This window comes from Parasphingomonas caseinilytica, from assembly GCF_036663755.1.
Lineage (GTDB): Bacteria > Pseudomonadota > Alphaproteobacteria > Sphingomonadales > Sphingomonadaceae > Sphingomonas.
This window is the reverse complement of sequence record NZ_JAXOJL010000004.1, coordinates 57,672-114,202: the sequence shown is the minus strand read 5'-3', so window position 1 is coordinate 114,202 and position 56,531 is coordinate 57,672. Positions and strand designations below refer to the sequence as shown.

Sequence of the window (56,531 nt, the reverse complement as noted above, 5' to 3'; positions counted from 1 at the left end):
CGGATCAGTTTCGTGCCAAGACCGGTGCCGCGCGGCTTCGCGCTCAGGTCCATGCCGATGCCGTCATCCTCTACGGCCAGAACAAACCGCCCCTCGCCCTCGCTGGTGAGGGCCACGCGCACCTCGCCGCCACGCGCGGGATAGGCGTATTTGCACGCATTGCTGACCAGTTCGGTGACGATCACGCCCAGCGAAACCGCGCGGTCGGTGGTCAGGCGGATCGGTTCGGCGGCGAGCGACAGGGTGCGCGGTGCATCGGGCGTCGACCAGGTCTCGCTCAATTCGCCGACCAGGGCGGCGAGATATTCCCGCATGTCCACACTCTCGACATCGTTCGAGGTGTAGAGCCGGCGATGGACCTGCGCGATCGCCGCGATGCGGCGTTGCGTGTCGGCCAGCGCATCGCGCGCCTCGCCGTCGCTGAGCACGCCCGCCTGCATGCCGACCATCGCCGACACCATCTGCAGCGAATTGGCGACGCGGTGGTTGACCTCGCTCAACAGCGCCTCGAGCCGCGCATTGGTGGCGCGCAATTCCTCCTCCGCCGCCTTCTTGGCCTGTTCGAGCAGCGACCGCGCCAGCACCTGCTTGAACGCGCTGGCAAGCAGATCGAAGAAATCGTCGCCGACCGTCTTGATGACGTAATCCGACGCGCCGGCTTTCAGCGCAGCGATGGCGATGCTGCCCTCTTCCGATCCGGTGACGTAGACGACCGGCGGCGTCACCGGCAGCGTGCGGAGCTGCTGCAACGTCTCCAGCCCGTTCATCTCGGGCATGTAATGGTCGACCGCGATCACATCGAACGCCGTCCCGCGGGCGAGCGCCACTCCCTCCGCACCGCCGCCCGCCATCGTCACCTGATACCCGCGCCGCGCGAGCGCCTTTGCCGCCAGCCGGCGCAGGCCCTCGTCGTCATCGATGTACAGGACGGTGGGATTCGTCACTGACCCTCGATATCCGGCACCTGAATCACCGACAGGAACAGGCCCAATTGGCGGATCGCCTGGGCGAAGCTCTCGTAATTCACCGGTTTGGTGATGTAGACGTTGCAGCCCAGATCGTAGCAGCGCTGGATCTCGACCTTGTCGTCGGTCGTGGTCAGCACCACGACGGGGGTGCGCTTCAGCGCCGGCTCGCTCTTGATCTTGGCGAGAATGTCCGTGCCGCTCATGTCGGGCAGGTTGAGATCGAGCAGCACCAGTGCCGGGCCGTTCAGCGCCGGGCCGTTCTTGTCGTTGAAGAGATAGTTGAGCGCGCTGGTGCCATCGGTGAAATGCGTGATCTCGTTCATGATCCCGGCACGGCGGATGTTCTTTTCGATCAGGCGCGCATGGCCCTCATCGTCCTCGATCATCACGATGCTGACGGAGCGATGGTCGTTCATGTCGTGTCCCCAGATCTTTTGAATTCCGCCTCGGTCAAGGCCGCCGGCAGCGTCAGCCGGAATGTGGCACCCTGGCCCAGTTCCGAGCGTACGTCGATCACGCCGCCGAGGCGATAGGCCAGCGCGCGGACATGCGCGAGGCCGATCCCTTCGCCGGGCTGATCCTGATGGCCGGAGCGGCGGAACAGGTCGAACACGCGCTGATGATCGGTCGCGGCGATCCCGCGGCCATTGTCCTCGATCTCATAGGCGATGCGCGATCCGGTCTGTTGTCCGCGCACCAGAATACGGCCGGGCCGCCCCGGCTGCAGATACTTCACCGCATTCTCGATCAGGTTGGAAAATATCTGCTCGATCGCCAGACGATCGGTAACGATGCCGGGTAGGTCGCCGTCGATCGCGATCGTCGCGCCGCGATCTTCGGTCAGGTGCTTCAGCGAGCCATCGATCGTGCCGACCAACGCGGCCATGTCGATCGGTTCGGGCGCAATCACGCGGCGGCCCTCGCGCGACAGTTTCAGGATCGCGTTGATCAACCGGTCCATCTTCTGCGTCGAGGTGCGGATGAAACGGATCGCCTCTGGCAGATCCTCCCGCGCCGCCAGCCGTGCATCTTCGCTGACGATCTCCGGCGCGGTCTGCTCGGCGCGATCGATCAGGTCGGTGATCGCGACGGTGGCGGTATCGAGTTCGGCGGTGAAGCCCATCACGTTGACCAGGGGACTGCGCAGATCGTGGCTGACGATATAGGCGAAGCGCTGGATTTCCTCGTTCGCCCGACTGAGATCGGCCGTACGTTCGGCGACCAGTTCTTCCAGCGAATCCGCGAAATCGCGCAGCGTGTCGCGCGAATCGCCCAGTTCGCGGGTGTAGCGCACCACGGTCGCCAGCGAGGCGAAGGCGACGAACAGCAGCAGCAGCCCCGCAATGCCGAGGATGATGTAGAACACCTTGACGCTGTTCTGCAGGTCGCGGTCGCGGATCGTGAGCAGGCGACGTTCTTCCGCGCCCATCTCGGCCAGCGTTTCGCGGATACCCTTCATGCGGGCCGCGCTCGTCTCTCCAACGAACGATTCGATTGCCGCGGGTCGCCGCCCGGACTGAACGAGGGCAATCGTCTCGTCGCGGTGCGCAACGATGGCGCGGACCATGTCGCGCAGTTGCGCGGAATTGGCGCGCTGGCGGGGATTGTCGATCGTCAGTTTCTCAACAGCGTACAGGGCCGGATCCAGCTTCGCCGCGACATCGCGATAGCTGTCGAGATAGATTTGCTGCCCGGACAGCAGATAGCCGCGCCGCACCGTTTCCGATTGTTCGATCACGTTGGCGACGCGAGTCACTGCCAGCTCGACCTCATAGGTATGCGCGACCCAGCGGCCATGATCGGTGGTGCGCGCCGTGGACCAGGCGGCGGCGGCGACCGCGACGATCAAAGCGGCAAAGCCGATCGCCATGCAGCCGATCAGGAAGCGCCGCGCCAGCCCCTCCCGTACACCTAATCTTTGGAGAAACGGACGCGCCATCGCGCTTCCCTTACGCAGCCGTCACGAACAACGCCAGTATCGGCGGCTTGAGCGAGATCAATCGTCCCACAATAGCGAGCCTTGCAAAGTCGGCCGCCCGACCAGCCCGCCGCCGCGTCGCCGCGCCATTTCCGTTTCGGCGGTGAAGCGCACGTCGATATCGCGATCGCCGAGGAATTTGGCGAGGCTGTCGTCGTCGATCTCTTGCCATGTCTTGCCGCGATCCAACCCGAAGCGCACGCGCGGCAACAGGCCCGGCGCGTTCGACCAGGCGATTAGCTGCGCCACGCTCGCCTCATTCAACATGTCGCGCAGGTGGAACGCGGTGACATAGGCGTCCGGAAAGGCGCGGTGCGCGGGCAGACCGCGTTCATGCTCGATCCCGTGCGGTTTGCGCCAGTACCGCAGCACCTGATTGGAGAAGCTCGGCGAATCCGGCCACAGCCTCAGCGCGCATTTCCAGGTGCAGATCCAGTCCGCGCCGCGCGTCAAAGCGGGCGTGCAATATTGCTCCTCGAACGAGGCGCGGTGCGCGGCGAGCGCGATGCGGCGCGGATAGGGATCGAGCACCGGGCGCGCGACATCCTGCCAGAACGGTGCATCGGCGACCTGTTCGTCGAGGATATGATGCACGGCCTGCGTGATCGGCGGGATCGGCCGGCCGGGATTGACGAACCGCTGCCCGCCTTCGCCGTGCAATTCCCAACGCCCGTCGGCACCGAGCGCGACATCCTGCCAGCCGATCTCGCACACGCCGTGCGCCGGCGGCGCCTGTCCGGTGGTTTCGAGGTCGATGACGCGGATGATCGAAGGCTGTGGGGGAGGCATTGCTACTTAAGTGGCGGTTCGCGCGCGCGAATGCCAGCTTTTCCGATCGATCCGGCGCGCGGGAGGCGTTGTCGCTCCACCGCTCCGTCGGAGAAGCGTCGCTTTAGAGTGGACTTGTGCCGCATCGATCACTGTATATGGCGAGATACGGCGACTCGCGACCAAGCGGGTGCCGGTCAAATCAGGGAAATACAATGCGGTTGAAGGTAATTCTTCTCCTATCGGCGGGGCTGTTCGGTGCGGTTCCGGCCTTCGCGCAGGCCCGGACAGATGCGCCGACGACGATCCAACCCGACGATCTCGACGGCGACGTGATCGTCACAGCACGCCGCCGCAACGAGAATGCGCAGACCGTGCCCGCCTCGCTCTCGGTGGTCGGCGGCGCGCTGATCGACCGGTCCTACACCGTCAACACGCAGCAGCTGGCGCAGTTGGTGCCGGCGCTGAACTACAGTTCGGCCAATCCGCGCAACACGGCCTTTACCATTCGAGGCCTCGGCAGCAGCGTCGTCGCGGTCAGCCAGGCCAATGACGGGCTGGAACCGGGCGTCGGCTTCTACGTCGATCAGGTCTATCACGCCCGCCCCGCCACCGCCGCGTTCGACTTCACCGATATCGAGCGGGTCGAGGTGCTGCGCGGGCCGCAGGGCACGCTGTTCGGCAAGAACAGCACGGCCGGTGCGATCAACATCACCACGCGCGCGCCCACCTTCACGCCCGAGGCGAGCGAGGAGATTTCGGTCGGTAGCTACGATTTCGTGCAGGCCAGGGCGTCCGGCTCGGGCCCGATCACCGATACGCTCGCCTTCCGCCTCTCCGGCGTCACCACGCGGCGCGATGGGGTGATCCGCAACGTGCGCACCGGTGCGAAGCAGAACGCGATCGGCAACCAGGCGGTGCGCGGGCAATTGCTGTTCCGCCCGTCCGAGGATTTCCAGTTCCGCCTGAGCGCGGACTTCACCAATTTCCAGAGCGAATGCTGCACCCAAGTCTATGTCCGCGCGGTCGAACGGCCGGCGACGCTGCGCACGCTGACCCGGCAATATGCCTATCTCGCCGCCAACGCGCCGGGCGGGGCCTATACGCCGCCGAGCGTCAACCCCTATGACCGCGTGACCGATATCGACGCGAAGCTCGGCGTAGACACCAATGAAGGCGGCGTCTCCGGCATCGCCGACTGGAAGCTGGGCGCGGCGACGCTCACCTCGATCACCGCGTGGCGTTTCTGGAACTGGGATGCCGCCAACGATCGCGACTATACCGGCCTGCCGATCCAGCTCGAACAGCACATCCCCTCCCGCCAGGACCAGTACAGTCAGGAACTGCGCCTCGCCTCGAACACGGACGGCGCGTTCAACTATGTCGGCGGGCTGTATGTCTTCCGCCAGCGGATCATCGGCCGGCCGATCTCGATCTACGGCCCGGCCGCGACCTACTGGCTGCTCGGCGGGCCGTCCGCCGCTTTGCCCGCCAATCTGCTCGACGGCTATGGCACCGATGGTCGCACCGATTTCCAGTCGAACAGCTATGCCGCGTTCGGCGAGGTGAATTGGAAACCGGTGGGCGGCCTGACGCTGACCGGCGGCCTGCGCTACACGCACGAAGACAAGAAGGGCGCGTACGACACCTTCACCTTCGGCGGCCCCGCCACGGTCACCGCGGCACAGCGCACCAGCCAGTTGTCGATCCTGCGCGGGCAAAGCTATCGCGCGAGCGTCAAGGACGACGACGTCACCGGTCGCGCGAACATCTCCTACCAGTTCGCGCCGAATGTGCTCGGCTATGCCAGCTTCGCGCGCGGCGCCAAATCGGGTGGGATCAACATGTCCGGCCTGCCGCTCGATACCGCCAACCAGCCGGTGCTGAGCACCGCCGTCGTCCGCCCGGAACGCAACACCGCCTATGAAATCGGCCTGAAGACGCAGGCGTTCGACCGCCGCCTGACCTTCAACATCGACGGCTATTACACGCGCGTCACCGATTTCCAGGCCAACGTCACCGATACGGCGGCGACGGTGGCGCTACGCACATACCTCGCCAACATCCCCAAAGTGACGGTGAAGGGGTTCGAGGCGGATGCGACCGCCAACATCACCCGCGATTTCCAGTTGCGCGGATCGGTCGCCTATGCCGATGGCAAATATGTCAGCTATCCGCAGGGGCCGTGCCCGATCGAACTAATCGGCAATAGCACGACGGTGTGCAATCTGAGCGGCAAGGCGCTGCCGAGCTTGCCGAAATGGTCGCTGACGATGGGCGGCGATTACACGCATCCGATCACCGATAGAACGGCTGTGTTCCTGCACGCCGATGCCAACAGGCGCACGAAGCAGTTCGGCGATCCGACCGGTTCGGCCTTCACGGTGATCGGCGGCTATACGATCGTCAACGGCAGTGTTGGGGTCCGCTTCGGCAAGGGCCTCGAACTCGCGGTGTTCGCACGCAACCTGTTCGACAAAGACTACCTCCAGAACGTGACGATCCAGGCGGGCAATTCCGGCCTGATCGTCGGCACCCCCAGTGACCCGCGCACGATCGGCGTGACGCTCAGGGTGCGGCAGTGAGGGGGTCTCCGTTTTGAATTGTTCCCCGGCGAAGGCCGGGGCCCAGTCGGGAAACAGAAGCTGGCTGGTGCTGCGTGACGTAACCTCGACCTTCGCGACTGGGCCCCAGCCTCCGCCGGGGAAGCGGAAGGGGAGGACTCTGCGCGCAATGCTTGCCCTCCAACGACACGGCTGATACCCGCCCGCGACCCTAATGTCCGCCGGAGCTTCTCCCATGTCCGATCAGATCAATCGCGTCGTCCTCGCCTATTCGGGCGGTCTCGATACCAGCGTGATCCTGAAATGGCTGCAACAGACCTACAAGTGCGAGGTCGTGACGTTCACCGCCGATCTCGGCCAGGGCGAGGAACTGGAGCCGGCGCGCAAAAAGGCGGAGATGGCCGGGGTGAAGCCCGAACACATCTTCATCGACGATCTGCGCGAGGAATTCGTGAAGGATTACGTCTTCCCGATGATGCGCTCGAACGCATTGTATGAGGGGCTGTATCTGCTCGGCACGTCGATCGCCCGGCCGCTGATCGCCAAGCGCCAGATCGAGATCGCCAAGATGCTGAACGCCGACGCGGTCAGCCACGGCGCGACCGGCAAAGGCAACGATCAGGTGCGCTTCGAACTCGGCTATTACGCGCTGGCACCCGACATCAAGGTGATCGCACCGTGGCGCGAATGGGATCTCACCAGCCGCACCAGGCTGATCGAATTCGCCGAACAGCACCAGATCCCGGTCAGCAAGGACAAGCGCGGCGAGGCCCCGTTCTCGACCGACGCGAACATGCTGCACACCTCGTCGGAAGGGAAAGTGCTGGAGGATCCGTGGGATGAAGTCCCGGATTACGTTTACTCGCGCACCGTGAACCCGGAGGACGCGCCGAACGAGCCGGAAGTCATCACGATCGATTTCGAACGCGGCGACGGCGTGGCCGTCAACGGCGTCGGCATGTCGCCCGCGACCTTGCTCGAAACGCTGAACGAGATGGGCCGTCGCCACGGCATTGGCCGGCTCGATCTGGTCGAGAACCGCTTCGTCGGCATGAAGTCGCGCGGCATGTACGAAACGCCGGGCGGCACGATCTATCACCTCGCGCATCGCGGGATCGAACAGCTCACGCTGGATCGTGGCGCGGCGCATCTGAAGGACGAACTCGCGCCGCGTTATGCCGAACTGATCTATAACGGCTTCTGGTTCTCGCCCGAGCGCGAAATGCTGCAGGCGGCGATCGACCACAGCCAGGAGAAGGTGACCGGCACGGTGCGGCTGAAGCTGTACAAGGGATCGGTGATCGTCACCGGGCGCAAATCGCCTTTCTCGCTCTATTCGGAAAAGGTCGTGACGTTCGAGGACGATCAGGGTGCTTACGACCAGCGCGACGCGGCGGGCTTCATCAAGTTGCAGGCGCTGCGTCTGCGGCTGCTCGGGCGGCGTGATCGGTAGTAGCTTCTCCTTCCAAACGCCAAATACACCACCGTCACCCCGGACTGGATCCGGGGTCCATCACGCGGCTTTCGATGAGGTCTATCGGGAAGTATTCGCCTGCGGCACGTTGGACCCCGGATCAAGTCCAACGTGGCGGAGAATATATGAGCCCGTATCTGCTTGAAATAAGTCGGTGCGTAGGAAGATGGACACCTCTTCGGTCGCCACCGGGCAAATTTATTCCTTACAATTACGGCACTCCACTTGCCCGAAGAACGGTGGATTAACCGTTCCGCGCTAAACCCCTCGCATGGATTTGACGGCAGCAAAGCGCGATTGGCGGGGGGATGCAGTGGCGGCATTCGTGCTCGCGCTGTTGCTCGCCGTCGCGTGGAGCTGGCGCGACTGGCATGATCTGTCCGCGCTGCGCCTGCCCGATACCGACGATGTGATGCGCCTGCAGCAGATCCGCGACTGGCTCGCCGGGCAGCGGTTCAGCGATCTGTCGCAGCACCGGCTCGGCGCGGATCCCGGTCTCGCGATGCACTGGTCGCGCCTGCCCGATCTGGTGCCGGGCGCGATCATCGCCGCGCTCGTGCCGATGATCGGTCGGCACGGTGCGGAAATCGCCGCCGTGATCGCCTGGCCGGCCATGCTGCTCGCCACCGCTCTGTTCCTGATCGCCCGGATCGCGCGCACGCTCGGCGGGCCGGAGATCGCGCGCACCGCTTTGATCGTCGCGGCCATCGCCTATCCCTCCTCGACGATCTTCCTGCCCGGACGGATCGACCATCACGGTTTTCAGGTCGTGCTGCTGCTCGTCATGGTTCATGCGTTGACCGTGCGGCATGGCATGGCGCGCGGGCTGTTCGCCGGGTTCGCCGCCGCCGCCAGCATCGCGATTGGCCTGGAAACCTTGCCGTTGATTGCGGTCGCCGGCGGCGTGGTCGTGATCGGGTGGATCGGGGCCGATACGGACGACACGCTAATGGGCTTCGGCATCGCGCTCGCCGCCGGTCTGCTCGCCGCCAACACCGCGCTCCGGACCGATCAGTTCCTGTATCCCGCATGCGACGGCTTCACCGCGATCACCTGGCGCGTGGCGCAATTCGCTGCCTTCGCCCCGATCGTGCTGGCGATCGCCGGCTATGCCAGTCAGCGACGCGACGTGCGGATCGCGCTGGCCGGACTTGCGGGCGCGGTGACCGCTTATGGCGTCTGGCATGCCGCGCCGATCTGCCTGTCGCCCTACGGCCATGTCGATCCGATGCTGGCGCGCTTGTGGCTGGCGCATGTCGGCGAGGCGCAGTCGCTGTTCGCTGCGCCCACCGCGACGGCGGTCGGCTATGCCGGCCTGATGGTCGCCGGGATCGTCGCCAGCCTGTGGCGGCTCTATCGTACGCATAACGGCCTGTGGGCGACGTTGCTCGCCTTTCAGGTCGGCGCGTTGTTGCTGACCTGTCTGCAATTGCGCGGCGCCTATGCCGGCGCGATCCTGGCTGCGCCCGCGCTGGCCGCTGTGATCGCGGTGGCACGGCGACGCGGTACGCCCGCGCTGGCGGCGGCATGGATCGGATCGGCGGGAATGCTCTATCCGATCGCCGCCAACGCGTTCGTCCCGGTCCCGCAAGGCGATGACCGGCGCGCCACCGGTGGCGGATCGTGCACCTCGACCGAGGCTCTGGCGCGGCTTGCCCGCTTGCCGCAGGGCCGGTTGCTCGCTCCGCTCGATCTCGGTGCCTATGCGATCGGCGCGACTAAATTGAGTGTCGTCGGCGCGCCTTACCACCGAAACAATGCCGGCAACGGCGCGGTCTATCGCTTCTTCCTCGGCACGCCCGCCGCCGCACAGGAGATCGCGAAGGGCTGGCACATCCGCTATGTCGCCTTGTGCCCGGACAGCTTCGGCGAACTCGGCGCGGCCGATCCGCGCAGCCTGATGGCACGGGTCCGCGCCGGCCATGCACCGGCCTGGATGCGACCAATCGAGGGTCCGGATGACGGTTTGACGCTGTTTGAGGTGCAACCGCGCTTGTTCGGGCGGCCCCCGACGCTGTAAGGCCGTTCGATGCAGGGCAAGTTCGAGCAGGGCGGGGAAGACAAGCTCCACTGGTGGCAGACGCGGTGGTTCGTGGCGTTGATGGTGTTCGTCGCCATCATTCCGTTGCTGAAACCCGATATTCCGCCATTGGTCGACCTGCCCGGCCATATGGGCCGCTACCGCGTGCAGCTCGACATGAACACGGTGCCGTGGCTGGCCGACTGGTATGATTTCCAATGGTCGATGATCGGCAATCTCGGCATCGATCTGTTGATCGTGCCGCTGGCACCGGTGTTCGGGCTGGAACTGGCGGTCAAGCTGATCGTGATCTGCATTCCGGCGCTGACCGTGCTCGGCTTGCTGTGGATCGCGCGCGAAGTGCATGGCCGCATTCCGCCGACCGCCTTGTTCGCCCTGCCGCTGGCCTACAGTTTCCCGTTCCAGTTCGGCTTCGTCAATTTCGCGCTGGCGATGGGCATCGCGCTGAACGCATTTGCGTTGTGGCTCAGGCTCGCGCGGCTCGGGCATCTGAAATTGCGTGCGGCGATCTTCCTGCCGCTCTCCGTCGCTTTGTGGATCTGCCACACGTTCGGCTGGGGCGTGCTCGGCGTGCTCGCCTTCTCGGCGGAAATGGTGCGTCAGCACGATGCGATGACCGGGCGGCGCGTGCCCGGCACCCTTTGGCAACGTGTGAAGCGCGGCCATTGGATCGAGGCGTGGTTCAAGGCCGGCCTAAACTGCCTGCCGCTCGCCATCCCGATGGTGATGATGATCCTGTGGCGCTCGGGCGATCACGTGACGGGGCAGACCGGCGACTGGTTCAACTGGCAGGCCAAGATCAGCTGGCTCACCAAGGTGCTGGCCGACCGCTGGCAGACCTTCGACATCGCCTCGACCGCGTGCCTGTACCTGATCCTGTTCAAGGGCTTCCGCGACCCGAACATCGAATATTCGCGCAATCTCGGCCTCTCGGCTCTGTTCCTGCTCGCCGTGTTCATCCTTCTGCCGCGCATCGTGTTCGGATCGGCCTATGCCGATATGCGCCTCGCGCCGTTCATGATCGCGATCGCGGTGATCGCGCTTCGCCCACGTGCCGGACTGTCGATGCGCGGCGCATCGACGCTGGCGATGCTGGGCTGCGCGTTCTTCCTGGTGCGGATGGGCGCGGCGACGGTCAGCTACTGGATGTTCGACCGAACGTACGATCGCGAATTGAAGGCGCTGGAACATGTGCCGGTCGGCGCGCGGCTGGTGACGTTCGTCGGGCAGGAATGCGGCAACCGCTGGTTCATGACCCGGCTCGAGCATTTTCCCGCGCTCGCGCTGGAGCGCAAGCTGGCCTATTCGAACGACCAATGGTCGATGGCCGGCGCGCAGTTGCTAACCACGAAATATACGCTGGCGGGCAAATTCTCGCACGATCCGTCGCAGATCGTCACCAGCATCCAATGCCCGCGCGAATGGTGGCGCCCGATCAACCGCGCGCTCGCGCGCTTCCCGCGCAAGGCCTATGATTATGTTTGGTTGATCGAGCCGCCGGCGTACGACGCGAAATACAATCAGGGGCTGGTCGAGGTGTGGCGCGACGGCACCAGCGTGCTGTTCAAGGTCGATCACTCGCGCCCCGGTGTGTTCGTCAGCGATGCCGAGATTCACCCCAAGATCATCTGGCGCTCGCCTTTCTGAACGGCGTTAGTTCGCCGAGATACTCCTGATCCGCTTCGACCGATTCCCGTTCGCGTGCGATAAAATCGGCAATCGCGCGACGGAAGTTCGGATCCGGAATGTAGTGCGCCGACCAGGTCGTGACCGGCGCATAGCCGCGCGCGAGCTTGTGTTCGCCCTGCGCTCCGGCTTCCACCGTCGTCAGCCCGCGCGCGATCGCGGCGTCGATCGCCTGATAATAACACAACTCGAAATGCAGGAACGGCACGTCTTCGCGACAGCCCCAATAGCGGCCGTACAGCGTATCCGCGCCGATCAGGTTGAGCGCGCCGGCGATCGGCACGCCGTCGCGCTCCGCGAAAATCAGCAGCACCCGGTCGGCCATTTCCTGTCCCAGCAGCGTGAAGAATTCGCGGGTGAGATAAGGCCGGCCCCATTTGCGGCTGCCGGTGTCCTGATAGAAGATCCAGAAGGCGTCCCAATCCGCTTCGGTGATCGCCTCGCCGGTGAGGTGGCGGATCGTCAGCCCCTCGACCGCCGCCGCGCGCTCCTTGCGGATCGCCTTGCGCTTGCGGCTGGCGAGCGCGCCGAGGAAATCGTCGAAATTCGCATATCCGTCGTTGCGCCAGTGGAATTGGGTGCCGGTGCGGATGAGCCAGTTGGCCGCTTCGAACATCGGGACCTGTTCCGGCGCGATGAAGGTGGCGTGGGCGGAGGATAGAGCGTGCTGATCGGTGACGGCTTCGATCGCGGCGATCAGCGGCGCGGCATAAGCCTCGTCCTTCAACAGCAGGCGCGAGCCGGGCACGGGTGTGAACGGCGCGCAGACCTGAAGCTTCGGATAATAGCGCCCGCCGGCCCGCTCCCACGCCTCGGCCCAGCCGTGATCGAAGACATATTCGCCCTGGCTGTGGCTCTTGGCATAAGCCGGAGCGATGGCGGCGGGATGGCCGTCGGGTCCGTCGATGACGATCGGAATCGGCTGCCACCCGGTACGCGCGGTGGCGCTGCCGGATTGTTCGAGGATCGACAGGAAAGCGTGGCTGAGAAACGGATTGTCCGCGCCCGCACAGGCATCCCAGTCGGCAGCGGGGATCGCGGCGACGCCGTCGGCGATTCTGGCGGTGACGGCGGTGTCTGGCATTACGATCCAGGTAGGGCGTTGAACGGGTTAGTCCAAGGCTTGCGCATCACCGGATGGGCCGGTTCATTCCTTCCAGCCCCAATAAAGCTGCGCTGGCGGCACGTTCCACCATTCCATCTCATGATCGATCTTGGGCAGATAGGGTTCGATGAAGTCGCGGCATTTGGGCGAATATTGATAGACCAGGAATGCGCCGCCTGTCCGTAGCACCTCCCCCGTCGCCAGGCCGATCGCATCGCCGACACCGGCCGGCAGGGTCGAGAAAGGCAGCCCGGACAGCACGTAATCGGCCTTCTCATGGCCGTGATCCGCGACGATCCGGATGACGTCCGCGGCCGAACCCAATACGACCGAAAAGCGCGGATCGACGATTTCATGGCGCAGGTAGCGGACGAAATCCTCATTGGTGTCGATCGCGATATAGGTCGCGTCGGCGGGCAGATTGTCGAGAATCGTACGGCAGAAGGTGCCGACGCCGGGGCCGTATTCGACGAAGACCTTGGTATTGGCCCAGTCGCAGCGCTTGAGCATCCGGTTGACCAGGGTCTGCGAAGACGGAACCAGCGCGCCGACCATCACCGGGTGTTTGAAGAAGCCCTTCAGGAACATGCTCCAGGGCGAGGAGACGCCGGCTGCCTGTCGAAGCTGTCGGCGTTGGCGCCGTGCGGCAGCGGTAGAAACGGGCACAGGCGATCCTTGTTCTGGTAACGATTCCGGCGGTCTTGACGACATGCTGCGGGCATCCGTCGCAAACTTGTAACGAACATTCAAGCACTCGGGTTGCACGTGTGTCTCACCCTCATGGTTTCCACGGTGTTGCGAACAGGGCCGAAACGTCTAAGCGAAGGTTATGCAGGACGATCGGACGGGGCAGATCGCGGTCATCTTCCTGTCGTGCCGTACGATCGCGGACGACACGGGATATGGCGAGGCGGCGGAGGCGATGGGGCAGCTGGCGGCAACCCAGCCGGGCTATCGCGGCATCGTCTCGACGCGGGGGGCTGACGGTTTGGGCATCACGATCAGCTACTGGGCGGACGACGCCGCGGCGATCGCGTGGCGTGACAATGCCCAACACACCGCGATCCGCGAACAGGGCCGCGCGCGCTGGTACGACAGCTACGAGGTGATCGTGACTCGGGTCGAGCGCAATTACGGCTGGATCCGCGCATGAAGGTGCCCACGAAAACCGGCGCGAAGATCGAGCGCGATTTCATCCTGCTGTTCGTCGTGATGCTGACGATCGCGGCGGGCAATACCGCATTGCAATCGGTGCTGCCGGCATTGGGGCGCTCGCTGAAAGTGCCGGACAGCGCGGTGGCGGCGGCGTTTTCGGTCTCGGCCCTGCTATGGGTCCTGTCGGCACCGTTCTGGGCGAACCGATCGGACCGGCACGGGCGTCGCGCGATGATCCTGCTCGGCCTTGGCGGGTTCACCAGCTCGCTCCTGCTGTGCGGACTGGCGCTGGCCGCCGGGATCAACGGCTGGATCGGCGGCGTGACGGCCTTCGTCGCCTTCATCGCCGGGCGTCTGCTATATGGCTCGTTCGGGTCGGCCGCGCCGCCGGCGGTGCAGGCCTTGGTTGCCGGGCGAACGACGCGCGAGGAACGCACGCGGGCGCTGACCCTGCTCGGTTCGGCCTTCGGACTGGGCACGATCCTGGGGCCGGCGATCGCGCCGTACCTGACCTTGGGCCATATCGGCGGTGTCGAGATCGGGCTGGCCGGGCCGGCCTTCTTCGCCGCCGCGTTCGGCGCGTGCATCTTCTTTGCCGTACACCGGATGTTGCCGAACGATCTCGTCCCGCAACCCGGCACGCACGGTGCGGCGATCGCCTATCCCTCTGTCGGCGGCCAATCGTCGGGCGCGAGCGTGACGGCGGCGACGCACGAGGTGAGCGAACCGGTCGGCTATACCGATCCGCGCGTTCGCAGCTGGATGATCATGGGGCTGATCATGGGCCATGCGCAGGCGATGACCGGGCAGGCGATCGGCTTTCTGGTGATCGACCGGCTGCATGTCGCGCCGGTCGAGGCGCTACAGCCGACCGGGCTGGTGCTGATGATGGGCGCAGGCTCCGCCTTGCTGGTGCAATGGGGGCTGATCCCGATCCTGAAGCTCGACCCGAAGCGGCTGGTGCTGGTCGGGCTGGTGCTGGCGGCGGCGGGCTGTGCGCTCACCGGCATCGCGACGTCGTTGTACAGCATCGCCATCGCCTATGCGCTGGCCTCGGCCGGGTTCGGCTTCACCCGGCCGGGCTTCACTGCCGGATCGTCGCTGGCGGTCGGGCCGGAGGCGCAAGGGTCGGTGGCGGGCAAGGTGACGTCGGTCAACGGCGCCAGCTTCGTCCTCGGTCCCTCGATCGGCGTCGGGCTGTACGAGGCGCAGCATTCGCTGCCGTATCTGACGGCGGCGGCGGCTTTGGTGGTGGTCTTCTTCTACGGCTGGAAATCGCTCAGGACGGTTTAGGCCCGATTCCCAGTATCACCGTTCGTGCTGAGCCTGTCGAAGCACATGCCCCGAACTCTCGTTCGCTTATGGAACACGCCCTTCGACAAGCTCAGGACGAACGGTTGTAAGTCAATCTGGAGACACGACGGCCTCACGCCGCGCCGCCAGCGTCGCGCCGGTCAGATAGATCGCCAGCGACAGCCAGATCAGCCCGAACGCCGCCCATTGCGCCGTGCTCAGCACCTCCCCGAACACCGCGACGGCGAGGATGAGCTGCAGCGTGGGTGCCAGATATTGCAGCAGGCCGAGATCGCTGTAGCGCACGCGCTTGGCCGCGGCGGCGAACAGCATCAGCGGAATCGCGGTGAGGATTCCGGCGGCAGGCAGCAGTGCAAAACTCGGCCCATGCGCGAGCGAGGTTCCGGCCAGCGCCAGCCACAATAGCGACGGCGGGGTGAGGATCGCGGTTTCGATCAGCAGCCCGTCGAGCGCATCGACCGGCGTCAGCTTGCGGATCAGGCCATAGATACCGAACGAGAAAGCGAGCGTCAGCGGGATGATCGGCACGCCGCCCTGTTCCCAGGCGAGGAACGCGACGCCGCACGCGGCCAGCGCCACGGCCAGCCCCTCGATCCGGCCCAGCCGTTCGCGCAGCACCAGCGTGCCGAGCAGCACGTTGACCAGCGGGTTGATGAAATATCCCAGGCTAGCCTGAGCAACATGGCCGCCATTCACCGCGAAGATGTAGCACAGCCAGTTGATCCCGATCAGCGAAGCGGACGCCGTGAGCGTGAGCATCAGGCGCGGCGTGGTCGCGATCCGCCAGAGCGCCGGTCCGTGCCGAAAGATCGCGGCGAGGATGACGAGCAAAACGAGCGACCACAGGATGCGATGCGCGAGGATATCTGGCGCTGGAAGCGGCTTGAGCAGCTTGAGGAAGAGGGGCAGCAGACCCCAGATCGCATAGGCGGCGATGGCAAAAGCGATGCCGGGGTTGAGCTTGCGGTTCATGGGGCGGGCTAGAAGAGATTTGCCATTGGCTGGCAACCCGGGACTTGCGCCGAAACCATCGTAAACCCTTAGTCTTGTGTGCTTCCCCGGCGCAGGCCGGGGCCCAGTCGCGAAGGTGGACGTAACGACGCGCAGCGCCCGATCACGTCTGTTCCCCGACTGGGCCCCGGCCTGCGCCGGGGAAGCGTGAATGTCGGAAAAGAGCTATGCTCCGCGATCTGGACGCGTCTTCCTCAATCCACGCCCTTCGACCCGTGCGGCTTCAACTGCCCTGGCGAGATGAAACCGATCGGCTGCAATGCCGACGCATCCTGTTTCAGTTGCGCGGCGATCTGCTGATAATCGCGTTCCATGTCGGGCGTCACGGAGGCGCGGGAATCGGTCAGCGCTTCCTCGAAATGCGCCATCGTGACCTCGCGAATGTCGAGCGAGGAGCGCAATGCGACGAGACCGGCGCGGCGCACCAGATCCTCCAGATCCGCACCGGTGAAGCGATCGGTGCGCCCGGCCAGCACACCCAGATCGACATCGCCGGCCAGCGGCATCTTGGCGGTCTGGATCTTCAGGATGCGCTGGCGGCCGAACTGATCGGGAAGACCGACATAGATCAGTTCGTCGAACCGGCCGGGACGCAGCAGCGCCGGATCGATCAGGTTCGGCCGGTTTGTCGCGCCGATCACGACGACCGATTGCAATTCCTCCAGCCCGTCCATCTCGGCCAGGATCGTGTTGACCACGCGCTCGGTCACTTGCGGCTCGCCCATCCCGCTGCCGCGCGTCGGCACGAGCGAATCGAGTTCGTCGATGAACAACACGCACGGCGCCACCTGTCGCGCACGGCTGAACAGGCGGGCGATCTGCTGCTCGCTCTCGCCATACCATTTGCTCAACAGGTCGCTCGATTTGGTGGCGATGAAATTGGCCTGCGCCTCGCGCGCGACCGCCTTCGCCAGCAATGTCTTGCCGGTGCCGGGCGGGCCATAGAGCAGGAAGCCCTTGGCCGGACGGATGCCCAGGCGGCGGAACGCATCGGGATCCTTCAGGGGCAGTTCGACGCCTTCCTTCAGGCGGTTCTGCGCCGCATCCAGCCCGCCGACATCCTCCCAGCGGACCTTGGGTGCCTCGACCATCACCTCGCGCATGGCGCTCGGCTGCACGCGCTTCAGGGCATCGAGGAAGTCCTCGCGCGTGACCGCCAGTTCATCGAGCACTTCGGGCGGAATCGTGCCCTCGGACAGGTTCAGACGCGGCATGATCTTGCGCACGGCCTCGATCGCCGCCTCGCGTGCGAGCGCGGCCAGATCGGCCCCGACGAACCCGTAGGTGGTCGATGCCAGCTCATCCAGATCGACCTTGTCGCCCAGCGGCATGCCGCGCGTGTGGATGCCGAGGATTTCGCGCCGTCCGCGTTCGTCCGGCACGCCGACGACGATCTCGCGATCGAACCGGCCGGGCCGGCGCAATGCCTCGTCGATCGCCTCGGGCCGGTTGGTCGCCGCGATCACCACCACGTTGGCGCGCGATTCCAACCCGTCCATCAGCGTCAGCAATTGCGCGACGAGGCGCTTCTCCGCCTCGCCCGACACCTGGCCGCGTTTCGGTGCGATCGAGTCGATCTCGTCGATGAACACGATCGACGGCGACGCCTTTTGCGCTTCCTCGAACACCTGGCGCAGGCGCTGCTCGGATTCGCCATAGGCCGATCCCATGATCTCCGGGCCGTTGATCAGGAAGAATTCGGCCGCGGATTCGTTGGCGACCGCGCGGGCCAGCCGCGTCTTGCCGGTGCCGGGCGGCCCGTAGAGCAGCACGCCCTTGGGCGGATCGACGCCGAGTCGCTGGAACAGCTCGGGATAGCGCAACGGCAGTTCGACCATCTCGCGCAATTGGTCGATGGTCCCACCCATGCCGCCGATATCGTCATAGGTGACGTCGGCGCGACGCGCCTCTTTCGGTTCCTCATATTCGGGGCGCAGCTCGATCTCGGTCGTCTCGTCGACATGCACCACGCCCTTGGGGGTGGTGGAGATGACGGCGAGGCGAATCTCCTGCAACGCATAGGCCGGCGCGCGCAGGAATTGCTGCACGCCCGGCGGCATGTCGTCGACGCGCTGCTGCCCGGCGGTGGCGACCACGTCACCCTGCGTCAACGGACGGCCGAAAAACGTGCGTTTGAGCGCCTGGGACGAGCCCTGCAGGCGCAGATTCTGCTGCGCGGGCGCGAACACGACACGCGTCGCCGGCTTGGATTCGACCTTGCGGATCTCGATGAAATCGCCCGATCCGACCCCGGCATTGGCGCGCTGCAACCCGTCGATGCGCAGCAGGTCGAGCCCCTCGTCCTCCGGGTACGGCGCGACGGCGCGGGCCGGGGTGGAGGATTTGCCGACGATCTCGATCACGTCGCCCTCGGCCAGCCCGAGTGCTGCCATCATCGAGCGCGGGACATGCGCCAACCCGCGCCCGCTATCTTCGGGGCGGGCATTGGCGACCTGCAATTTACGGATCGGTGTTTCGCTATCGGCCATCTTGTCTCTCAAACGCGGAATGCGATTATTCAGCGTGCGAGATAGGAAGCGGGTTCCGCGAATACGAGAAGAGCGGCGGCAGGCGGGGGCCGCTTTACGCCGGGCATGAAACCCAAGTCGTTGAAAAGACAAAAAAAGGGCCAGCCCCGAAAGGCCGGCCTTGAAAAGTTTTAGGAGAGGATGCCTGAAAGGCCTGATCGTTGTGCGCTGCGAGCGGTTTTTGTGCAAGTGCGAAAAGAAATACGGCGGTTGCATTTTTTGCACGCATTCCCGACATTGTACCTAGGTGGTATGCGCGCCGTATAGGATATGGTGCCGTGTGCAGTGCAGCATGAAGCTTCTCGAAGATTGGAGGGTCGATGCGTAGATTACCGCCGCTGACCGCGATCGAGGCGTTCGTGCAGGTCGCGCGCCTGGGGTCGATCAAGGCCGCCGCGCAGGAACTGGCGCTGTCGCCACCCGCGCTCAGCCGACGGGTGCAGGCGCTGGAGCGCTTCATCGGCAAGCCGCTGTTCGAACGGCGCCATCAGGCGGTGGTCCTCAACATGGACGGCGAACGGCTGCTCGCGCAGATCGCGCCGGCGATCGACAGCCTGTCCGATGCGGTCGAGACGATGACCAGCGGGGCGGACGTGTTGCGGCTGCGGCTGGGCATCCTGCCGCTGTTCGCGTCGCAGCGATTGTTCCCGAAACTGGGCGAATTGCGCCTCCGGCATCCCGAACTGCATCTCGATATCGATACCGCCGCGCATGGCGTGACCCGGCTCGGCGACGGTCTGGACGCGGTGATCGCGCTGGCGCGAGAGATCGACCCGACCTTGTATGCCAAGCGGCTCGACCGCAATTCGGTCTATGTGATCGGATCGAAGACTTTAATCGAGGGGCCGAACCCGATCACCCGGCCGGACCAGCTCGCCGGGCTGACCGCCCTGGTCCACCGCGAAATGCCCGATACGTTCAGCGCCTGGCGCCGCGCGGCGGGCCTGCGCGACATGGAGCCGCTGGCGATCGACCATTTCGATTCCGGGCAATTGATGCTGGAGGCGGCGGCGCAGGGGCTGGGCATCGCCTTCATGCACGAAAGCCATTTCGAGGATGCGCGCGACGACCGGCTGGTGCGCCTGTTCGATATCGCGGTGGAGAGCCCGTACAGCTATTGGTTCGTCTGCCGCCCGCGCGCGCTGACGCAGAAACCGGTGCGGCTGTTCCACGACTGGCTGATCGAGGCGGTCGCGGATTCCGGGGTTTGATTTTACAGACCCCTCCCGTTCAGGGGAGGGGTCTTTGGAAGACAGGCTTAAGCGGCGCTCGCCTTGACGATCTTGCCCGGCGTGCGCGGCGGTTCGCCCTTGGGCAGCGCGTCGACCGCATCCATGCCGTCGGTCACTTCGCCCCACACCGTGTACTGGCCGTCTAGGAAGCGGGCATCGTCGAGGCAGATGAAGAACTGGCTGTTGGCCGAATTCGGGCTCTGCGATCGCGCCATCGAGGCCACGCCGCGAACGTGCGGCTCCTTGGAGAATTCGGCCTTCAGGTTCGGCTTCTCGGAACCGTGCATGCCGGTGCCGGTCGGATCGCCGCCCTGCGCCATGAAGCCGTCGATCACGCGGTGGAACACCACGCCGTCGTAGAAACCGTCATTGGCGAGTTCGCCGATGCGGGCGACATGTTCGGGCGCGAGATCGGGGCGAAGCTTGATCTTCACCTCACCGGTGTCGAGCGTCAGGGTCAGCGTTTCGAAAGTTTCGGCCATTTGGGGCTCCTGGGATTGGGATGCTGCGCAAGTAGCGATGCGTCACTTCAGTTGCAATGCGGGTGCGGAGCGCGTCCGGGCGGGGATGACGAACGCCGGCCCTTGGGTTAGGGCCGGGGCATCACAGGCATTTGGAGGTCGAAGATGAGCGAAGTCGACCTGATCCCCGAGGCGGACGAAGACGCCACCCAGCTCGATGAGGACGACCGGCTGAAGCCCGAATTCGTGCGCAAGGTGCTCGAGCGGGTCGAGGACGGCGATGCCGAGGCGGCGCGCGCGCTGGTCGAGCCGCTGCACCCGGCCGACATCGCCGATCTGTTCGAGCTCACCCCGAACGAACGCCGCGCCGATCTCGCCAAGGCGCTGACCGACCTGCTCGACGGCGACGTGTTCGCCGAGATGAACGATTACGTCCGCGAGGACCTGATCGATTCGCTCTCCGCGACGCAGGTGGCGGACATCGCCTCAGAACTCGATACCGACGATGCCGTCGCGATCATCGAGGACATGGAGCCGGAGGACCAGCGCGAGGTGTTGCGCGCGCTCGACCCGGACGATCGTGCCGCGATCGAGGAGGCGCTGAGCTATCCCGAGGAATCCGCCGGCCGCCTGATGCAGCGCGAGCTGATCGCGGTGCCCGAGCATTGGAGCGTCGGCGACGCGATCGATTATCTGCGCGGGCACGAGGAATTGACGACCGATTTCTGGGAGATCTTCGTAGTCGATCCCGCGCACAAGCCGGTCGGCACCTGCCAGCTATCGTGGATATTGCGCACGCCGCGCACCGTATCGATGGCCGATGTCATGAAGCGCGAACAGACGTTGATCCCGGTCGATATGGACCAGGAAGAGGTGGCGCTGCGGTTCCAGAAATATGCCTTGATCTCGGCCGCCGTGGTCGATCCGGGCGGGCGGCTGGTCGGCATGATCACGGTCGACGACATCGTGCACATCATTTCCGAGGAAGCGGGCGAGGATATCCTGCGCCTGTCGGGCGCGGGCGAAGGCGATATCAACGAGCCGATCGCGCTCACCGTGCGCACGCGCATCACCTGGCTGGTGGTCAATCTCGGCACGGCGATGCTCGCCGCGTCCGTCGTCGGGCTGTTTCAGGGCGAGATCGCGCGCTTCGCTTTACTCGCGGTGCTGATGCCGATCGTCTCGGGCATGGGTGGCAATGCCGGCACGCAGACGCTGGCCGTGGTCGTCCGCGCGCTCGCCACCAACCAGCTGACCAGTTCGAACACCGGCCGGATGATCGCGCGCGAATTCACCATCGCCGCGTCGAACGGCGCGATGCTCGGCGTGCTGATCGGCCTCGGCACATGGGTCATCTTCGGCAACCACGATCTGGCGATCGTCATCGCGATGGCGATGGTGATCAACAACCTCATCGCCGGGCTGGCCGGCGTGCTGGTGCCGGTGACGCTGGAACGGGCGGGCGTGGACCCGGCGGTGTCGTCCGCCGTGTTCGTCACGATGATGACCGACGTGATGGGGTTCCTGTCGTTCCTCGGCCTGGCAACCTTATGGGGCCTTGGCGGGTAGCGCCCGGCTCCCCAAATGCTTGAAATGCCTTCGAACACTGCACTGCATCTCACCAAAGTCGCGTTCGGCGTCGATAGTTTGGAAAGTTTCGTCGAACGCTGGCGCGCGCGGGAAGGCCTGCCACCCTACGAACTGACCACGCGCTATCTGCCCAAGCGGCACGCGGAAATCGCCGGGCCGGATGCGGACCCAGAAGCCGGCGGGGGATCGCTTTACTGGATCCTCAAGCATCAGTTGGTCGCGCGTTCGCGCATCGTGGGATTCGGCGAAGCCGAGGGCGGGCGCGTCGCAATCCGGCTCGATCCCAAACTCGTGCTGGTCCACGGCCGCCCGAAACGCGCGCATCAGGGCTGGCGCTACCTGGAAGGCACCGACGCCCCCGCCGATCTGGCCGAAGGCGCGGAACTGGACGAGGCGATGCCGGCGGGGCTGATCGGGAAATTGTCGGCGCTGGCTTTGATTTGAAGGCGCATTTTTGCCTAATCTCGGCCGTTCCGCAGCGTACTTACCGAGGCTAGAAGCAGACATCCCTAGCTGGAGCGAAATATGCCCGAAGACACTTGGCTAAGCGCGTTTGGCAAACCGTATGATCCGCGGCCCGCAATCGAAGCTTGGCGAGCCGGTCAGGTCGAAGCTGCCCTACAGGAGCTATGGGATCAGCTTTACCATCAAGGAACCGTCAATTCGGCGTCATATGCGGCAGTCGGAGAAATTGTCCGGGTGATGGAAGATCAGGTGAAGCCCGATTGGAACGCCTACTCGTTGGTGGCGTCGATTGAAGAAGGGCGCTTGGCTGAAGCCAGCCCGTCGGTTCCTTCCGAGCTCGAAAAGGACTACGAACAGGCTTGGGCTGCTATCCTCCCAATGGCGTTACGTGACCTCGGAGAAGCGAAGGACGACCTCGTCGTCAGAAGTGCCTTGGCCGTCATCGCGCATGCCAAAGGGCAGCATACGCTGGCAACGATTGCGCTTTGTACAGAAGACGAACGGGCAGAAATGCTGGGAGGGTAGCGTCCGGTTTGCGCCATTCTATCCCGAAAGCGGCCAGCCTAACTACCAAACCGGAAAAAACCTTTTGTTCTACAAGTTCGCTATCTGTCAGGTTTTGCCGCGTTCTTTCCTATCGTCGGTTGCCCAATCGGTTCCTGTGCCACGACAGCTCAATAGTGTGACTTTAGTGTGACCTTTGCCAATAAACAGGCAGCCCCGGCCGCGCGAAATCCCTCGCTGGTTTACCATCGAAATATCCCCGGTGCCTTTCAGTGCGCCGCCGCCGCCCCGCAAGTCACCGGCCCCTGCACATTCTTGTTCACCACGCACGTGGCCGTGCCCAGCACCGTTACCGCGCCTACGCCCGCCGCGTTGACGTTGGCGGTGTAGCGGGCGCGGGCGGTGGTTTCTCCGTTGCCGTCGGTGCGCAGGGTCAGATCGTCCGCGACGAGCTTGTCTGCCACGATCCGCGTCGTGCCGTTGGCACTCAGGCGGGCGCGCGCCGCCTTGCCGGCGAGGGTCAGCGTGCCCGATCCCGTTACCGATGCGATCAGCTGGTCGGCGGCGATTCCGCCGGCGGTCAGCGATCCGCTGCCGGTGAGCGCCAGCGTGATCCGCTGGCCGCGCATCGGGCCGGCGATGGTCAATTGCCCGCCGCCGATCACCGTCGCGCCGGTCAGGTTCGGCGTGGATACGCGGATCACGGTGGCCGTCGGGCTTTGCGTCGGCTTCTTTGCCGCCGCCTGTTCTTCCCAAGCACCGGTGCCGGCGCGGACGATCAGCGTATCGCCCTCGACGCGCAGATCGAGCCGGTCGGTGCTGCGCGTGTCGCCCTCGGCTTTGCCCGACGGCGCCTTGCCGAGCGTCAGTTCGACCTTGAACGGGCCGTCCACGCGGATGCGTTCGAAACTGCTGACCGAATAGGTCCGCTCGGCCGCACTGGCGGGAGCGGTAAGCAGCAAGAAGGGGGCGAGCGCGAGAAATCGGAACATGCCACCGGCATTCTCCGATTTCACCCGCTACGCAAGATCAGCCGCAGTTCGCGTCGCCCGATCCGATCTTCGACACCGAGCATTTGGCACCTTTGCCGAGATCGGCATCGCCGGAACCGACGATCGACACCTTGGCCGCACCGGTGACGTCCGCCTTCACGCTGCCCGATCCGGCGATGGAAACCTCCGCCCCGTCCGATTTCACGCCGGCGGCATCCACATCGCCCGATCCGGCGATGCTGACCTCCAGCGCGCGAACGCTGCCGGCGAGCTTCATCCCGCCCGATCCGGCGATATCGAACGTGCCTTTCTCGACGCTCAGCGCGGCGATCGACAGGTCGCCCGAACCGGCGGTGTTGGCGTCGAACGCCTGGCCCTCGACGCGGTCGATCGTCATGTTGCCGGATCCGGCGATGTTCGCCTTCGCGACGCGCGGCATCGTGACGTACACCGTCACCTTGGCCTTGCTGTTGTTGCCGCCGATCCAGCCCATGCCGTTCTTGTCGATCCGCCCGATCTTCAACTCGTCGCCGTCGCGCTCGATCTTCAACTTGTCGAGTTCTTCCGACGGCCCCTCGGCGCGAACCGAGAAACCGGTGCCGACGCGCACATCGACATCGTCCGATCCGCGCAAGGTGACGCCGGTGAAATCGGACACGGCGAAGGTGCGGGCGCTGCCATTGCCCGTGCCGGCGACGCCGGGCTTGGAATCATGCCCGTTCGATCCGAACGAGCAGGCAGCGAGCGGCAGCGCCGCGAGGATGATGAAGCGCACGGAAACTCTCCCAATGTGTATTGGGTATCTAACACACCGATCGGGCCCGCGCAAGACGGATGTCGGTTCAGCGCGCCTCGGGCAACCAGCCGAGATCCAGCCCGGCATAGCGATCGACGTAATTCGCCGCCCGCGCCAGCGCGCGTTCGTCGGTGAAGGCGAGGCGTCCGCCTTCGCGCGCGATCAGCTTTTCCTCTTCCAGCTGGCGCAGCATGCGGTTGACGTGAACGGCGGTCAGGCCGGTGGCGTCGCCGATCTCCTCCTGCGTCAGGCCGAGCACGAAACTGTCGCGGATGCTCTTGTCCATCATGCGCAGCCGGTTGCGCATCTCCAGCAGCACGGCAGCGACCCGCGCCTTGGCCGATGTGCGGCCCAATGCGGCAAGCCGGTCGGTCAGCGCGGCGCGTTCGATCTGGTTGTAGACCAGGATCAACGCGGCGAGGCGGGGATGCTCGGCGATCAGGCGCGACATGGCGGACCGCTCGAACGGGCACACCACGCAATCGGTCAGCGCGGTGATCGTCTCCGGCGCCTCGCGATAGACGAGGCTCGACACCGCGAGCATGTCGCCGGGAAACAGGAAGCGCAGGATCTGGCGACTGCCATCGTCGAGCAGCACCGACGTCATCATCGTGCCCTTGCGCAGCACGAACATCTCGCCCGCGCGATCGTTCTCGCGCACCAGCGTGCCGCCGCGACGCAGCGCGCGTTCACGCTCCTCGAGCCGTTGGAGGGTGGCGTTTTCGGACGGAGTCAGCGCGGCCATGCCGCTCAAGCGCTCCGCAAAACAACTCCCTGGCACCCGGTCCGTCCCCCCAATTGCATCCACCAAGAGCATCGCGCGGGAATCGCTGCATTAAAGTCGATCAAGCCGGATCGAGGATACGGCGAACGGGTGGCAGCGCACTTGCGCGGGCGGGGCCACGCGATAAAGCTTGTGCATGGACAGAATTCTCATTCGTGGCGGCAACCGCCTTTCCGGCCGCCTGCCGATTTCCGGTGCGAAGAACGCCGCGCTGACGCTGATGCCGTGTGCGCTGCTGACCGACGAGCCGCTGACGCTGCGCAATCTGCCACGCCTCGCGGATGTCGACAGTTTCGGCCATCTGCTCAACCAGCTTGGCGCATCGACCCAGATCGAGGGCAGCCGGCCGGAGGATTTCGGCCGCGTGATGACGATCCGCGCGGGCAAGCTGACCTCGACCGAAGCGCCCTATGACATCGTGCGCAAGATGCGCGCCTCGATCCTCGTGCTCGGGCCTTTGGTAGGGCGCGCCGGCGAGGCGACGGTGTCGCTGCCCGGCGGTTGTGCGATCGGCAACCGCCCGATCGATCTGCATCTGAAGGCGTTGGAGGCGATCGGCGCGGAGATCGAGCTGGCGGCGGGCTATGTGAAGGCGACCGCGCCGGGCGGGCGGCTATCCGGCGGACGCTATACCTTCCCGGTCGTGTCGGTCGGCGCGACCGAGAATGTCGTGATGGCGGCAGCGCTGGCGAAGGGCATTTCGATCATCGAGAATGCCGCACGCGAGCCGGAGATCGTCGATCTGTGCAATTGCCTGGTCGCGATGGGCGCGAAGATCGACGGGATCGGCACTGAGACGCTGACGATAGAAGGCGTCGATCGCCTGCACGGCGCGACCTATGCCGTGATGCCCGACCGGATCGAGGCGGGCAGCTATGCCTGCGCGGCGGCGATCACCGGCGGTTCGGTCGAACTGGTCGGCGTTGGTATGGACAATAACCGCGCCACGATCGCGGCGTTGGTCCAGGCCGGCGTGAGCGTAGAGGAGCGCGGCGGCAGCCTGTTCGTCGATGCGCCGGACCGGCTGGGGCCGCTGACGCTGTCCACCGCGCCGTTCCCCGGTTTCGCGACCGACATGCAGGCGCAGTTCATGGCGATGCTGACCAAGGCCGACGGTGCCAGCGTGCTGACCGAGACGATCTTCGAGAACCGCTACATGCACGTGCCGGAACTGGCCCGGATGGGCGCGGACATTCAGGTCAGCGGCCGCACCGCGATCGTGCGCGGCGTACCCCGGCTGACCGGCGCGCCGGTAATGGCGACCGATCTGCGCGCGTCGATGAGCCTGATCATCGCCGGACTGGTGGCGGAAGGGCAGACCGAGGTCGGCCGCGTGTATCACCTCGATCGCGGCTACGAGCGGCTGGAAGAGAAATTGCAGGCGGTCGGCGCGGATATCGAGCGCGTCGGGGACGGCTGAACCGCCGTCATCCCGGACTTGATCCGGGATCCAACGTGCCGCAACGGCAGCCTTCACGCCTCTTTGTTTTCACCAAGCCGCTTGATGGATCCCGGATCAAGTCCGGGATGACGGCTTGAGTTTGGGGGGTGGCCCTACGCGATCCGCTCCGGCACCGCCGCTGCATCCTCGGCGATCACCGCGTCCGGCGCGACCGCTTCCCATGGGAAGATGAACCAGTCCTTCGTCACGCGGCGGTCGATCGTGCGGGCGCGGTAATCGACGGTCTGCGCGGAACTGACATTGTCGATCAGGGTGGCGAAGCGGATGCTGCCCGCCACCGCGTCGCCATCGGCCAGCTTCTCGCGCAGATGGGCGATGGTGCGGCCCGAATCGTTGATATCGTCGAGGAACAGCAGGCGTTCGCCGGTGTGGGTGCGCTTGGCCAGCTTCACCAAAGGCTCGTCGGCGAAGTCTTTCACCTGGCTCGAATAATCCACCGACAGCATCGGCAAGCCGGTCGCGTGGCTGAGGAACACCGCGGGGGCGAGGCCGCCACGGCCGATGCCGATAATGAAATCGGGCTTCCAGTCGTCATCGGCCAGCAACGCCGCCAGCGTGTGGATCGCGGCGACGAATTCGGCCTGCTCGATCGGCGTGAAGATCGTCATGCGGCCTGCTCCACATAGGCATCGAGTTTGGCGAGATGGCCTGCGACCACATCGTCCGGCAGGAAGCTGCCGAGGAAGGAATTGCGCGCCAGCAAGGCCAGATCGCCCCGGTCCAGCCCGCGTGCGGCGGCGGCGGCGCGGTAATTGTCGGCGATATACCCGCCGAAATAGGCCGGATCGTCGGAATTGATCGTCGCGCGCAGCCCCTCGCGCAGCATGCGATCGATCGGGTGATCGGCCATGTCGTCCACGACGCAGAGCTTGAGGTTGGACAGCGGGCACACCGTCAGCGTCATGCCGATCCGCGCCAGACGGGCGGTGAGCACCGGGTCCTCAAGGCTGCGATTGCCATGGTCGAGCCGATCGATATGCAGCAGGTCGAGCGCCTGATGGACGTATTCGGGCGGGCCTTCCTCGCCGGCATGCGCGACCAGCTTCAGCCCGAGCGCGCGGGCGGCGGCGAAGACGCGGGCGAACTTCTCCGGCGGATGGCCGAGTTCGGACGAATCGAGGCCGACCGCGTCGATCCGGTCAAGCCACGGTTTCGCCGCTTCCAGCGTGGCGAAGGCGTCGTCTTCGTCGAGGTGGCGCAGGAAGCTCATGATCAGCTTCGAGGTCAGGCCGTGCTTCGCCTCCGCCTCGGCCATGCCGGCGAGCAGGCCTTCGATCACCGTGGCGAAGGGAATGCCGCGCGCGGTATGCGTCTGCGGATCGAACATGATCTCGGCATGGACCACGCCGTCCGCCGCCGCGCGATCGAAATAGGCGACGGCGAGGTCGCGGAAATCGTCCCGCTCGCGCAGCACGTCGGCTCCCGCATAATAGATGTCGAGGAAATCCTGCAGGTTGGAAAAGGCATAGGCCGCGCGCACATCCTCGATGCTGGCGAAGGGAATCGCGACCTGATTGCGCTTGGCCAGTGCGAACATCAGTTCGGGCTCCAGGCTGCCCTCGATATGCAGATGGAGTTCGGCCTTGGGCAGGCCGGCGATGAAGTCGATGGCGGTCATCGTCGCTTCATCGCCGGGTTGTGGTCGCGGGGCAAGCGGGGCGGGGCATTTTTGCGCGGTAGGTGAGGCCAGGCTGAGGTCAACGCCAACACCATGTCATCGGTGGGGGACACCTTGACCGATTGCGCGTAAGGTAAGGGCGATATCTCTTTTCCGGAGCCACCCGATGCCCGAAGCTTGGCCCGAAATCGATTGGCCGCGCTGGCGAGAGACATCGCCTTGCAATTGCGTACCCAGATCGTTGGCAAGATCCGCCTCGCCCTGACGCCGTGGCTCAACCATAGCTGGCATGTGCCGCTCTATGTTTCGGCACGGGGCCTGACGACATCGCCGATCCGGCTCGGCGCGCGCATTCTTGAGATCGAGTTCGATTTTCTCGCTGATAGCCTTACGTTCCGGACCAGTGACGGTGAAGAGCGCTGCATTCCGCTCGCTGCTGGCCGGATCGCCGATTTTCACGCCGCAGTGCTCGTGGTGCTGGCCGACCTCGACGTTGAAGTTACGATTGATGGTAGCCCAAGCGAGATGCTAAACGCAGTCCCGTTCGCCGAAGATCACGTCGAGCGCCCGTACGACGGGGATACCGCTCGTGATTTCTGGCACGCGCTGATCCAGGCGACGCGTGTGTTTGACGACTTCCGCACGGGCTTTCTCGGCAAGGCCAGCCCTACGCACTTCTTCTGGGGCAGTTTTGATCTCGCCTCGACACGCTTTTCGGGCCGCACCGCACCGCGCCATCCAGGCGGCGTTCCCGGCCTGCCGGACGCGGTGACGGTCGAAGCCTATAGCGACCAAGAATCCAGCCTCGGCTTCTGGCCTGGAAGCGACGCTTATCCGCATCCGGCCTTCTATGCTTACGCTTGGCCCGCACCGGCCGGTTACGCCGAGGCGCGCGTCGCGCCCGATGCGGCCCACTATGACGCGGATCTAGGTGAGTTCATCCTGCCTTACAACGCGGTGCGCACCGCGTCGGATCCGGATGCCGCTTTGCTGTCCTTCTGCCGGTCCACTTACGATGCTGCCGCTGATCTCGGGGAATGGGATCGCGGCAGCCTCGAATGCCCTCTCGGCCGCCCGAGGGTGCCGCGGACCGTCTGACGCGCGGCCGGCGATTCGTACGCATCGCGGCCGAACGATGCCTTGACCGCCAATGTGAACGGGACAGGCGGCTTACCTGAGTTGGGCGTCTGCAACCGGAGTGTCCGGCCAGACGCCCCCGCCTTCAGATTGCGTCCAATGCCTGGGTGAAGTCCGCGATCAGATCGTCCGCGTCTTCCACGCCGATCGAGATGCGCACGAGGTTGTCGGTGATGCCCAGCGCCTGCTTCCGCGCCTCGGGAACGGACAGATGCGTCATCGCCGCCGGGTGCGAGGCCAAGGTCTCGGTGCCGCCCAGCGACACTGCCAGCTTGGCGATCTTCAGCGCATCGAGGAACGCGAACGCCTCCTTCTCGCCACCCTTCACGATCAGCGAGAATGTCGATCCTGCACCGGTGCAATGGCGGGCGTAGATGTCCGCCTGCCGTTCCATGCCGGGCGTATCGGCAAGGAAGCCGAGATAGCCGACGCGCTCGACCTTCGGGTGCGAGCGCAGGTAATTGCACACCTTCACCGCATTCTCGCCCGCGCGGCTCATGCGCAGTTCCAGCGTTTCGAGGCTGCGCATCAGCATCCAGGCAGTGTTGGGGTCGCAGATCGTGCCGATCGTGTTGCGCATCAGGCGGATCGTGTTGATGTGCGCCTTCGATCCCAGCACGCCGCCGGCGACGAGATCGCTATGCCCGCCGGCATATTTGGTCAGCGAATAGACCACGATGTCGGCACCGTGTTTCAGCGGTTGCAGCCAGAGCGGGCCGAGGAAGGTGTTGTCGATCGCGATCGGCGGCTTGACGTCGCCGGTGAAGATCGCGTCGCGGCTGGCCGCCACGGCCTGAATATCGACCAGGGCATTGGTCGGGTTGGCCGGGCTTTCGAGATAGATGAGCGCGACATTGCCGGCCTGCGAGGCCTGGGTCAGCACCGCATCGATTTCCTCGCGCGTCGCGCCGGCTGGGAAGTCGAGCCAGTTGACGCCGAACTTGCCGAGGATGCGGCCGATCAGGGTTTCCGTTGCGGCGTAGAGCGGGCCGGAATGGACGATCGTGTCGCCCGGCTTGACCATCGACAGGAAGAGCGTGGCGATGGCGGACATGCCGGAGGAGAAGACAAGCGCGTCCTCCGCCTCTTCCCACACGCCGAGCCGGTCCTCGAGGATTTCCTGGTTCGGGCCGTTGAAGCGCGAATAAACCAGTCCTTCCGATCCGCCGGGACGCTTGCCGGTGACGCCCTCGAAATGGCGCTTGCCGGCGGCGGCGTTGGGGAAGACGTAGGTCGAGGTGGCGAAGATCGGGGGTTTCAGCGATCCTTCCGACAGCATCGGATCATAGCCATGGCCCATCATCATCGTGGAGGGCTTCAGCTTGCGGTCGCCGATCGTCTCGATCGAGGCGTTGGGCTTGGTGCGGGCGGCGACGCCGGTCAGGTCGACTTCAGTCTGTTCGGGGGTCTGGTCGGGCATTGGATACTCCTGCGTCCGCCCGTCTGATGCGGGCAATATGGTAACGCCTGTAACCGAATTGCCGAGCTCAGGCGATGCCGATGATCGAAATTTGCCGGCCATAGCCGGTTTCGCCGGCATGCGTGGCGCGGCGGAAGCTGAAGAAACGATCCGCATCCGGATAAGTGTCCAACCCCAGTGCCTCGATCCGTGTCAGCCCGGCGGTGGCGAGGCGGTGGACGACATAGGCCTCCAGATCGAATTGCTGATGGCCGGGCTTGCCGGGTGCGAAGAAGCGTTCGTTCGCCGGGTCTTCGTGCTCGAACGTGCGGACGAAGGTGTCGTCCACCTCGTAACTGGCGCGCGCGATGCACGGGCCGATCGCGGCGGCGATCCGGTCGCGTTTCGCGCCGAGTGCCTCCATCGCGGCGATGGTCGAATCCGTCACGCCGCCGATCGCGCCTTTCCACCCGGCATGTGCCGCGCCGACCACGCCCGCCTCGACATCGGCGAACAGCACCGGCGCGCAATCGGCGGTGATGATGCCGAGCGCGAAACCGGGCCGATCGGTGACGAGCGCATCGGCGCGGGGACGCAACCGGTCCTCGTACGGCGCGAGCACCGTGACGCAATCGGCGGAATGGATCTGATAGGGCGAGAGCAACTGCGCGCCGGGCAACACGGCCTCCATCGCCCGCGCGCGATTGGTGACGACAGCGTCGCGGTCGTCGTCCGATCCGATCCCGACGTTCAGCCCGGCATAGAGCCCGGTCGAGACGCCGCCGCGCCGGCCGAGAAAGCCATGAGCCACGCCGTCCAGCGCGCGCGCGGGAATGACCTCGATGGGTTCGGATGCGCTCACAATACCAGTCGCATCAGGTTGTCGTCGTCCACCGTTTCGCCCACGCGAAAGGCGTAGCGGCCGATATCGCGGAAGCCATAACGTTCGTAGAAACGGTGCGCGCGGTGATTGTCGACATAGACGCTGAGGATCACTTCCTTGGCACCGTGGCTGCGGCTGTGTTCCAGCGCCCAGGCCATCAGTTCCTGCGCGACTCCCTGCCCCTGCCATGGGCCGAGGACGTAGAATTGGTAAAGCTCGATCGCGTCGGGGCGCCATTCGCCGGGGAAGGTGACGGGCCCCATCTTGACGAAGCCGATGATCGCATCGTCCTCCAGCGCGAGGCGGACGGCGAAATCGGGATCGGAGAGTTGCGCGGCGAGACCGTTCGCGCCGAACGCCTCATCCAGGAAGGCGGCGAGATCGGACTGGCGATAGAGCGTGCCGAACGTCTCGGTGAAGCTGCGCCGCGCCATGGCCGACAGCGCCGGGCCGTCGATGGCGCGCGCATCGCGATAGGTGATCATGCGAAACCTTCCGGGTCGGGCCAGCCCGGCGCGGTGATCGCGATGGCCTTGAACAATGTGCCCATCGTCTCGACCAGCCGGTCGCGATCGGCGGCGATGGCGGTGGCGCGATCGGGCGTGGCCGTGGCGAGCGTGGCGGCGCGCGGGGCGATGCCCAGCCGGGTGAGGAACGCGCCCTGGTCGGCTGGTCCGTGGCCGCCTGCGCCGAGCGTGATCGCGGCGGCGAGCAGGGTGGCGAAATCGACATGCGCGGTCAGATCGTGATCGCCGGGGGCCTCGAACGGGTTGGCGAATTTATGCGCGCGCATCGCCTGCAGCGTGTCGCCGATCGCTGGCCCCTCATAGCCGTAATCGATCGCCAAGAATGCGCCGCCCTGCGCGACGATGCGGGTGGTGAGATCGCGCATGATGCCGACACTGGCGGGCGAGGTTTCGACGATCGATCCGGGCGGAGCATCGCGTAAGGGTTCGGGCAGGACGGTGTCGGGCACCTGCCGGCCCGCGATCGGCAGGAACAGAATATCCTGGCACGCGACGTACCGTTCGTGCCAGCCGCCGATCGTGCGGACGAGCTGGCGGATCGGCAGCGCGTCGAAGAATTCGTTGGCGATGACGATCAGCGGGAGATCGGTGGGGAGGGTGGCGACGCTGTCGTGCCATGTCGCGTCCGGCACGCGCTCGGCCTGCGCCTTGCGGAGCGTGGGGCTGGTTTCGACGAAATGGACCGGCGGCGCGAGGCCCGCCTTGCCCATCGCCCGTAGCGCATCGGCGGCGAGCGTGCCGCGGCCCGGGCCGAGTTCGACCCAGGCGACGTCCGGCCGGCCCGCACGGTCCCACAGGTCGGCGCACCACAGGCCGATCAGTTCGCCGAACATCTGGCTGATTTCGGGCGACGTGGTGAAATCGCCGCCCGCGCCGAGCGGATCGCGCGTCGCGTAATAGTGCGCGTTGGCGGCGGCCATGTACTGCGCGATCGAGATCGGCCCCGCCAGCGTGATCGCGCGGGCGAGCCGGTCTGGCAGCGGCGTTTCCAGATTGGGGTAAGGGGCGGGATCGGTCATTGGCAGCGCCACATGCCCTCCCCCAGCCCCTCCCGCAAGCGGGAGGGGATTTAAGAGCTCTTCCTTCTTGCAATGAGGAGATGCGTTACGCCACGCTCTCGCTGCCGGCGATCGGTTCGATCCGCTCTCTGCGCCCGGCCGAGGTGGCGATCAGATACGCGCCGCCGAGGATCATCGGTACGCACAGCCATTGCCCCATATGCAGGCCGCTTGCCTGGACGAAGGTGCCGGCGAACTGCGCATCGGGTTCGCGGAAGAATTCGACGATGAAGCGCGCGACGCCGTAGCCGAGCACGAACAACCCGACGAGCCGGCCCGGCGCATAGCGCGCCTTGGTCTTCCAGAATGCGAACCACAGGATTGCGAACAACAGGATGCCCTCCAGCCCCGCTTCGTAAAGCTGGCTCGGATGGCGCGCGACATCGTCGCCGGTGCGCGGGAAGACGATGGCCCAGGCGACATTGGCGGGCTTGCCCCAGAGTTCGCCGTTCACGAAATTGGCGAGGCGACCGAACAGCAGGCCGAGCGGCACGACGCAGGCGACGTAATCGTGGATGCGCAGCCAATTCAATTTATTGGCGCGCGCGAACAGGATCAGCGCGAGGCTGGTGCCGATCACCCCGCCATGGAACGACATGCCGCCGTCCCACAATTTGAACACCTGCCACGGGCTGAGCAGCATGTCCGGCGCGTAGAAGATCACATAGCCGAGCCGCCCGCCGAGGATGATGCCGAGCGTCGCGTAGAAGACAAGATCGTCGGCATGGCGCCGGGCCATCGGCGCGCCGGGCTGGGCGAGCAGTTTCAGCAGATACCACCAGCCGCTGAGGATGCCGGCGATATAGGCCAGCGAATACCATTTGATCTGGAAGAAGCCGAGATTGATCGCCACGGGATCGAGCCCGAGATCGGCGAAACGGAGGTGCGGCTGGACGGCGGCGACGGCAGACAGGATCAAGGCTTTTCCCCGGGCTTTGGTGTCTCCATAAGGGGGGCCGGCGACAAGACCAAGCGGAGAGAATGATGCGGACGACACTCGACCAGCGAATGGACGATGGATTGGCCGCGCTGACGGCCGTGCAGATGCCGCTGGGCGAGATCGTGCTGAACGGGGTGACGCTGCCGACGATCGCGGTCGCGCCGCCGGCTCTGTCCTATTATTTCGCGCATTATGCCGCCGAGCATAAAGATGCGACGTTCCTCGTGTCGGGCGCGGAGCGGCTGACCTTCGGGCAGGTGTATGACGAGGCGCAGCAGGTCGCGCACACGCTCGTCGGCCGGATCGCGGTCGGCGACCGGGTCGGCATCGCGATGCGCAATTCGCCGTCGTGGATCGCGCTATACATGGGCATCACGATGGCCGGCGGCGTCGCGTGCCTGCTCAACGGCTGGTGGCAATCGGCGGAACTGGCCGAGGCGATCGCCGAGGTGGAATGCGGGCTGGTCTTCGCCGACGGGCCGCGCGCGAAGCGGCTGGCCGGGATCGAGGGATTCACCGTGCCGGTGGTCGCGATCGACGACACCCTGCCGCTGGGCGAAGCGCTGGCGACGGTGACGCAGGACGCGGCGGACGTGGCGCTGCCCGCGCTCGGCGGGGATCATAATGCGACGATCCTGTTCACCTCCGGCTCCACCGGCCAGTCGAAGGGCGCGCTCAGCGATCATCGCGCGGTGTTGCAGGCGGTGTTCAACTATCTGGCGCAGGCGCTGGTGATGCTCGGCATCGCCACCGAAGACGGCAAGCCGCCGACGACGCAGCCCTGCACCCTGCTCAACGTGCCGCTGTTCCATGTCACCGCCGAGGTGCCGGTGTTCCTGCAAAGCTTCGCGATGGGGCGCAAACTCGTGCTGATGCCGAAATGGGATGCCGAGGAGGCGATGCGGCTGATCCAGGCGGAGGGCGTGACCTATTTCGTCGGCGTGCCGCTGATGAGCTTCGAGATCCTGACCCACCCCAATCGCGCGCAATACGATTTGTCCACCGTCACCGATTTCGCCGCCGGCGGTGCGCCGCGCCCGGTCGATCACGTCCGGCGGATCAAGGAGGAGATGGGCGGGGGCGCGCCGTTGCTGGGCTATGGCCTGACCGAGACCAACGGCATAGGCTGCGGCAATTGGCGCGACAATTATCTCGCCAAGCCGAACTCGACCGGACGCGCCTCGGCACCTTTGGTCGATCTGGCGATCCTCGACGGCGCCGGCCGCGCGGTCGCGCAGGGCGAGCGTGGCGAGGTCGGCATCCGATCGGTGTGTAACTTCAAGGAATATTGGGGCCGGCCCGAGGCGACCGCCGCCGCCTTCACCGCCGACCGCTACTTCCTGACCGGCGATATCGGCTATCTCGATCCCGAAGGGTATCTGTTCATCGTCGATCGCAAGAAGGACATCATCATCCGCGGCGGCGAGAACATCTCCTGCCAGGAGGTCGAGGCGGCGATCTACGAGAATCCGCGCGTGGCGGAAGCGGCGGTGTTCGGCCTGGCCGACGAGCGTTTCGGCGAGGTGCCGGCGGCGGTGGTGGTGTACCGCCCGGGCGAGGAACTGACGGCCGACGAACTGTGCGCGTACCTGTTCGCGCACATCGCGGCGTTCAAGGTGCCGCAGCGGATCTGGACGTCGCTGGAGCCGTTGCCGAGGTTGGGGACGGAGAAGATCGACAAGGTTTCGCTTAAGGCGACGTATCGGGCTTTGGCGGGGGTTGGCTAAGCTCCCCTCCCTGGAAGGGAGGGGCCGGGGGTGGGTCGCCCTCGTGGGAACGCCGTCCTCACCTCATACCAACCCACCCCCAAACCCTCCCTTCCAGGGAGGGGAGAAAGAGCGCCTTCCCCCACTCCCCCGCCCGCGATAGAGCATCGACATGAGCGCCCGCGACACCCTCGCCCGGATCGACCGGCGCACCTTGCTGATCGGCGGTGGGGCGGGCGTCGGTTTGCTGGTCGCATGGGCCGTGTGGCCGCGCGATTATGCGTCGAACCTGACGGCGGTGAAGGGCGAGACGGTGTTCGGCGCCTGGCTGAAGATCGGCGAGGACGGGCATGTCACCGTCGCGGTGCCGCAATGCGAACATGGCCAGGGCGTCTACACCACGCTGCCGCAGATCCTGGCCGACGAACTCGGCGCGGACTGGCGCACCGTCGGCGTGCAGCCCGCGCCGCTCAACCCGCTTTATGCCAATGCGCTGGGCGCGGACGAATTGTTCGAGGGCGCGTTTGCTGCGCTGCCCGCGCCTTTGCGCGCCGGGCATGTCCAGCGGGCGGCGCTGGTGCTGACCGGCGGATCGACCTCGGTGCGGGCATTCGAGGATGTGTTGCGGGCGGCGGGTGCTGCGGCACGCATTCTGCTGAGCAAGGCGGCGGCGGCGCGCTGGGGCGTGGACTGGCAATCGTGCGGCGCGAGCGCCGGCTTCGTCGTGCACGGCGACAAGAAATTGCGCTTCGCCGAACTGGCGGCCGAGGCGGCGGGCGGCAAGGTGCCGCATCCGATCCCGTTGCGCGGAGACGGCGGAAGCGATCGCCTCTACGGCAAGTCGCTGCCGCGGCTGGACGTGCCGGCCAAGGTGGATGGATCGGCCAATTTCGCGGGCGACATCCGCCTGCCCGACATGGTCTTCGCCAGCATCCGCCAGGGTCCGGTGGGCGACAGCAAGCTGATCCGCGTCGATCGCGCCGCCGCCGACAAGGTGCGCGGCGTGCTGGCGGTGGTGACGAACGACCGCTGGGTCGCGGCGGTGGCGAACAATTGGTGGGCGGCGAACGTCGCGCTCGATGCGCTGAAGCCGCGCTTCGCCACGACCGGCGCGATCATCGGCACCGCATCGATCGATGCCGCCTTGACCGCCGCGCTGGACGGTCCGGGCACGCGCATGGCGTCGCAGGGCGATCTCTCGGCGGCGTTCAAGGGCGCGAACGTGGTGACGGCGGAATATCGCGTCGGGCTGGCCACGCATGCTGCGATCGAGACGATGACCGCGACCGCGCAGTATTCCGGCGGGCGTCTTGAATTGTGGATGCCGACCCAGGCCCCCGGCCTCGCCCGCGCCGCCGCCGCGGCCACGCTCGGCATCGCGGAAGACGATGTGGTGGTGCATGCGATGCTCGCCGGGGGATCGTTCGGGGCCAATCTGGAGCATCTCGTCGCCGAACAGGCGGCGCTTCTGGCGCGCGAGCTGAAGCGGCCGGTGCAACTCGTCTGGTCGCGCAGCGAGGATCTGCTGCACGATCGCTATCGTCCGCCCGCCGCCGCGCGCATGACCGCGCGTCTGGCGGCGAACGGGCAGATCACCGGCTGGCTCGCCAAGATCGCCGCGCCCGCGACGGGCCGGGAACTGGCCGCGCGGCTGATGCCGGGGGACCGGGTCGCCAATCTTGCGATGAAGGCCGTGAGCCGTGGCGATGCCTATGCCGTGGGCGGGGCGAAACCCTTCTACCGCATCCCGAGTTTCGCGGTCGATCATCACCCGGCGGAGATCGGCGTGCCGACCGGCCATTGGCGATCGGGGGCGCACAGCTACACCTGCTTTTTCACCGAATGCTTTCTCGACGAACTGGCGCACGTCGCCAATTCCGAGCCGTTGTCGTACCGGATCGGCATGCTCGGCGGGGATGCGCGGCTGGCGCGGTGCCTGTCCACCGCCGCCTCGCTCGGCGGCTGGGAGGGCGGCATTCCGGGCAGCGGGCAGGGCATCGCCTGCCACAGCTTCCGGGGCAGCTATATCGCCGTATTGGTCGAGGCGCATATCGGCGAGGGGCAGGCGATCAGCGTCGACCGCATCGTCGCGGCGGTGGATTGCGGGCGGCAGGTGAACCCGGACGTGGTGTTGCAGGCGATCGAGAGCGGGCTGATCTTCGGCATGGCGCAGGCGATCGGCGCGTCCACCGGCTTTACCGAGAACCTCGCCGACGCGCGGGGTTTCGGCGATCTCGGCCTGCCGCGCCTCGCCGATACGCCGGACATCACGGTGGAACTGATCCGCAGCGAGGCCGAACCCGGCGGGGTGAGCGAACTCGCCGTGCCGCCGGTCGCCCCCGCCATCGCCAACGCGCTGCAATCGGCGACGGGCTTCCGCCTGCGTGGCCTGCCGCTCAGACCCGGAGAAAGATGATCCTGCCCCCCCAACACCCCGTAATCCCGCGCCCGAAGATCGGTGTGCTGCTGACCAATCTCGGCACGCCGGACGGGCCGGATGCGAAATCGGTGAAGCGGTATCTGCTGGAATTCCTGTCCGATCGGCGCGTGGTGGAGATTCCGCCGATCGCGTGGCAGCCGATCCTGCGCGGCATCATCCTGAACACGCGGCCGAAGAAATCCGCGCATGCCTATGGGTTGGTGTGGCGCGAGGATGGATCGCCGCTTGCCGCGATCACGCGGTTGCAGGCGGCGGGGTTGCGCGACGCGTTCGGGCCGGGCGTGCTGGTCGATTGGGCGATGCGCTACGGCAATCCGTCGATCGTCGATCGGCTGGCGGCGATGAAGGCGGCGGGGTGCGAGCGCATCCTGATCGCGCCGCTCTATCCGCAATATTGCGCCGCGACGACCGCGACTGCGAACGACAAGGCGTTCGAGGCGCTGGCGAAGATGCGCTGGCAGCCGGCATTGCGCACGCTGCCGCCCTATCATGACGATGCGGGCTATATCGCGGCGCTGAAGGCTTCGGTCGAACAGGGGCTGGCGGGGCTGGATTTCGAGCCCGACACCATCGTCGCCAGCTTCCACGGCATGCCGCAGCGGACGCTGGAACTGGGCGATCCGTATCACTGTCATTGCCAGAAGACCGCGCGGTTGCTGGGCGAGGCGATGGGGCGCGAAGTGACGATCGCGTTCCAGTCGCGCTTCGGGCGCGCGAAATGGCTGACGCCGGCGACCGATACGACGCTCGAGGCGCTGCCGGGCAAGGGCGTGAAGAAGGTCGTGATCTTCGCGCCGGGCTTTTCGGCCGACTGCCTGGAAACGCTGGAGGAACTGGCGATTCGCGGGCGCGAGAGCTTCGAGCAGGCGGGCGGCACGCACTTCGCCTATCTGCCGTGCCTGAACGACAGCGACACCGGCATTGATATGTTACGAACCTTGATCGCGCGGGAGCTTGAAGGCTGGACGCCGAGGCCGTAGCGTCGGCCCGGGAACAGTAGAATCCAGGAGAGTGATATGGCACGCGTCGCAATCGTAACCGGAGGTACGCGTGGTATCGGCGAGGCGATCAGCCTTGCGCTGAAAGAGATCGGGCTGACCGTCGCGGCGAACTATGCCGGCAACGACGAACGCGCGCGGGAATTCAGCGAGCGCACCGGGATCAAGGCCTATAAGTGGGACGTCAGCGATTACGACGCCTGCCAGGCCGGTTGCGCGCAGGTCGCCGCGGAGCTGGGCGATGTGGATGTCGTCGTCAACAATGCCGGCATCACGCGCGACGGCACCATCCTGAAGATGACGTATCAGGATTGGAAAGAGGTGATGGACACCAATCTTGGCGGCTGCTTCAACATGGCCAAGGCGGTCTTCCCCGGCATGCGCAACCGCAAATGGGGCCGGATCGTCAATATCGGATCGATCAATGGCCAGGCCGGGCAATATGGCCAGGTGAATTATGCCGCGGCGAAATCGGGCATTCACGGCTTCACCAAGGCGCTGGCGCAGGAAGGCGCGCGGGCCGGCGTGACGGTGAACGCGATCGCGCCGGGCTATATCGACACCGACATGGTCGCGGCGGTGCCGGCGGACGTGCTGGAGAAGATCGTGGCGAAGATCCCGGTCGGTCGCCTGGGCCAGGCCCACGAGATCGCGCGCGGCGTGGCGTTCCTGTGTTCGGAAGAGGGCGGGTTCGTCACCGGCTCCACGCTGAGCATTAATGGCGGGCAACATATGTACTGACGGGCGCAGGGGCGACCGCGTTCGCCCCGATGCTCGCAAGAGCGAGCAGCGCCCGGCACGGCCGGCGGACGGGGTAACACCCCGATCCGGCCGACGGCTTTGCCGGCGGCGTTGGGACAATACCCAGTGCCTCTACTGATCCGTTCGCCCTGAGCCTGTCGAAGGGCGCGTTCGGGGCACGTGCTTCGACGAGCTCAGCACGAACGGCGGAGGGGATGGCCCCACCCCTCCCCACAAGTTGAAAGCCGGCCCCCGAACACGGGGACCGGCCTTCGCCCTCATTACGCTACACGAGGGATACGCAAACTGTTGAGCGGACGTGGCCGCGCTTACCTGCGGCAACCCCGCGGATCGTCCGACCGGTCGATCGCGCGACCGGCCAAGGCACCCGCACCGGCGCCCAGCACCGTGCCGAGCAGACGGTCGCCACGCCCCGCCACCGTGTTGCCGAGCAGCCCGCCGGCGATCGCGCCGATCACCGTGCCGCCGGTATTGTCGCAGCGGTTGCTGCGGCGATTGTTGTAATAGCGGCGGTCGTCGCGATAATTGCGGTTGTCGCGGTAATTGGCGCGGTCGTCACGATAGTAACCCCGGTCGTCGCGATAGTCGCGATACTGGACCTGATCACGGTTATCGTACTGGCCACCGTAATAATCGCCATTATAGCGCTGGGCCGAGGCCGGCGTGGCCGAGACCAGAGCGGCCGAACCCATGGCGAGGGCGGTGACGGCGAGCGTGAATTTCTTGAACATCGAATTTCTCCTGTCCTTGGGCTTCGTCAAACTACTTCGACGAAGCTCCCGGCTCCCTCGATGTCATGACTTATATGCGAGTCGCATTGACCGATCCCTGAATGGGTCCGTTATCCCGCGTTCATCGACATGCGCGCTGGTCCGCCGGGCGATCGCGGCTATGAGGGCGCGTGCGCACCTGGCTCCTGATCCTCCTGCTTCCCGTCCTGACCCCCGGCTGGGACGGTCCGTCGCGGCTCGGGCTGCTCGGGCCGAAGGTGGAGTTCAGCGCAACGCCGGTGACGCTCGAGGCGACCGATCCGGCGCGGCGGCGGGTTGGGCGGCTCACCTATCTGGGCGGGGTGGAGTTGAAGAGCCTCGATCCGGTGTTCGGCGGCTTTTCATCGCTGACCGTAGAGGGGCAGCGCTTCACGCTACTCAGCGACGGCGGCAATATCGTGCGCTTCGACATGGATGCGACGTGGCGAATCGGCGCGCGGCAATTCGCCGAACTGCCCGGCGGCCCGGCGAATGGCTGGCAGAAGCGCGACCGGGACAGCGAATCGATGATCGTCGATCGCAAGACCGGAGACGTGCTGATCGGCTTCGAATTCGCCAATGCGATCTGGCGCTACGATCACCAGCTGACGGCGGTGCACGCGCACGCCGCGCCGCGCGTGATGCACCGCTGGTATGAGAATGGCGGGCCGGAGGCGATGGTGCGGATGCCGGACGGTGCGACGATCGTCTTTGCAGAGACGGTGCAGCCCAAAGCGCGCGACGGCAGCAAGAAGCCGGGCCGAATCGCGATTCGCTTTGCCGGCGATCCGACGCTGAAGCCGAACACCGGCTTCGGCTTCGTCTATCTGCCGCCGCCCGAATACGACCCGAGCGACGCGGCCTTGCTGCCCGACGGGCGCATCCTGGTGCTCAACCGCCGATTTGCGTTGCCGTTCAACTTCACCGCCAAGCTGACGATCATCGACCCGAAAGCGATTCGCCCCGGTGCGCGGGTGAGGGGCGAAGAGATCGCGACCTTCGCCGCGCCGCTGCTGCACGACAATTTCGAAGGGCTGGCGGTGCTGCGCGAGGGGCCGGACACGGTGATCTGGATGGTGTCGGACGACAATCAGTTGTTTTTGCAGCGGAGTTTGTTGCTGAAGTTCCGGCTGGATCGCTCGGCGTTGAAGGGGCCGGGCCTCTAGCTACCCCGTTCGCCCTGAGCCTGTCGAAGGGCGTGCCCCAAAAAGAAGCCGGTGTTGGGGGCACGTGCTTCGACAGGCTCAGCACGAACGGAGGAGAGGGCGCATTTTGTCATGCGCACAAACGCCGACGGCCCGCTCTCCTTGCGCGGAGAGCGGGCCGGCAATATCGCGTCGCAACAGGATGTTAGGCGGCGACCGCCGTGTCGAGCTTCTTGCGAACGTCGCGCTTCAGGCGGCGTGCACGCAGCGACAGCTTGTCGTCGGTCGTCTTGACCAGCCAATTGTCGAGGCCGCCGACATGCTCGACCGAGCGCAGGCCGTGCGTCGAAACGCGCAGCTTCACCGAGGTGCCGAGCGCGTCGGACATCAGCGTCACGTTCTGCAGATTCGGCAGGAACGTCCGCTTGGTCTTGTTGTTGGCGTGGGAAACGTTGTTACCCACCATCCGGCCCTTGCCGGTCAGCTCGCAAATGCGCGACATGTTCGCTAATCCTGAATTTCGGACGCCTGTAAGGTGTCCCGTAAAGGCGGCGCGGATAGCCGCATCGGGCAGGGGCGTCAACCGATTCACGTGTCCGGCGTGCAACCTTCCGCGCGGGCATGGCGTTATTACGCTAACGATTCGACTTTCAACGGGAGGTTTCCATGCGTGCCATTCTTATTCTGATCGGGCTTGCCGCCCTGGTCGTCGTCGGCCTGATGTCGTTCGGCCTGCTCAAGCTGAACGCCACGCCGGGCTCGCTGCCCAGCCTGAAGGTGGAAGGCGGCAGCGCGCCGAAGGTGGACGCCGATATGGCCAAGATCGTCGTCGGCACCGAGAACAAGACGATCACCGTGCCGACCGTGAAGATGGATCGCCCGGAAGGCAATTCGACCGCCCAATAAGCCGCCCGATAAGCCGTAGTGTAAGCCGGGCTGGCAGGCGCGCATCGGGGCGGGCATAGGGAACGCGATGTTTCCCATGCCCGCCCCGATGCGCGTTGCGCTGGATGCCGCCGCCAAGGCAGCGGCGGCGGGCGAAGTGCCGGTCGGTGCGGTGGTGACGCGGGCGGGCGAGATCATCGCCGTCGCCGCCAACGCCCCGCGGACGCTGCACGACCCCACTGCCCATGCCGAAATGCTCGCGATTCGCGCCGCCGCGCTGGCATTGGGCAACGACCGGCTGGAGGATTGCGATCTGTGGGTAACGCTGGAGCCGTGCGCGATGTGCGCGGGGGCCATCGCCCATGCGCGGATCGCACGGCTCTATTACGGGGCGGAGGATGCCAAGGGCGGGGCGGTGGCGCACGGCCCCCGGTTCTTCGGGCAGGCCACGTGCAATCATCGGCCGGACGTGTATTCTGGCATCGGCGAGGCCGAGGCCGGGGCAATGTTGCGGGATTTCTTCGCCGTCAGGCGGTAGCCAAGCCAACCGCCATCCCGAACTCGATCCGGGATCCAACGCGCCGCGAAAGTTACGTCCGATGCGTATGCGGCACGTTGGGTCCCGGCCTTCGCCGGGATGACGGGAAGAGCGCTTACCGCCGCAGATCGTTCTGCGAGATCGGCACGATCTTGATTTCCACGCGTCGGTTCGCCGCGCGGCCCTGTTCGGTGTCGTTCGAGGCGATCGGCTGGGTCTTGCCGTAACCGCGCGTGGCGATGCGGGCGGATTGCACGCCATGGCCCGACAGGTAATCCGCGACGGAGATCGCGCGGCGTTCGGACAGGCCCTGATTGTAATCGTCGCTGCCGGTCGAATCGGTGTGGCCGTACACGTCGATATAGGTTTCGCGATACTGGCCGAGCACGTCCGCCACACGGTCCAGCGTACCGCGGAACTGCGGCTGCACGTCGGCGCTGTTATAGGCGAAGTTGATACCCGACGGGATGTTGAGGATCAGATCGTCGCCCTGGCGGATCACCTGCACGTCGGTGCCGGCGGTGCGTGCGCGCAGATCGCGTTCCTGCTTGTCCATATAGGCGCCGATCCCCGCGCCGGCGATGCCGCCCAGACCCGCACCCACGATCTTGGCGGTACGATCGTTGCGCCCACCGACGATATCGCCGAGCAGATAGCCGCCCAAGGCGCCGCCGATGCCGCCCAGCGCGGTTTTCGAGATGCTGCGCTGCCCCGTTTCCGGATCGGTGACGCAACCGCTGACGGTGATGAGCGCGGCCATCGCGGCGCCGATCAGCAATTTGGGTGCTGGCATTGAAAAACTCCTTCGTAGCATTGTGCGATCTTGCGTCCGCCGTTGGCGGCCTGAGAACTCGTGTCCGGCGGCGATTGTTCCGGTTGCGATTTGAACGCAAGATGAAGCACCCTCGCGACGATAAGGTTGTTAAGCGCGACGATGTGCTGCAAGAGCCTTGGCAGCGACATGGCACCGCTTCCCCCCTTCCCCTGGATCGACGTGGCGATCATCCTCGCTTTGATCGCGTTGAACGGCGTCTTCGCGATGTCCGAGCTGGCGATCGTATCCGCGCGCAAGGCGCGGCTCGAGGCGATGGCGCGGGCGGGCAAGCGCGGCGCGCGCGCGGCGATATTGCTCGGCGCCGATCCCGGCAAGTTCCTGTCCACCGTGCAGATCGGCATCACATTGATCGGCATCCTGGCCGGTGCCTATTCGGGCGCGAGCCTGGGCGCGCCGGTCGCCGCACGGCTCGGCTGGCTGGGCTTTTCCGCGGAGACGACCGGCACGATCGGGTTCGCTCTGGTCATCGGCCTGACGACCTACGCTTCGCTGATCGTCGGCGAACTGGTGCCCAAGCAGATCGCGCTGCGTGCGCCCGAGACGATCGCGGCGTTCATGGCGCCGACGATGCGCTGGATCGCCTGGGGCACCGCGCCGCTCGGCGTGCTGCTCGATTCGTCCAGCGCTTTGCTGTTCAAGCTGATGCGGCTGAAACGCGAGACCGAGGATCACGTGACGGCGGAAGAACTGCACCTGATCGTCGCCGAGGCGAGTAAATCGGGCGTGATCGAGGAACACGAACGCTCGATCATCTCAGGCGTCGTGCGCTTGGCGGATCGCCCCGTGCGCGAGGTGATGACGCCGCGTACCGACATCGAATGGATCGATATCGGGCTGGAGGAGGACGGCATTCGCGCCGCTTTGCTCGGCATGACGCACAGCCGCCTGCCGGTAGCGGAGGGGTCGGTCGATGCGGTGATCGGCGTGGTGCAGGCGCGCGACATCGCCATTGCGCTGCTCGGCAACGCGCCGCTCGATCTGCGCGCGCTGCTGCGTCCCGCGCCGGTGGTGCTGGATCAACTGGACGCGATGGATGCGCTGAGCGCTCTACGTCTCGCCGAGGTGCCGATGGCGTTGCTGCACGACGAATACGGCCATTTCGAAGGCATCGTCACCCCAGCCGATCTGCTCGCGGCGATCGCCGGCGAATTCGCGTCGGACAGCAACCCGGAGGATTCGCCCTCGGTCGTGGTGCGCGACGACGGATCGTTGCTGGTGGCGGGGCAGATGGCGGTGGATGCGCTGGCCGAACGGCTCGGCCTCGATCTGCCCGAGGACCGCGACTACGCGACCGTCGCGGGTCTGGCGCTGGCGGTGTTCCGCCATTTGCCGGGCGAGGGCGAGAGCTTCGTGCAGCAGGGCTGGAAGTTCGAGGTGGTCGATCTCGACGGACGGCGGATCGACAAGTTGCTGGTGAGCGCGGTGATGCGAAGCTGAAATTGCCGCCGTCATCCTGAACTTGTTTCAGGATCCAGGCGCGGTCAGTCGATCCAGTGATAGTATCCATTTAGGCGATGGACCGCGCCTGGATGCTGAAACAAGTTCAGCATGACGGTGGGCTATCACCCGCCCAGCTTGCCGAACTCCGCCTCGTACGCCGCCTTGTCCCCCGCCACGAGCAAACGGGCCTGTTCGGCCCAGCGGTCGCGGGCCGGGCGGCCCTTGAACGCACCAAGTTGTATGTCGAGATCGAGCAATTGTGCGGGGGTCATCGCCGCGATCTGATCTACGCGGGTGACGCCGAGCTGCGCCAGCGTTGCGGCAAGCTTTGGCCCGAGGCCTTTGAGCTGGGTGATCTCGCCAGCCAGAGGAACGGCGGGGCGGGCAGGAGGTGCTGGCGGTGGAGGCGGAGCGATGTTTTCCACAACCGGCTCGGCGGGTTCGGCTGCGATTGGTGACGTCGTCGTTTCGGGCTCTGCGGCGACTGGCGGTGCGACCGGTTTCTCCGGCTCGACGGGTGCGGGGGCGGGCGTTGGAGCAGGAGGCGGTGCGGCGGCGACCTCCGGCTTGGCGACCTCAGCCGGCACGTCGGTATCCGGCTCCGCGATCTCGCCCAGGGCCTCGCGATGTTCCTCGACCTCGGCTTCGGCCTCGAGCCGGCGGCGCTTCAGGCGCATGCCGAACAGGATGCCGAAGATCACCAGCACCGCGAACACGCCCATCAGAACGAATTGCGCGAAGGTGAAGATCGTCGTGGTTTCGGTCATCGGGCTACTCCAAGTCTTTACAGGCGGCGGCTTATCGCAGGACGCGGGGCCCCGCGCTACCGGTAGCGATCATTCGGAAGCCTCTCCCCATTCGCTCAGCACGAACGGGGAGGGGGTGGTGTGAACTCTATCCCCGTTGCCGCGCGATCTCGCGCCAGCCGATATCGCCGCGGTTGAAGCCGCCGGGAAAATCGATCTTCGCCACCGCTGCATATGCCGACGCCTGTGCCGCCGCGATGTCCCTGGCCAGCGCAGTCACCGCCAGCACGCGTCCGCCGGACGCCACCAGCTTGGCGCCGGTACGCGCCGTACCCGCCTGGAATACCCGTGCATTCTCCGCTTCGGCCGTCGCGATGCCACCGATTACGCCACCCTTTTCGGGCGTACCGGGATAACCGTTCGCCGCCATCACCACTGTCAGCGCGGTGTCGTCGGCGAAGTCCGGCGCGGGTTGGTCGGCCAAGGTGCCGTTCGCCACCGCCAGCATCAGGTCGAGCAGGTCGCCGCGATAGCGCATCATCAGCACCTGGCATTCGGGATCGCCGAAGCGGGCGTTATATTCGATCAGCTTCGGGCCCTCAGCCGTCAGCATCAGCCCGGCATAGAGCACGCCCGAAAACGGCATCCCCGCCGCCGCCATCGCCGCCACGGTCGGCGCGACGATCTCGTCCAGCGCGCGGCGTTCGAGGTCCGGGGTGAGCACGGGGGCGGGGCTGTACGCGCCCATGCCGCCGGTGTTCGGCCCGACATCGCCGTCGCCGACGCGCTTATGGTCCTGCGCGGTGCCGAACGGCATCATGGCCACGCCGTCGGTCAGCACGAACAGGCTGACCTCCTCGCCCTCCAGGAATTCCTCGATCACCGCCTCGGCCTGCGGCACCGAGAAGAGATCGGCGATCGCCTCCTCGGCCTCGGCGCGGGTCATCGCCACGGTCACGCCCTTGCCGGCGGCGAGGCCATCGGCCTTGATCACGACAGGGATGCCGAAATCGTCCAAAGTCGCCAGCGCGCCATGCTTCGACGTGACCTTGGCAAAAGCGGCTGTTGGAATGTTGGATCGCTCGCACAGGTCTTTGGTGAAACCTTTGGAACCTTCCAATTGCGCCGCCGCCTTGTTCGGCCCGAACACCGGCAGGCCCATCATGCGGATATTGTCGGCCAGGCCATCGACCAGGGGCGCCTCCGGCCCGATCACGACGAAGCCGATCGAATGGCGATGGCAGAAATCGATCACCGCGCGGTGGTCCGCCGGATCCAGATCGACCAGTTCGGCATGCTCGGCGATGCCCGGATTTCCCGGCGCGGCGTAGAGTTTCGTCGCGCCCGGCGATTGCGCCAGCCGCCACGCGAGCGCATGTTCACGGCCCCCGGAGCCGATCAGCAGGATATTCATGGCCGACCCCTTTTTCGATACGTCGCACCGGCTGGTAGCGGAGGAGACGCCCGGCGACAATTCCGCTGCGATGGGCGTCGGCGAACTCGCGCAGAAGCTGAAGCGCGTGGTGGAGGGCGAATTCGGCCATGTCCGGCTGCGCGGCGAGATCTCGGGCTACAAGCGCGTCACGTCGGGCCATGCCTATATGAGCCTGAAGGACGACAGCGCGGTGATCGACGGCGTGATGTGGAAGGGCTCCGTATCGGGCCTCGCCTTCCAGCCGCAGGACGGGCTGGAGGTGATCGCGACCGGCAAGGTGACGACCTATCCTGGCCGGTCGAAATACCAGATCGTGATCGACCGGATGGAACTGGCCGGCGAGGGCGCGCTGATGGCGCTGCTCGAAAAGCTCAAGGCCAAGCTGGCGGGCGAGGGGCTGTTCGATCCGGCGCGCAAGAAACGGCTGCCGTATCTGCCGCGCCGCATCGGCGTGGTCACGTCGCCGACCGGCGCGGTGATCCGCGACATCCTCCACCGACTGGAGGATCGCTGCCCGACGCACGTGCTGGTCTGGCCGGTCAAGGTGCAGGGGCAGGGCTCGGCGGAAGAGGTCGCGCACGCGATTGCCGGGTTCGATGCGATGCCGGCGGAAACGCGCCCCGATCTGGTGATCGTCGCGCGCGGCGGCGGTTCGATCGAGGATCTGTGGGCGTTCAACGAGGAAGTCGTGGTGCGCGCGGTGGCGGCCTGTTCCATCCCGATCATCTCGGCGGTCGGGCACGAGACCGATACCACCCTGTGCGATTTCGCCGCCGATCTGCGCGCACCCACGCCGACCGCAGCGGCGGAGATGGCGGTGCCGGTGCTGGCCGATCTGCGCCTGACGCTGGACAGTTTCGGCCAGCGTACCGAACGGTGTGCGCGGCGCTATCACGATCGCGGGCGCGAACGGCTGGAGGCGCTGGTCCGCGTGCTGCCGAAACGCGATGCGCTGTTAGGCCCGCAGCGCCAGCGCGCCGACGACGCGGGCGCGCGGCTCGACCGGGGGCTGGAACGGCGCGTGACCGTGGCGCGCGGGCAGCTCGATCGTTCGGGTGGCGCGCTGCGCCTGTCGGTGCTGGAACGGCAACTGGCCTCGGCAAGCGACCGGCTGAACGCGACGTGGCGGCTGGTCGAATCGCTCAACCCGGACAAGTTGCTCGATCGCGGTTATGTCCGCGTCTCGGCGCGGCCGTCGGGCGATGTCGTCACCACGGCGGCGGCGGCGAAGGCGGCGGGGGCCGTCACGCTCCACTTCCGCGACGGGCCGGTCGATGCGCGGCTTGAGCAAAAAGCTGCGAAATCGTATGACAAGCCGGTGACCGGGCCGAAACCCGAACAACCCACCCTGTTCTGATCCGGACCTGTCTATGCTGATGTCGAACACCGATCGCCCCGCGCGGCTCCATTACATGGCCAACGGCTTCCGCGTGCTGGCACCGGGCGATCACGTCGTATGCGCGGTTTCGAGCGAGCGCATTCCGCTGGAAGACCTGCGTTATTGGAGCGTGGCGGCGCAGGAAGCCTATGCCTCGGCCGAGATCGCGACGAAAGCGATGAGCCCGGCGGCGTGACGTCCGGAGCGCGCTGGTGGCTGGCCGGCGCGGTGCTGATGCTTGGGGGGTGCGTCTCGGCGCCGCAGGTGCGCCCGCAGATCCAACCCGTCCCGCCCTCGACGCGCGGCGATACGCCGACCGTCCAGACGAACCGCCCGGCCGGCCCGATCACCTTCAGCTATAGCGGCCCGCGCATGCAGGGCGCGGCGCTGATCGGCATCGCGCCCGCCGGCACCGCCACGCTGACCTTCAACAATGCGGTCGTGCCGGTCGCGCCCGACGGCCGCTTCCTGATCGCATTCGATCGCGATGCCGGCCCCTCGGCCAATTTGGTCGCGACGCTGCAGGATGGGCGGCAGGTGAGCGACGCCTTGGTCGTCGCCCCGCGCGGCTGGGATATCTCGCGGCTCAACTCGCTGCCGAAATATCCGGTGCCGGAGGCCGAGTTCGCGCGCATCCGCCCCGCCGAACTCGCCCAGATCGCCGCCGCGCGCCAGACGAAGGTGGACAGCAATGGATGGCGCCAGCCGTTCCTGTGGCCGACCACCGGGCGTATCTCCACCCTGTTCGGATCGCAGCGCATCTACAAGAATGGTGAGGCCGGGTCATACCATTCGGGCATCGACATCGCGCGCGCCACCGGCACCCCGGTGCTGGCACCGGCCGACGGCGTGGTCGTGCTGGCGGCGGATCACCCCTTCACATTGGAGGGCAATTTATTGCTGATCGATCACGGTGCCGATCTGAACAGCGCCTTCATGCATCTGTCGCGCATCGACGTGCATGTCGGCGACCATGTAAAACGCGGCCAGATAATCGGCGCGGTCGGCATGACCGGCCGGGCGACGGGCCCGCATCTGCACTGGGGCCTGAAGTGGCGCGACGCGCGCATCGATCCGCTGCTGGTCGCGGGGCCGATGCCGGGTGCCACCGGCCAGTAGATGGCGGACCAGGCCGATCCGATCGTGTTGCAGCGTCACGCATCGCAATTGTTCCGCGCCGGCGACGTGGCCGCAGCGATCCCGGCGTATCGACGTCTGCTGGCGGTGCGCCCCGACCTGCCGAACAGCTGGTTCAATCTCGCCATCCTGTTGCGCAGGGCGCGGCAGGTGGACGAGGCACTGGAGGCGTACGCCACCGCGCTCGACCTGGATATTGACCAACCCGAAGAAGTGCATCTTCAGCGTGGTGTGATCTTCAGCGACGATCTGAGCCGCCCCGAAGCAGCGCTGGCCGAGCTCGAGGCCGCGCTGAAACTCAACCCCGACTATTTTCCCGCCTGGTTGAACCTGGGCAATCTCCACGAGGATCTGGGGGACTGGGCGGCGGCTCGCGCGGCTTATTCCCGCGCGGTTGAACTGGCGCCGGATAGCGCGCTGGCGTTGGCACGGCTCGCCGGAATCCCGGACGGCGATGCGACCGACGATTTGCTGCTGGACCGTCTGCGCGCAATGGCGGCGCACCCGCACACGACAGCGCAGGATCGCGCGGACCTGGGTTTCGCGCTCGGCGCGGCGCTGGACAAAGCGAGCGATTATGACGCGGCATTTACCGCTTATGCTGCGGCCAATGCGGCGAGCCGCGAGGTCGCGGCAGCGGCGGGGCTTCGCTACGATGCCACAGCGCACGCTGCGTTGATCGACCGGCTGATCGCGACATTCGCGAGACCCGTCAATGGCTCGGACGCGTTCGCTTCCGCGGCGCCGCTGTTCGTATGTGGCATGTTCCGATCCGGATCGACCTTGGTCGAGCGTATCCTGGCGCGGCATGATCGCGTGGTTGCGGGCGGAGAAATGGACATTCTGCCATCGCTGATCGCCTCCGACCTCTTGCCCTATCCAGAACGCGCGGTGGACCTGTCGGTGCTGGAGATCGCTGAATTGCGCAGGCGCTACCTCGCCGACGCCGCGCCGCGTCATCCGCCGGGAACGGTGCTGATCGACAAGCGACCGGACAATTTCCTGCACGTCGGCCTGATCAAGACACTTTTCCCGACCGCGCGCATCATCCACACGGTGCGTGCGCCGCGGGACAATATCCTCTCGGTCTATTTCCTCCACGCCGATCCGACCGTCAGCTACGCGACCGATCTCGCGCACATCGCGCAGTATCGGGCTGAGCAGGAGCGCCTGGTGGCGCATTGGCGCGCGCTCTATCCGCGACATATCTTCATCCTGGACTATGATCGACTGGTGGCCGATCCGCAGCCGGTGATCGCGGAACTCGCGGAATTTTGCGGTTTGCCGTGGCAAGATTCGCTGCTGGATCATCAGGCCGGCGGGGACGCGGTGCGCACGGCGAGCCATCGACAGGTGCGGCAACCACTCTATCGCCAGTCGTCCGGTCGATGGCGCAATTACGCCCGGCATCTGGACATGGCGGGCGATTTGCTGTGATCGCCGCCGCACGACACGCAGGAATGGCATAAAGACATGACCGATACGAACCAAGCGGCATCAGGCGTGCTGGCGCTGGCACGGGGCGGCGATCTTCCCGGAGCGATCGCATTGGGCGAAACGGCGCTGGCGAATGGTGCCGGTGATGCGGGCCTCGCGATGTTCGTCGGTATGCTGTGCTGTCGGCAAGGCGATGTTGACCGCGGCATCGTCCATCTGCGGAATGCCGTGGCGCGCGCCCCGGGTGAAAGCGCTGCGAAGATCGAACTGGCCCGCGCATTGTTGTCGGCGGGTGCGAATGCCGACGCGGAAGAGGTCGCCGGGCCGCTCGCGTCGATGACGACCCCGGCGGGGCAGGAGATGCAGCGCATCCGGTCGCACGCACTGCTGCGCCAGGGTCGGTCGGAGGAAGCGATCGCGCTGTTCACGCAATTGACCGATGCGCAGGCGGTAGATTTCGAAAGCTGGGACGGACTGGGCGTGTGCCGCATGCTGCTGGGCGACGGCAAGGGTGCGGTCGTCGCGCTCCAGCGGGCGACGCAATTGCGGCCCAACGCCGTCAGCTACTGGATCAATCTGTCCCGCGCATACAGCTCGGTACAGGAATATACCTCCGCCACCGCTGCCGCGCGCAGGGCTGTGGGGCTCGATGTCAATGATGGCGGCGCGCGTCTGGCGCTTAGTCGGTCGCTGGCCGGTCTCGGTGCCGAAACCGAGGCGCTGGGGCACCTCGCGGCCGCGCTTGCCACTGCGCCCGACAATGCGGAGCTGGCCGGCGAGGTGGCCGACGTGGCCTTTTTGTGCAAAGCGTTCGAGCTAGCCGAGGCGCAGTACCGCGCCGCATTGGCGGCACGGCCGGATCTGCGACAGGCCTGGCTGGGGCTTGGCGGTTTGCTCGAACGGCTCAACCGCAATGGGGAATTGCTTGAGCTCCTCGATGCCGCGGAAGTCGCCGGAGTGCCGGCCGACGATACCGCCTTGTTGCGCGCCCGCGCCCTGCGTGGCGAAAAGCGGCTCGAGGAAGCGCTCGAATCCGCGCGACGCGCACCGGACTATATCGCAACGGCCGTGCGTGCGCAGCTAATCGGCGATATCGCGGACCGGCTCGGCGATACGGACACGGCATTCGCGGCTTTTTCCGAGGCGAATGCCCTGCTGGCGGCGGATTCGGTTGGTTCGGCCGAGGAGGCCGAGGCGTATCGCGGCAAATTCGGCAAGCTGCTCAATCTGCTCACCAAGCCGTGGTTCGAGACCTGGAGCCCGCCTGCTCCACCTTCTGCGCGGCCGGCGCCCTTGTTCATCTTCGGCTTCCCACGTTCGGGGACGACCCTGATCGATACGATGCTGAGCGGCCATCCCGACACGATCGTGCTGGAGGAAGAGGCGGTGATCGATACGGTAGCCAAGGCGTTGGGGCCGGTCGAGCGCCTGGCAAGATTGTCGCCCGCGGAAATCGAGCAGCTCCGCGCACGCTATTTCGCCGAAGTCGACCGGATCGCGCCAGACGCCGCCGGCCGGCTGATCGTGGACAAGAGCCCGCTGGGCCTGGGCAACACCGCCTTATTGTATCGCCTGTTTCCAGAGGCACGCTTCGTATTCGCCGAACGCCATCCGTGCGATGTGGTGCTGAGCTGTTTCATCACCAGCGCGCAGATGGATTCCAAGGTCGCCAACTTCTTCGATTTCGTCGGTACGGCGATGCTCTACGATCGCGTGCTGGCCTTTTGGCAACGTTGCCGTGAGGTGCTGCCGATCAGGGTGCATACGATCCGTTACGAGAGACTCGTCGCGGATCCGGAAAGGGAGTTGCGGGGCCTGGCCGAGTTTGCCGGCCTGTCCTGGACGCCGCAATTGCTGGCGAACCAATCCAATGCTTCGGCACGCGCCTATATCGGTTCGCCAAGCTATGCGCAGGTCGCCGAACCAATCTACACCAGAGCCAAAGGCCGGTGGCTCAAATATCGCGCGCACATGACGGCGGTGTTGCCGATCCTGGCGCCTTGGGCAGAGCGTCTGGGATATGATCTGGGCGATGCCTGACCCGGCAACCGGGAAACGCATCGCCCATTAAAAGACCGGTGTTATTGTCCGTTGACCGGCTTGTAGGCTTGCACGCGCTCGACGGTTTCGCGTTGTTCGCGTTCCATCTGGGTCCATTGCATGGCGGTCAGGCACGTCTTTTTCGTGGCCAAGCGGCTGCCGATCACCTCGCTGCTACGGCAGATGACACGGTTGGGATCGGTCTCCTTTTCGGGTTTCTTCGCAAGTGCCGGTGCCGCCGTCAGCAGAATGGCGGACAGGATTAGAATCTTACCCATCGTGAAACCTCTTGGATGCTGTTTTTGCTAATGTAGCGCCGGCTATCCAGCGCCATTTGACGGCGCAAACTGCCGTTGCTGTCATGCTATGTCAAACGCGATCGTCAGCCGCTCGCCCGACGCCACAGGTCGCGTGCCATGCCATTGGGTAGAGGGGAATAACACGAGCCGCCCGGGTTTGGGTTCGATCAGGCGTGTCGGCGCAAGTGCGAGGTTCAGCGAGGATTGCGGCTCACCAAGGGTCAACCATCCGGCCTCCCCGTGAGCGGGCGGCAAGGCGACGTAGAAGGCCGAACTGAGCCAACCCTCGCCATGGATGTGCGGTTCATGGAAGCCGCCATCCCTGAGCCGGACCGACCAAGAGCCGACGAACCGGGGGTGGCGCGGGATGCGACCGAGCAGCGGATGTTCAGGATCGGGGGCGGGAAGCGCGGCGATATAGTCCCGCACCTCGGCCGAAAGTCGCTCGCGAACGGCGCGGATGACCGGATCTATCCGAGAGAATAACGGGCCATCGGTTTGCGTGCCGTTGCGTACCGATTGGTCGAGCGGTTGGTGGGTTGCGAGGTGAAGCGCGCGCAAGGTTTCGGTCAGCGGTGCGAGCAGCGGCCAGTCCGTGCCGAAATCGACGATGCGGACGAATTCGTCGCGTTGCAGCCAAGCGGCGCGGGGATTATCGGTCAGTCGCCAGGCGAGCGAAAGATAGGGCCACGCATGATCCGCAAGCGCTGGAGGCAGGTGCCCATATAGTGCCGACACACGCTCCGGTTCCTGCCGGCGCAGAAGATGGCGCATCCAGTTGATGAACAGATCTGTGTCGGCCAGCGGATCGAGCCCGGCAAAAGCGGCGTCGGCCGTGGCCAGATCGCCGAATTCCGTCGCCACGATCGCCGCAGCGGGGCGCAGGGGAGCCGAATTGCCGAGCGCAGCCTGCGCGGCGGACAGCGCTGCCCTGGCTTGCTCCCCCGCAGCCCGACGGACGAGCACGGTGATCTTGAGACTGTGAAGAGCAAGATCGCGCGGTGCGACCGCAATCGCGCGATCGAGTTCGGCCAGTGCGGTCGCCTCGCCGCCGAGCAGATAGCGTAGCCGGATCAGCACTGCATGGCCGTCGATCCAGCCGGGATGTTGCCGTAACAACCCTGACAGCATGGCGTCGGCGGTCATGTTTTCACCCGCAGCGTGCAGCGCCGCCGCCTCGCCGAGGATCACCTCGCCATCGTTCGGCGCCATTGCCCGCGCGCGGCGATACCAGTCCAGGCTGAGCAGGCCCGCCTCGGCAGCCGCACGAGCGCGGGCGTGCATCAGGCGCGCGCTGGTCGGGGCGAATGGCAATGCGGCATCGAAGCACGCGATCGCAGCGTTCAAGTCCCCGACCGCTCGGTGGAGCAGGCCGGTCACATGCAGAAGCGTACCGTCGCGGGTGAAACGCCTGGCGGCTGCGCTAAGGATCGGCAGGGCATCCTCTTCGCGCCGCTCCTCCAATGCGCGCAATCCGAGCTGCGTGGCCAGGTCGGCGCGGCCAGGAGCCGCCAAAGCGGCGTCCAGCAGAAGATCGAAGGAAGGAGACGCGTTCTGGTTCATCCGCCGGTCAAAGCGGAGCGCCGTGTTCGGCCTCGTCAGCTTCCATGACGCGTGTAACGGCGGCACGCTCGGATGCATCGAGGCCGGGATGCCAGGTATCGACGATCAGCACGACACGAGGGGCATCGCTGTCGTTGGCGGCCTCGTGCTCGATCGTGTCGTCGAACACGAATGCCTCGCCGACATGCCATTCCCGACGCTCGGCCCCGACGCGGAACCAGCAATCTGGCGGGACGATCAGCGGCAGATGACAGACGAGGCGGGTATTGGCGATGCCGGTGTGCGGTGGAATGCGCGTGTGCGGACGCAGCAGCGAAAACATCGCGTTGGGCGATCGTCCGGCGATACGCGGTTGCCCGATCTCTGCCAGCACGGCCATCGTGACCGGACAGCGATCGGCATTCTGGGCCACGACGTTACCGCCTTGCAACAGGTGGAAGGCAGTCCAGTCGAGCGAATGATTGAGCGCGGACCATTGCCGTACCGGTGCGTCGGCGGCGTATTGAACATAGGGCTCGGCACGGGCGCTGCGCTCCTGCCACAGGTCTTCGAACTCTT

52 protein-coding genes (2 of these 52 cut by a window edge) are annotated in these 56,531 nt (G+C 65.8%); 25 read left to right on the top strand and 27 right to left on the bottom strand.

Annotation, left to right across the window (positions count from 1 at the left end; translation table 11 throughout):
- The 4 genes in view from U1738_RS10470 to U1738_RS10455 are tightly spaced (at most 57 nt apart) and all read right to left on the bottom strand, a layout consistent with a single transcriptional unit that may run on beyond the window.
- On the bottom strand, positions 1-944 hold the 5' portion of the coding sequence (locus tag U1738_RS10470; protein WP_332789000.1) for a sensor histidine kinase. It extends 85 nt beyond the left edge of the window; the window shows 944 of its 1,029 coding nt (coding positions 1-944); its start codon is at positions 942-944; its stop codon lies beyond the left edge, outside the window.
- Positions 941-1,384 carry a response regulator gene (locus tag U1738_RS10465; protein WP_332788999.1) on the bottom strand — a complete coding sequence of 148 codons (444 nt, stop codon included), beginning with the start codon at positions 1,382-1,384 and terminating at the stop codon, positions 941-943. The genes U1738_RS10470 and U1738_RS10465 overlap by 4 nt, the downstream gene beginning before the upstream one ends.
- Positions 1,381-2,907, bottom strand: coding sequence for a sensor histidine kinase (locus U1738_RS10460; RefSeq protein ID WP_332788998.1), 1,527 nt, complete (start codon positions 2,905-2,907; stop codon positions 1,381-1,383). The genes U1738_RS10465 and U1738_RS10460 overlap by 4 nt, the downstream gene beginning before the upstream one ends.
- A 57-nt stretch (positions 2,908-2,964) precedes the next feature.
- Positions 2,965-3,735, bottom strand: coding sequence for an exonuclease domain-containing protein (locus tag U1738_RS10455; RefSeq protein ID WP_332788997.1), 771 nt, complete (start codon positions 3,733-3,735; stop codon positions 2,965-2,967).
- A gap of 194 nt (positions 3,736-3,929) precedes the next feature.
- On the opposite strand from U1738_RS10455, the gene U1738_RS10450 reads away from it, so the two are divergent.
- The 4 genes from U1738_RS10450 (at position 3,930) to U1738_RS10435 (ending at position 11,440) form a co-directional block, all read left to right on the top strand.
- Complete coding sequence (locus U1738_RS10450) at positions 3,930-6,299, top strand: TonB-dependent receptor (RefSeq protein ID WP_332788996.1); 2,370 nt, start codon at positions 3,930-3,932, stop codon at positions 6,297-6,299.
- Between the two features lie 214 nt (positions 6,300-6,513).
- Positions 6,514-7,731 (top strand): argininosuccinate synthase, encoded by a 1,218-nt coding sequence (locus U1738_RS10445; protein WP_332788995.1) that lies wholly within the window; start codon positions 6,514-6,516, stop codon positions 7,729-7,731.
- A gap of 334 nt (positions 7,732-8,065) precedes the next feature.
- Positions 8,066-9,772 carry a hypothetical protein gene (locus U1738_RS10440; RefSeq protein ID WP_332788994.1) on the top strand — a complete coding sequence of 569 codons (1,707 nt, stop codon included), beginning with the start codon at positions 8,066-8,068 and terminating at the stop codon, positions 9,770-9,772.
- A gap of 9 nt (positions 9,773-9,781) precedes the next feature.
- Positions 9,782-11,440, top strand: coding sequence for a hypothetical protein (locus U1738_RS10435; RefSeq protein WP_332788993.1), 1,659 nt, complete (start codon positions 9,782-9,784; stop codon positions 11,438-11,440).
- Here the strand turns inward: U1738_RS10435 and U1738_RS10430 are convergent.
- Together U1738_RS10430 and U1738_RS10425 are read right to left on the bottom strand one after the other, a co-directional pair.
- On the bottom strand, positions 11,418-12,563 hold the full coding sequence (locus tag U1738_RS10430) for a GNAT family N-acetyltransferase (protein WP_332788992.1): 1,146 nt from the start codon (positions 12,561-12,563) through the stop codon (positions 11,418-11,420). The genes U1738_RS10435 and U1738_RS10430 overlap by 23 nt on opposite strands.
- 63 nt (positions 12,564-12,626) lie before the next feature.
- Positions 12,627-13,250 carry a class I SAM-dependent methyltransferase gene (locus tag U1738_RS10425; RefSeq protein WP_332788991.1) on the bottom strand — a complete coding sequence of 208 codons (624 nt, stop codon included), beginning with the start codon at positions 13,248-13,250 and terminating at the stop codon, positions 12,627-12,629.
- A 163-nt stretch (positions 13,251-13,413) separates the two neighbouring features.
- On the opposite strand from U1738_RS10425, the gene U1738_RS10420 reads away from it, so the two are divergent.
- Positions 13,414-13,737: an antibiotic biosynthesis monooxygenase gene (locus U1738_RS10420; protein ID WP_332788990.1), complete on the top strand. Its 324-nt coding sequence runs from the start codon at positions 13,414-13,416 to the stop codon at positions 13,735-13,737.
- Positions 13,734-15,032, top strand: coding sequence for an MFS transporter (locus U1738_RS10415; protein WP_332788989.1), 1,299 nt, complete (start codon positions 13,734-13,736; stop codon positions 15,030-15,032). The genes U1738_RS10420 and U1738_RS10415 overlap by 4 nt, the downstream gene beginning before the upstream one ends.
- Positions 15,033-15,143: 111 nt before the next feature.
- Here the strand turns inward: U1738_RS10415 and rarD are convergent, their stop codons facing one another.
- Together rarD and U1738_RS10405 are read right to left on the bottom strand one after the other, a co-directional pair.
- The gene (gene rarD / locus U1738_RS10410) at positions 15,144-16,025 is read right to left on the bottom strand and encodes an EamA family transporter RarD (protein ID WP_332788988.1); all 882 of its coding nucleotides are present in this window, start codon (positions 16,023-16,025) and stop codon (positions 15,144-15,146) included.
- Between the two features lie 233 nt (positions 16,026-16,258).
- On the bottom strand, positions 16,259-18,553 hold the full coding sequence (locus U1738_RS10405) for a CDC48 family AAA ATPase (RefSeq protein WP_332788987.1): 2,295 nt from the start codon (positions 18,551-18,553) through the stop codon (positions 16,259-16,261).
- A 359-nt stretch (positions 18,554-18,912) separates the two neighbouring features.
- Here U1738_RS10405 and U1738_RS10400 point away from each other — a divergent pair, with 359 nt between their 5' ends.
- Positions 18,913-19,803 carry a LysR substrate-binding domain-containing protein gene (locus U1738_RS10400; protein ID WP_332788986.1) on the top strand — a complete coding sequence of 297 codons (891 nt, stop codon included), beginning with the start codon at positions 18,913-18,915 and terminating at the stop codon, positions 19,801-19,803.
- 47 nt (positions 19,804-19,850) lie between these two features.
- Here the strand turns inward: U1738_RS10400 and U1738_RS10395 are convergent, their stop codons facing one another.
- Positions 19,851-20,306, bottom strand: coding sequence for a peptidylprolyl isomerase (locus tag U1738_RS10395; RefSeq protein WP_332788985.1), 456 nt, complete (start codon positions 20,304-20,306; stop codon positions 19,851-19,853).
- 144 nt (positions 20,307-20,450) lie between these two features.
- On the opposite strand from U1738_RS10395, the gene mgtE reads away from it, so the two are divergent.
- From mgtE to U1738_RS10380, 3 genes are all read left to right on the top strand, one after another.
- Positions 20,451-21,854 (top strand): magnesium transporter, encoded by a 1,404-nt coding sequence (gene mgtE, locus U1738_RS10390; RefSeq protein WP_332788984.1) that lies wholly within the window; start codon positions 20,451-20,453, stop codon positions 21,852-21,854.
- Between the two features lie 24 nt (positions 21,855-21,878).
- Positions 21,879-22,319 carry a DUF1489 family protein gene (locus U1738_RS10385; protein WP_332788983.1) on the top strand — a complete coding sequence of 147 codons (441 nt, stop codon included), beginning with the start codon at positions 21,879-21,881 and terminating at the stop codon, positions 22,317-22,319.
- Positions 22,320-22,400: 81 nt separating this feature from the next.
- Positions 22,401-22,865: a hypothetical protein gene (locus tag U1738_RS10380; RefSeq protein WP_332788982.1), complete on the top strand. Its 465-nt coding sequence runs from the start codon at positions 22,401-22,403 to the stop codon at positions 22,863-22,865.
- Positions 22,866-23,113: 248 nt separating this feature from the next.
- On the opposite strand, the gene U1738_RS10375 is transcribed toward U1738_RS10380, so the two are convergent.
- The 3 genes from U1738_RS10375 to U1738_RS10365 all read right to left on the bottom strand — a co-directional run bounded on the left by U1738_RS10375 (position 23,114) and on the right by U1738_RS10365 (position 25,377).
- Positions 23,114-23,836 (bottom strand): head GIN domain-containing protein, encoded by a 723-nt coding sequence (locus tag U1738_RS10375; protein ID WP_332788981.1) that lies wholly within the window; start codon positions 23,834-23,836, stop codon positions 23,114-23,116.
- 37 nt (positions 23,837-23,873) lie between these two features.
- Positions 23,874-24,611 (bottom strand): head GIN domain-containing protein, encoded by a 738-nt coding sequence (locus U1738_RS10370; RefSeq protein WP_332788980.1) that lies wholly within the window; start codon positions 24,609-24,611, stop codon positions 23,874-23,876.
- Positions 24,612-24,678: 67 nt separating this feature from the next.
- A complete protein-coding gene (locus U1738_RS10365) occupies positions 24,679-25,377 on the bottom strand; it encodes a Crp/Fnr family transcriptional regulator (RefSeq protein ID WP_332788979.1) in 699 nt (232 codons plus the stop codon).
- Positions 25,378-25,552: 175 nt separating this feature from the next.
- On the opposite strand from U1738_RS10365, the gene murA reads away from it, so the two are divergent.
- On the top strand, positions 25,553-26,836 hold the full coding sequence (murA, locus tag U1738_RS10360) for a UDP-N-acetylglucosamine 1-carboxyvinyltransferase (protein WP_332788978.1): 1,284 nt from the start codon (positions 25,553-25,555) through the stop codon (positions 26,834-26,836).
- A gap of 134 nt (positions 26,837-26,970) precedes the next feature.
- Here murA and U1738_RS10355 read toward each other — a convergent pair whose 3' ends face one another.
- Complete coding sequence (locus U1738_RS10355; protein ID WP_332788977.1) at positions 26,971-27,486, bottom strand: phosphoribosyltransferase; 516 nt, start codon at positions 27,484-27,486, stop codon at positions 26,971-26,973.
- On the bottom strand, positions 27,483-28,496 hold the full coding sequence (locus U1738_RS10350; RefSeq protein ID WP_332788976.1) for an adenosine deaminase: 1,014 nt from the start codon (positions 28,494-28,496) through the stop codon (positions 27,483-27,485). Before U1738_RS10350 ends, U1738_RS10355 begins: the two co-directional genes overlap by 4 nt.
- A 192-nt stretch (positions 28,497-28,688) precedes the next feature.
- On the opposite strand from U1738_RS10350, the gene U1738_RS10345 reads away from it, so the two are divergent.
- Entirely contained in the window at positions 28,689-29,594 is a 906-nt protein-coding gene (locus tag U1738_RS10345; RefSeq protein WP_332788975.1) for a DUF5996 family protein, read from the top strand.
- Positions 29,595-29,718: 124 nt separating this feature from the next.
- Here U1738_RS10345 and U1738_RS10340 read toward each other — a convergent pair whose 3' ends face one another.
- The 5 genes from U1738_RS10340 to lgt form a co-directional block, all read right to left on the bottom strand.
- On the bottom strand, positions 29,719-31,053 hold the full coding sequence (locus U1738_RS10340) for a cystathionine gamma-synthase family protein (RefSeq protein WP_332788974.1): 1,335 nt from the start codon (positions 31,051-31,053) through the stop codon (positions 29,719-29,721).
- A 67-nt stretch (positions 31,054-31,120) separates the two neighbouring features.
- Positions 31,121-31,894 carry a peptidoglycan editing factor PgeF gene (gene pgeF, locus U1738_RS10335; protein ID WP_332788973.1) on the bottom strand — a complete coding sequence of 258 codons (774 nt, stop codon included), beginning with the start codon at positions 31,892-31,894 and terminating at the stop codon, positions 31,121-31,123.
- Positions 31,891-32,400 (bottom strand): GNAT family N-acetyltransferase, encoded by a 510-nt coding sequence (locus tag U1738_RS10330; protein ID WP_332788972.1) that lies wholly within the window; start codon positions 32,398-32,400, stop codon positions 31,891-31,893. Before U1738_RS10330 ends, pgeF begins: the two co-directional genes overlap by 4 nt.
- Positions 32,397-33,461 carry a class I SAM-dependent methyltransferase gene (locus tag U1738_RS10325; RefSeq protein WP_332788971.1) on the bottom strand — a complete coding sequence of 355 codons (1,065 nt, stop codon included), beginning with the start codon at positions 33,459-33,461 and terminating at the stop codon, positions 32,397-32,399. The genes U1738_RS10330 and U1738_RS10325 overlap by 4 nt, the downstream gene beginning before the upstream one ends.
- 85 nt (positions 33,462-33,546) lie before the next feature.
- Positions 33,547-34,419 (bottom strand): prolipoprotein diacylglyceryl transferase, encoded by an 873-nt coding sequence (lgt, locus tag U1738_RS10320; RefSeq protein WP_332788970.1) that lies wholly within the window; start codon positions 34,417-34,419, stop codon positions 33,547-33,549.
- Between the two features lie 65 nt (positions 34,420-34,484).
- Between lgt and U1738_RS10315 the strand changes: the two genes are divergently transcribed.
- From U1738_RS10315 to phbB, 4 genes are all read left to right on the top strand, one after another.
- Positions 34,485-36,167: a class I adenylate-forming enzyme family protein gene (locus U1738_RS10315; RefSeq protein ID WP_332788969.1), complete on the top strand. Its 1,683-nt coding sequence runs from the start codon at positions 34,485-34,487 to the stop codon at positions 36,165-36,167.
- Positions 36,168-36,318: 151 nt separating this feature from the next.
- A complete protein-coding gene (locus U1738_RS10310) occupies positions 36,319-38,562 on the top strand; it encodes a xanthine dehydrogenase family protein molybdopterin-binding subunit (RefSeq protein ID WP_332788968.1) in 2,244 nt (747 codons plus the stop codon).
- Positions 38,559-39,566, top strand: a complete 1,008-nt coding sequence (gene hemH, locus U1738_RS10305) for a ferrochelatase (RefSeq protein WP_332788967.1) — start codon at positions 38,559-38,561, stop codon at positions 39,564-39,566. The genes U1738_RS10310 and hemH overlap by 4 nt, the downstream gene beginning before the upstream one ends.
- A gap of 36 nt (positions 39,567-39,602) precedes the next feature.
- Positions 39,603-40,325 carry an acetoacetyl-CoA reductase gene (gene phbB, locus U1738_RS10300; RefSeq protein ID WP_332788966.1) on the top strand — a complete coding sequence of 241 codons (723 nt, stop codon included), beginning with the start codon at positions 39,603-39,605 and terminating at the stop codon, positions 40,323-40,325.
- A 329-nt stretch (positions 40,326-40,654) separates the two neighbouring features.
- Here the strand turns inward: phbB and U1738_RS10295 are convergent, their stop codons facing one another.
- On the bottom strand, positions 40,655-41,077 hold the full coding sequence (locus U1738_RS10295) for a glycine zipper 2TM domain-containing protein (protein ID WP_332788965.1): 423 nt from the start codon (positions 41,075-41,077) through the stop codon (positions 40,655-40,657).
- A 170-nt stretch (positions 41,078-41,247) separates the two neighbouring features.
- Between U1738_RS10295 and U1738_RS10290 the strand changes: the two genes are divergently transcribed.
- Entirely contained in the window at positions 41,248-42,261 is a 1,014-nt protein-coding gene (locus U1738_RS10290; RefSeq protein ID WP_332788964.1) for an esterase-like activity of phytase family protein, read from the top strand.
- A gap of 184 nt (positions 42,262-42,445) precedes the next feature.
- On the opposite strand, the gene rpmB is transcribed toward U1738_RS10290, so the two are convergent.
- Entirely contained in the window at positions 42,446-42,742 is a 297-nt protein-coding gene (rpmB, locus tag U1738_RS10285) for a 50S ribosomal protein L28 (protein ID WP_055774133.1), read from the bottom strand.
- Positions 42,743-42,906: 164 nt separating this feature from the next.
- On the opposite strand from rpmB, the gene U1738_RS10280 reads away from it, so the two are divergent.
- A complete protein-coding gene (locus tag U1738_RS10280) occupies positions 42,907-43,146 on the top strand; it encodes a hypothetical protein (protein WP_055774131.1) in 240 nt (79 codons plus the stop codon).
- Between the two features lie 88 nt (positions 43,147-43,234).
- A complete protein-coding gene (locus tag U1738_RS10275) occupies positions 43,235-43,663 on the top strand; it encodes a nucleoside deaminase (protein ID WP_443027005.1) in 429 nt (142 codons plus the stop codon).
- A gap of 115 nt (positions 43,664-43,778) precedes the next feature.
- Here the strand turns inward: U1738_RS10275 and U1738_RS10270 are convergent, their stop codons facing one another.
- Positions 43,779-44,456 carry a YiaD family glycine zipper/OmpA-like lipoprotein gene (locus U1738_RS10270; protein ID WP_332788962.1) on the bottom strand — a complete coding sequence of 226 codons (678 nt, stop codon included), beginning with the start codon at positions 44,454-44,456 and terminating at the stop codon, positions 43,779-43,781.
- Between the two features lie 168 nt (positions 44,457-44,624).
- On the opposite strand from U1738_RS10270, the gene U1738_RS10265 reads away from it, so the two are divergent.
- Complete coding sequence (locus tag U1738_RS10265) at positions 44,625-45,935, top strand: hemolysin family protein (RefSeq protein ID WP_332788961.1); 1,311 nt, start codon at positions 44,625-44,627, stop codon at positions 45,933-45,935.
- Positions 45,936-46,060: 125 nt separating this feature from the next.
- Here the strand turns inward: U1738_RS10265 and U1738_RS10260 are convergent, their stop codons facing one another.
- Positions 46,061-46,705, bottom strand: coding sequence for a helix-hairpin-helix domain-containing protein (locus tag U1738_RS10260; protein ID WP_332788960.1), 645 nt, complete (start codon positions 46,703-46,705; stop codon positions 46,061-46,063).
- A 127-nt stretch (positions 46,706-46,832) separates the two neighbouring features.
- A complete protein-coding gene (purD, locus tag U1738_RS10255; protein ID WP_332788959.1) occupies positions 46,833-48,098 on the bottom strand; it encodes a phosphoribosylamine--glycine ligase in 1,266 nt (421 codons plus the stop codon).
- Between purD and xseA the strand changes: the two genes are divergently transcribed.
- The 5 genes from xseA to U1738_RS10230 are packed head-to-tail and all read left to right on the top strand — an operon-like array spanning position 48,097 to position 54,111.
- The gene (gene xseA, locus U1738_RS10250) at positions 48,097-49,476 is read left to right on the top strand and encodes an exodeoxyribonuclease VII large subunit (protein ID WP_332788958.1); all 1,380 of its coding nucleotides are present in this window, start codon (positions 48,097-48,099) and stop codon (positions 49,474-49,476) included. The two genes, purD and xseA, sit on opposite strands and share 2 nt — an antisense overlap.
- A gap of 13 nt (positions 49,477-49,489) precedes the next feature.
- A complete protein-coding gene (locus U1738_RS10245) occupies positions 49,490-49,693 on the top strand; it encodes a DUF2093 domain-containing protein (protein ID WP_332788957.1) in 204 nt (67 codons plus the stop codon).
- Positions 49,694-49,731: 38 nt separating this feature from the next.
- Positions 49,732-50,616, top strand: coding sequence for a M23 family metallopeptidase (locus U1738_RS10240; RefSeq protein WP_443027004.1), 885 nt, complete (start codon positions 49,732-49,734; stop codon positions 50,614-50,616).
- A complete protein-coding gene (locus tag U1738_RS10235) occupies positions 50,617-52,071 on the top strand; it encodes a tetratricopeptide repeat-containing sulfotransferase family protein (protein WP_332788956.1) in 1,455 nt (484 codons plus the stop codon). It abuts the gene before it with no gap.
- Positions 52,072-52,107: 36 nt separating this feature from the next.
- Entirely contained in the window at positions 52,108-54,111 is a 2,004-nt protein-coding gene (locus tag U1738_RS10230; protein WP_332788955.1) for a tetratricopeptide repeat-containing sulfotransferase family protein, read from the top strand.
- Between the two features lie 41 nt (positions 54,112-54,152).
- On the opposite strand, the gene U1738_RS10225 is transcribed toward U1738_RS10230, so the two are convergent.
- The 3 genes from U1738_RS10225 to U1738_RS10215 all read right to left on the bottom strand — a co-directional run.
- Positions 54,153-54,389 carry a hypothetical protein gene (locus tag U1738_RS10225; protein ID WP_332788954.1) on the bottom strand — a complete coding sequence of 79 codons (237 nt, stop codon included), beginning with the start codon at positions 54,387-54,389 and terminating at the stop codon, positions 54,153-54,155.
- Positions 54,390-54,470: 81 nt separating this feature from the next.
- Positions 54,471-55,973, bottom strand: coding sequence for a putative 2OG-Fe(II) oxygenase (locus U1738_RS10220; protein WP_332788953.1), 1,503 nt, complete (start codon positions 55,971-55,973; stop codon positions 54,471-54,473).
- Between the two features lie 7 nt (positions 55,974-55,980).
- Positions 55,981-56,531, bottom strand: the 3' end of a protein-coding gene (locus U1738_RS10215) for an aspartyl/asparaginyl beta-hydroxylase domain-containing protein (protein WP_332788952.1). 628 nt of this gene lie beyond the right edge of the window; the window shows 551 of its 1,179 coding nt (coding positions 629-1,179); its start codon lies beyond the right edge, outside the window; it ends in the stop codon at positions 55,981-55,983.

Bases quoted from the DNA above. Each gene is read 5' to 3' on its own strand.
- U1738_RS10235 (WP_332788956.1), top strand. From the start codon at position 50,617: ATGGCGGACCAGGCCGATCCGATCGTGTTGCAGCGTCACGCATCGCAA.
- U1738_RS10375 (WP_332788981.1), bottom strand. From the start codon at position 23,836: ATGTTCCGATTTCTCGCGCTCGCCCCCTTCTTGCTGCTTACCGCTCCC.
- U1738_RS10265 (WP_332788961.1), top strand. From the start codon at position 44,625: ATGGCACCGCTTCCCCCCTTCCCCTGGATCGACGTGGCGATCATCCTC.
- mgtE (WP_332788984.1), top strand. From the start codon at position 20,451: ATGAGCGAAGTCGACCTGATCCCCGAGGCGGACGAAGACGCCACCCAG.
- U1738_RS10330 (WP_332788972.1), bottom strand. From the start codon at position 32,400: ATGATCACCTATCGCGATGCGCGCGCCATCGACGGCCCGGCGCTGTCG.
- hemH (WP_332788967.1), top strand. From the start codon at position 38,559: ATGATCCTGCCCCCCCAACACCCCGTAATCCCGCGCCCGAAGATCGGT.
- U1738_RS10445 (WP_332788995.1), top strand. From the start codon at position 6,514: ATGTCCGATCAGATCAATCGCGTCGTCCTCGCCTATTCGGGCGGTCTC.
- U1738_RS10355 (WP_332788977.1), bottom strand. From the start codon at position 27,486: ATGACGATCTTCACGCCGATCGAGCAGGCCGAATTCGTCGCCGCGATC.
- U1738_RS10295 (WP_332788965.1), bottom strand. From the start codon at position 41,077: ATGTTCAAGAAATTCACGCTCGCCGTCACCGCCCTCGCCATGGGTTCG.
- U1738_RS10230 (WP_332788955.1), top strand. From the start codon at position 52,108: ATGACCGATACGAACCAAGCGGCATCAGGCGTGCTGGCGCTGGCACGG.
- U1738_RS10350 (WP_332788976.1), bottom strand. From the start codon at position 28,496: ATGACCGCCATCGACTTCATCGCCGGCCTGCCCAAGGCCGAACTCCAT.
- U1738_RS10420 (WP_332788990.1), top strand. From the start codon at position 13,414: ATGCAGGACGATCGGACGGGGCAGATCGCGGTCATCTTCCTGTCGTGC.
- U1738_RS10430 (WP_332788992.1), bottom strand. From the start codon at position 12,563: ATGCCAGACACCGCCGTCACCGCCAGAATCGCCGACGGCGTCGCCGCG.
- U1738_RS10245 (WP_332788957.1), top strand. From the start codon at position 49,490: ATGCTGATGTCGAACACCGATCGCCCCGCGCGGCTCCATTACATGGCC.
- U1738_RS10225 (WP_332788954.1), bottom strand. From the start codon at position 54,389: ATGGGTAAGATTCTAATCCTGTCCGCCATTCTGCTGACGGCGGCACCG.
- U1738_RS10400 (WP_332788986.1), top strand. From the start codon at position 18,913: ATGCGTAGATTACCGCCGCTGACCGCGATCGAGGCGTTCGTGCAGGTC.
- U1738_RS10395 (WP_332788985.1), bottom strand. From the start codon at position 20,306: ATGGCCGAAACTTTCGAAACGCTGACCCTGACGCTCGACACCGGTGAG.
- U1738_RS10365 (WP_332788979.1), bottom strand. From the start codon at position 25,377: ATGGCCGCGCTGACTCCGTCCGAAAACGCCACCCTCCAACGGCTCGAG.
- U1738_RS10380 (WP_332788982.1), top strand. From the start codon at position 22,401: ATGCCCGAAGACACTTGGCTAAGCGCGTTTGGCAAACCGTATGATCCG.
- U1738_RS10455 (WP_332788997.1), bottom strand. From the start codon at position 3,735: ATGCCTCCCCCACAGCCTTCGATCATCCGCGTCATCGACCTCGAAACC.
- xseA (WP_332788958.1), top strand. From the start codon at position 48,097: ATGGCCGACCCCTTTTTCGATACGTCGCACCGGCTGGTAGCGGAGGAG.
- U1738_RS10270 (WP_332788962.1), bottom strand. From the start codon at position 44,456: ATGCCAGCACCCAAATTGCTGATCGGCGCCGCGATGGCCGCGCTCATC.
- phbB (WP_332788966.1), top strand. From the start codon at position 39,603: ATGGCACGCGTCGCAATCGTAACCGGAGGTACGCGTGGTATCGGCGAG.
- U1738_RS10405 (WP_332788987.1), bottom strand. From the start codon at position 18,553: ATGGCCGATAGCGAAACACCGATCCGTAAATTGCAGGTCGCCAATGCC.
- U1738_RS10220 (WP_332788953.1), bottom strand. From the start codon at position 55,973: ATGAACCAGAACGCGTCTCCTTCCTTCGATCTTCTGCTGGACGCCGCT.
- U1738_RS10315 (WP_332788969.1), top strand. From the start codon at position 34,485: ATGCGGACGACACTCGACCAGCGAATGGACGATGGATTGGCCGCGCTG.
- murA (WP_332788978.1), top strand. From the start codon at position 25,553: ATGGACAGAATTCTCATTCGTGGCGGCAACCGCCTTTCCGGCCGCCTG.
- U1738_RS10310 (WP_332788968.1), top strand. From the start codon at position 36,319: ATGAGCGCCCGCGACACCCTCGCCCGGATCGACCGGCGCACCTTGCTG.
- U1738_RS10240 (WP_443027004.1), top strand. From the start codon at position 49,732: ATGCTTGGGGGGTGCGTCTCGGCGCCGCAGGTGCGCCCGCAGATCCAA.
- U1738_RS10260 (WP_332788960.1), bottom strand. From the start codon at position 46,705: ATGACCGAAACCACGACGATCTTCACCTTCGCGCAATTCGTTCTGATG.
- U1738_RS10275 (WP_443027005.1), top strand. From the start codon at position 43,235: ATGCGCGTTGCGCTGGATGCCGCCGCCAAGGCAGCGGCGGCGGGCGAA.
- U1738_RS10280 (WP_055774131.1), top strand. From the start codon at position 42,907: ATGCGTGCCATTCTTATTCTGATCGGGCTTGCCGCCCTGGTCGTCGTC.
- purD (WP_332788959.1), bottom strand. From the start codon at position 48,098: ATGAATATCCTGCTGATCGGCTCCGGGGGCCGTGAACATGCGCTCGCG.
- U1738_RS10325 (WP_332788971.1), bottom strand. From the start codon at position 33,461: ATGACCGATCCCGCCCCTTACCCCAATCTGGAAACGCCGCTGCCAGAC.
- U1738_RS10450 (WP_332788996.1), top strand. From the start codon at position 3,930: ATGCGGTTGAAGGTAATTCTTCTCCTATCGGCGGGGCTGTTCGGTGCG.
- U1738_RS10385 (WP_332788983.1), top strand. From the start codon at position 21,879: ATGCCTTCGAACACTGCACTGCATCTCACCAAAGTCGCGTTCGGCGTC.
- rarD (WP_332788988.1), bottom strand. From the start codon at position 16,025: ATGAACCGCAAGCTCAACCCCGGCATCGCTTTTGCCATCGCCGCCTAT.
- U1738_RS10340 (WP_332788974.1), bottom strand. From the start codon at position 31,053: ATGCCCGACCAGACCCCCGAACAGACTGAAGTCGACCTGACCGGCGTC.
- rpmB (WP_055774133.1), bottom strand. From the start codon at position 42,742: ATGTCGCGCATTTGCGAGCTGACCGGCAAGGGCCGGATGGTGGGTAAC.
- U1738_RS10435 (WP_332788993.1), top strand. From the start codon at position 9,782: ATGCAGGGCAAGTTCGAGCAGGGCGGGGAAGACAAGCTCCACTGGTGG.
- U1738_RS10465 (WP_332788999.1), bottom strand. From the start codon at position 1,384: ATGAACGACCATCGCTCCGTCAGCATCGTGATGATCGAGGACGATGAG.
- U1738_RS10415 (WP_332788989.1), top strand. From the start codon at position 13,734: ATGAAGGTGCCCACGAAAACCGGCGCGAAGATCGAGCGCGATTTCATC.
- U1738_RS10460 (WP_332788998.1), bottom strand. From the start codon at position 2,907: ATGGCGCGTCCGTTTCTCCAAAGATTAGGTGTACGGGAGGGGCTGGCG.